Raw genomic sequence first — 54,189 nt, forward strand, 5'->3', positions numbered from 1 at the left:
CTCATCGCGCTCAGGGGCTGCGGCGCGCACCGCGGCGAACATCCGCACGTAGGTGCCGTCGTCAGACCAGCGACGGTGGCGTTCCCACACCGATTGCCACGCCCCGAAGTGATCGGGCAGGTCACGCCACGGCGACCCGGTGCGGTACCGCCAGATGATCGCCTCGAGCGTCAGTCGGTGGTCATTCCACGGCCGGCCCTGATGACCGCCGGCAGGCAGCACCGGCTGGATCAACTCCCACAACTCGTCCGGGATCTCGTCGGTACGCAACATTCGTCCAGCGTCGCCCACCAACCCGCCAATCTTTGGCAGACACGCTCTAGAAGGATGGACCCCGTCCCGCATCCCTTCGCAAGCTCAGGGAAGCCCCGGACGGGGCTGCGGCGCGGGACGGGGTCCTTCTTCAGCCGGCGTGCACCGGGGCGCCGGTCGGCAGGTCCTCCTTGGTGGCCTTGATCAGCACCGCGGAGACCAGCGCGCCGATGAGCAGCAGCACCGCGGCCCACGTGAACGCCGTCGGGTAGCCGGCGATGTGGGCCTCCAGCACCGCGGACGGATTGTCGGCGGGTTGTCGACCGGCGCCGCGGTGATGGCGCCCACCGACAGCGTCGCCAGCAGTGCGGTGCCGATCGAGGCGCCGATCTGCTGGACGGCCTGCAGCACCGCGCTGGCCGCGCCGGTGTCGTGCTCGCCCACCCCGACCAGGGCCAGGTTGGACTGCGGCACGAAGGTAGCGGCCTGCGACGATGCAGTGGTGCCGGTTTCCGTGGTGTTCATCTCAGACACCCACGTCCCGAAGCGCGCTCGTGATCTTCCTCATTCGCTGTGGTCGGAGATCGAGTCGGCGGACGTCGTCGTGCACGCCGGCGACTGGGTCGACATGGCCATGTTCGACGAGCTCGAGGGTCGCGCCCGGCGGCTGGTGGGAGTCTGCGGGAACAACGACCACGGCGCCCTCCGCGAGCGCCTGCCGGCGGTCGCCCGGGTGGAGCTCGGCGGGGTGCGCTTCGCCGTCGTCCACGAGACGGGGGACGCGGCCGGTCGCGAGCGGCGCTGCGCGCAGCGGTTCCCGGACGTCGACGTCCTGGTCTTCGGGCACAGTCACATCCCCTGGGACACCACGACCGCGACCGGGCTCCGGCTGCTCAACCCCGGTTCGCCCACCGACCGGCGGCGCCAGCCGTACGGCACCTACCTGACCGCCGTGGCCTGCGACGGCCGGCTCACCGACGTGGTGCTGCACCCCGTGCCGGCGCGCCGGCCCGCCCGGTGACCGGCACGCTGCCCGACCTGCTGCCCGCGGCCGTCGCGCTGCTGGCCTGCCCGGTGTGCGGCGAGGACCTGACGGTCGCCGGCCCGGGGGTGCGGTGCCCGCAGGGCCACTCCTTCGACCGGGCCCGGCAGGGGCACGTCACCCTGCTGCCGGCCGGCGGCAGCCCGCACGCCGGCGACTCCGCGGGGATGGTGGCCGACCGGGTGGACTTCCTGGCCGCCGGGCACTACGCGGAACTCACCTCGACCCTCGCTGATGCGGTGCTCGCCAACGGCGTCCCGCGGGCGGTGCTGGACGCCGGCGGGGGCACCGGGGCGCACCTGGCCGGCGTGCTGGACCGGGCTCCCCGTGCGGTCGGGGTAGTGCTCGACGCCTCCCGGTACGCGGCCCGGCGGGCAGCCCGGGCGCATCCCCGGGCGATCGCCGTCGTCGCCGACACCTGGTCGCGCTGGCCGGTGCGGTCGGGCGCGCTGGACCGGGTGCTCGTGGTGTTCGCGCCGCGCAACGGGGCGGAGACCGTCCGGGTGCTGGCGCCGGAGGGCCGCCTGGTCGTGGTGACCCCGGCCGCAGAGCACCTCGCGGAGCTGGTCGGCCCGTTGGGGTTGCTGCACGTCGACCCGGACAAGGCCGGCCGGCTGGCCGCGACCCTCGGACCGCACCTGCGCCCGGTCGCCGCCACGGCTGTCCGCGAGGAGCTGGTCCTGGACCACCCGGCGGTGCGGACGCTGGTCGGCATGGGGCCGCACGCCCGGCACCGGACGGCCGACGAGCTCGCCGCCGCGATCGGGCGGCTGCCGGCGAGCGTGCGGGTCACGGTGTCGGTGGACGTCACCACCTACGCGCCCGGCCGACCCAGCGAGTCTGCGGCTGCGTCCTGAACACAGCGAGGGCCCGGCCGAACGGCCGGGCCCTCGATGAGGTGGTGCTGCGCTGGCGTCAGGTCAGCGGGTGACGCGCTTCTTGTTCGTGGCGAAGACGTAGATCCCCAGCACGACGATGGCGCCGATGATCGAGCCGATGATGCCGGAGGTGCCGAGCTCGAACCGGTGCGGCTCGAAGATCAGGCTGCCGAGCAGGTTGCCGACCACGGACCCGATGATGCCGAGGACGATCGTGGGCACGATGCCGATGTCCTGCTTACCAGGGATCACCGCTCGGGCGATGAAACCGGCGATGGCGCCGATCACGATCAGCACGATGATGTTCCAGAGAACGTCCATGTGAGCCTCCTACGCATGACGGCCGTTGCCGTCGTGCGCTGGACCCTCCAGCGCAAGATCATCAATGCCCGTCCCTACAGCCACCGAAACCCCCGGTCCGGTCGAAGTCGCCGCGTCGCCCGGACGGGTGAACGCCGCCGGGGTGCGGGACCGGCGGGGAGGCGCGGGCCGTTGGTGCGCAGGTCGCGGGGGAGGTGTGATCGCGTGGCCTCCAGTGGGCAGGGGGGACGCGCCCAGCGAGCCGCCATCGCCCGCCGCACGGCCGACCACAGCACCGTCTAAGCTCCGCTCGTGACGATCGCACCCGCCCCGATCGTGAGCCGGCCGAGCCCGGCGCACGAGGCTGAAAAGGGCTCGCGGCTCCTCGGTTTCCTGCACACCACCGACCACAAGACCATCGGCATGATGTACCTGACGGTTGCCTTCGTCTGGTTCTTCGTCGGCGGTCTGATGGCGCTGCTGATGCGCGGCGAACTGGCTCGGCCGGGCCTGCAGTACCTCTCGCCCGAGCAGTACAACCAGCTGGTGACCATGCACGGCACGATCATGCTGCTGTTCTTCGCGACGCCGCTGTTCTTCGCCTTCGCGAACCTGATCATGCCGCTGCAGCTGGGTGCCCCCGACGTCGCCTTTCCGCGGCTGAACGCGTTCTCGTTCTGGCTGTTCTTCTTCGGCTCGGCCATCGCGGTCTCCGGATTCCTCACCCCCGGTGGTGCCGCCGACTTCGGCTGGTACGCCTACACCCCGCTGTCGACCGGGGCACACAGCCCGGGCGCCGGCGGTGACCTGTGGATCGCCGGCCTCGCGGTCAGTGGTCTGGGCACCATCCTGGGTGGCGTCAACTTCATCGCCACCATCGTCTGCCTGCGCGCGCCTGGCATGACCATGTTCCGGATGTCGCTGTTCACCTGGGCCTCGCTGGTGACGAGCGTGCTGGTCCTGCTGGCGTTCCCGATCCTGACCGCCGCGCTGATGGCGCTGCTGGCCGACCGTCACCTCGGGGCCCAGGTCTACTCGGCAGCCAACGGCGGTCCGATGCTCTGGCAGCACCTCTTCTGGTTCTTTGGCCATCCCGAGGTCTACATCATCGCGTTGCCGTTCTTCGGCATCATCAGTGAGGTCATCCCCGTCTTCAGCCGCAAGCCGCTGTTCGGCTACAAGGGCATGGTCTTCGCCCTGATCGCCATCACGGCCCTGTCGGTCGCCGTCTGGGCGCACCACATGTTCGCCACCGGCGCGGTGCTGCTGCCTTTCTTCAGCTTCATGACGTACCTGATCGCCGTCCCGACGGGGATCAAGTTCTTCAACTGGATCGGCACCATGTGGCGGGGGCAGCTGACGTTCGAGGCTCCGATGCTGTTCGCGATCGGCTTCCTCATCACGTTCCTGCTCGGTGGGCTGACCGGCGTGCTGCTGGCCTCACCGCCGCTGGACTGGCACCTCAACGACAGCTACTTCGTCGTCGCCCACTTCCACTACGTCGTCTTCGGGACCGTGGTCTTCTCCGCCTACTCGGGCATCTACTTCTGGTTCCCGAAGATGTGCGGCCGGATGATGGACGAGAAGCTGGGCAAGCTGCACTTCTGGCTTACCTTCATCGGCTTCCACGCCACCTTCCTCATCCAGCACTGGCTGGGTGACGAGGGCATGCCGCGCCGGTACGCCGACTACCAGCCCTCCGACGGCTTCACCACGATGCACACGATCTCCACGATCGGGTCGTTCATCCTGGGCGCCTCGACGATCCCGTTCGTCTACAACGTGGTGAAGTCCTGGAAGCACGGGAAGCTCGCCCTGCGCGATGACCCCTGGGGTCACGGCAACTCGCTGGAGTGGGCGACGTCCTCCCCGCCGCCGCGGCACAACTTCATCGAGATCCCGCGGATCCGGTCCGAGCGCCCCGCGTTCGAGCTGCACTACCCGCACCTGCAGGAGCGGCTGCAGGTCGAGGCGCACGCCGGCAAGCGGCATGAGCCGTACGCCAGTGAACTCAGCAACGGCAGCGGAAAGCGGCAGGGGCCCAACGACCCCGATCCCTTCTGAGGAAGGACCCCCTCCTCTCCACCCCTCGCACGCTCGGTTGAAGGACCCCGTCCTCCCCACCCCTCGCTAGCTCGGGGCGAGCCTCTGGACGGGGCCGGACGGGGCCATCCACGAACGCCCCGCCAGCCATCCGGCCGGCGGGGCGTTCGGCGTCCCGGGTGGCTGCCGGGGCGTTCCTGCCGGTCCGGCACGATGACCGGGTGACCGACCGCTCCGCGCCGCACGATGCGCCGTCCGTCCGCCCGACGGATGCTGCCCTGCCCGGGGCGCAGCTGACGGTCACCGGCGTCGACCGGCCGGGCGTCACCGCGGCACTGTTCGCCGCACTGCAGTCCGCCGGCCCGCGCGCGGTGGAGGTCGTCGACGTCGAGCAGGTCGTTGTGCACGGCCAGCTCGCTCTCGGTGTCGTCGTCCGGGAGATCGGGGACGGCGCGGCGGGGAACGTCGCCGCACTGGTGGAACGGCTCAGCGGGCTGGCCGCCGAGGTGTCCGTGGCCACCGGGATGTCGGTCACCGTGGAGGCCTCGCAGCCGGCGCCGGCGTCCCGGCCGCGGTCCGGTCGGCCGCACCACGTCATCGTGTTGGGCCGTCCGGTGCCACCGGCGGCCGTTGCCGGGGCGGCTCGGGCGATCGCCGCCGTCGGCGGCAACATCGACGCGATCCGGCGGCTGTCGGACTACCCGGTCACCAGCTTCGAGCTGACCGTCTCGGGCGCCGGCTCCACCGAGCTGCGGACCGCACTGGCCACGGTGGCGGCCGAGACCGGCACTGACGTCGCCGTCGAGCAGGCCGGGCTGTCCCGGCGCAACAAGCGGCTCATCGTGCTGGACGTCGACTCCACGCTGGTCCGCGGCGAGGTGATCGACGAGCTGGCCGCGCGGGCGGGCCGGGCGGCCGAGGTCGCCCGGATCACCGCGGCGGCGATGAACGGCGAGCTGGACTTCGAGGAGTCGCTGCGAGCCCGGGTCGCCGCCCTGGCGGGATTGCCGGCCACCGTGCTCGACGAGGTCCGCGAGCATCTGGTGCTGACCCCGGGCGCACGCACGTTGATCCGCACGCTGCAGCACTCCGGGTTCCGGTGCGGCATCGTCAGCGGTGGCTTCACCCAGATCACCGACCCGCTGGCCGCGGCGCTGGGCCTGGACTTCGCCGCGGCGAACACCCTGGAGGTGGTCGACGGGCGGCTGACCGGCGGGCTCGTCGGCGAGGTGGTCGACCGCGCCGGCAAGGCCCGGGCGCTGGCTCGCTTCGCCGCCGAGCACGGCATTCCCATGGAGCAGACCGTGGCAGTGGGCGATGGGGCCAACGACCTGGACATGCTCAACGCCGCCGGGCTGGGCATCGCGTTCAATGCCAAGGCGGTGGTGCGCGAGCAGGCGCACGCGGCGCTGAACCTGCCCTACCTGGACGCCGTGCTGCAGGTACTGGGGTTCACGCGCGAGGAGGTCTTGGACGCGGGGTCACTGTCATCCTCCGGATGACACCGCGGCCACGAGTCGTGCCCGGCCGCCGTTGAGCCGTTGCCCGGCCTTCCTCGACGAGGCTTCCGGACCCGGTCGTCGATCCGGAGCGGCTCTCGCCGCGAGTCGGTGGTTGCGTGACCCGGAACGTCAGCCGACTTGTCCCACTTCGCCCAACAACTCGACACCAGCCGTGCGGAGCTGGTCGAGGGCGGCCTCGGTGGTGCTCTCGGACACGCCTGCCGTGAGACGCAGCAGCACCCGCGTGGACAGACCCGCGGCCACGGCGTCCAGGGCGGTGGCCCGGACGCAGTGGTCGGTGGCGATCCCGACGACGTCCACGGCGTCCACGCCGTACGCCCGGAACCAGTCGGTCAGGCCGGTGCCCTCGCAGCTGCCCTCGAACCCCGAGTAGGCCGCGGCGTACTCGCCCTTGTCGAAGACCGCCTCGATCGGGCCCCGATCCAGGTCCGGGTGCAGCTCGACGCCGTCGGTACCGACCACGCAGTGCGCCGGCCAGGTCTCCAGGAAGTCCGGGGCGACCGCGAAGTGGGCAGCCGGGTCGATGTGGTGGTCGCGGGTCGCCACCACGTGGGCGTACCCGCTGCCGGCGACGTGGGCGCTGATCGCCCGGGCCACCGCGGCGCCACCGGCGACGGCCAGGCTGCCGCCCTCGCAGAAGTCGTTCTGCACGTCCACCACCACCAGGGCTCGGCTCATGCGCCCATCCTGCCCCGGCCCCGTCCCGGAGGCTCACCCCGAGCTTGCGAGGGGTGAGGAGGACGGCCCCCTGCAGGGTCCCGCCGCGAGTTCGCGAGTGGTGGGGGCAGGGGGTGTTCTCTCAGGCGGTGACGGTGTCGATGACCGGCTCACCGCGGCTCAGCGACCAGGCCTCGTCCGGCAGGGTGTCGCGTACCCGCCGGTGGTGTGCAGCGGCGGCCTGCAGCGCCTCGGCCGGCGACCGGGTCTCGACCAGCGTGCCACCGCGGACCAGGGGCACGAGCAACTCCCGGTCGTGCCCGGCCGGCTGCAGCAGTGCGGAGCTGACCACCTCCGCGGTCGCCGTCCCGCCCGCGTCGTGCCTGCGGACGGCGTGCTTGCGGCCGCCCACCGAGCGCTTGCCTTCAGAGTTCTTGGCCACCGGCACGCCGTCCCGCTCGACGAGCTTGTAGACCATCCCCATCGTCGGCGATCCCGAGCCGGTCACCAGCGAGGTGCCCACGCCGTAGCCGTCGACCGGCGCCGCGGCCAGGGCGGCGATGGCGTACTCGTCCAGGTCACTGGTCACGATCACCTTGGTCGACGTGGCGCCGAGGGAGTCCAGCAGCTCTCGCGCCCGGGTCGCCTGCACCGTCAGGTCACCGGAGTCCAGCCGGACGGCGCCGAGCTGGGGGCCGGCGACCGCCACCGCCGTCCGGATGCCCTGCTCGGTGTCGTAGGTGTCGACCAGCAGCGTGGTGCCGACGCCGAGGGTGTCGACCTGGGCGCGGAAGGCGGCGGCCTCGTCGTCGTGCAGCAGCGTGAAGGCGTGCGCGCTGGTGCCGGTGGTGGGGATGCCGTAGCGCGCCCCGGCGGCCAGGTTCGACGTCGCCGAGAAGCCGACCAGGACCGCGGCCCGGGCGGCCGCGACCGCGGCCTCCTCGTGGGTCCGCCGGGAGCCCATCTCGATGCACGGCCGGCCACACGCCGCGCCCACCATCCGCGCCCCGGCGGAGGCGATCGCGCTGTCGTGGTTGAGCACCGACAGCGCGAGGGTCTCCAGCAGCACCGCCTGGCCGAACGGCGCCCGCACGGTCAGCACGGGGGAGCCAGGGAAGTAGAAGTCGCCCTCGGCGTAGCCGTCGACGTCGCCGGTGAACTCGAAGCCGGCCAGGTGGTCCAGCAGCCGCGGGGCGTCGACGCCCTGGGCACGGAGCGCCTCCAGCTCGGCGTCGCCGAAGCGGAAGTCGGCCAGGGCGTCGAGGAACCGGCCGGTCCCGGCGAGCACGCCGTAGCGGCGGCCGTGCGGCAGACGCCGGGCGAACACCTCGAAGACCGAGTTCCGCTCCGCCGTCCCGTCGGCCAGCGCCGCGCCCAGCATCGTCAGCTCGTACCGGTCGGTGAGCAGCACAGGGCTGGTCAGCCACGGGCTGGACGAGGGGCTCGGCAGCATGGACCAGCACGATAGGTGGCCGGCGCCTGGAGCGTCCGGTGAGGTCGTCCTAGAGTGGTCGGGTGGCCGGACCCATCGCGCCCGAGCGCACCCCCGAGACGACGACCGGGGAGGAGTTCCAGGTCGACCGCCCGTGGGTCACCCTGGTCTGGGACGACCCGGTCAACCTGATGAACTACGTGACGTTCGTGCTGCAGGAGCTGTTCGGCTACGACGAGCCCACCGCCACCGAGCTGATGCTGCAGGTGCACAACGAGGGGAAGGCCATCGTCAGCTCCGGCCCGCGCGAACGCATGGAGCACGACACCAACCGGCTGCACGCCTACGGGCTCTGGGCCACCTTCCAGCGCGACTCATGAAGCCCTTCCGCCGCCGCGGGGACGCGGTCGTCGCCCGCTTCGTCGACGCCGAGGCCAGCATCGTCGGGTTGCTGCTCGACCAGCTCGAGCAGCTGCTCACCGCCGACGCCGAGGACGCCGGTGGTGACCCGGTGCTCGACCGGCTCCTCCCGGCCGGGCACGAGGACCTCGAGGTGGCCGCCGACTATCGCGAGCTCACCGAGTCCGCCCTGCGCGAGGGCAAGGCCGACGACCTGGCCCTGGTCCGGGCCACGCTGCCGCCGCAGGGCGGGGAGGTCCGGCTGGACGCCGACCAGGCCCGCGCCTGGCTGCGCACGACCAACGACCTGCGGCTGGCGCTGGGCACCCGGCTGGGCATCTCCGCCGAGACGGAGCCCCCCGAGATCGACCCATCAGGGGACGGGACAGGGGAGGAGGGGTCCCAGCTGACCGTCTACTACTGGCTCACCGCCGTGCAGGGGTCCTTGGTCGACGCGCTCGCCGCCGGTCTCGGCGGCCGAAGGTGAGCAGTACCAGCACGGCGATCAGCAGGTCGGCGACGAAGAAGACGTAGACCAGGCTCGGCACGGTGAGGCCCTTGACGAGCCCACCGATGCAGGACAGCAGGGTGATGCCGGACAACGTGAAGAGAAGCACCAGCGACAGCGCCCGCCCGGTGACCAGCAGGCTGAACTCGATCCGGTCGGCTCGGGCGTCGAGGCTGGACCGGCCGGTGCGCTTGAGCAGCCCGGCGCCGCCCACCGCGAGGGCCGGCACGGGGACGAGCAGCACGCCGACGACCATCAGCACCTCGAGGACCACGGGGCCCGACGCTATCGGCTGGACATGCGCGCGCCGCAGCCCGTTCTCCCCGCAGCGGCTGGGCTTCCCAGTTGCGGAGGGCGGACGGGGCAGGCGGCGAGCCCGCCGGGGACCCGGCCTAGACTCCGGGGCGTGCTGCGCATCGACCGCGCGACCTACGACGCCATCGTGGCCCACGCCCGGACAGACCATCCGGACGAGGCCTGTGGTGTCGTGGCCGGCACCGAGGGCAGCGACCGGCCCGAGCGGTTCATCCCGATGCTCAACGCCGCCCGGTCGCCCACGTTCTACGAGTTCGACAGCGCCGACCTGCTGAGGCTCTACCGGCAGATGGACGACCGGGACGAGGTGCCGGTGGTCATCTACCACTCGCACACCGCCACCGAGGCCCGTCCCTCCCGCACCGACATCAGCTACGCCTCCGAGCCCGAGGCGCACTACGTGCTGGTCTCCACCCGCGAGCACGGCGCGCAGACCGGCCAGGCCGGCGACGACGTCGAGTTCCGCAGCTTCCGCATCGTCGACGGCGAGGTGAGCGAGGAGGAAGTCGAGGTCGTCGAGTCCTACCTGTTCGGCCACTCGCCGACGTCCGTCGTCTACGACTGAAGAAGGACCCTCCTGCCACCCACCGCTCGCAAGCTCGCGGCGGTGCCCTGCAAGAGGGCCCCCGACGGCCGGCGGAATCCCCGGCCCTGGTGCGGCGTTGCCGCCTGCAGTCGCACCGCCCAGCGCTTCGATCGCGCCGGCGCGGCCCGTCCCATCTCTCAGAAGGAGCACGCCCAGCATGGCCATCCAGGTCCGGATTCCCACCATCTTGCGCACCCACACCGGCGGCAACAAGACCGTCGAGGGCAGCGGCGTCACCCTCGGTGCGCTGGTCGACGACCTCGACGCGCAGCACCCCGGCATCAAGGGCCGCCTGGTCACCGACGAGGGGAAGCTGCACCGCTTCGTCAACGTCTACGTCAACGACGAGGACGTGCGCTTCACCGGTGCGCTGGACACCGCCGTCAAGGACGGCGACTCGGTGACGATCCTCCCGGCGGTCGCGGGCGGCTGCTGACCGATCCACCTCCGGTGTCGGCGGAACGGCTTCGCCGTCCTGTAGCTCATCCAGGAGCCGCTCCGCCGCAGGACCCGTCCATCCCAGGAGATCTCCCATGGCCCGCTTCGCCTCCCTCATCGACTCCCTCGGCAACACCCCGCTGGTGGGGCTGCCGTCGCTCTCGCCCACGCCCGACGTCCGGCTGTGGGCCAAGCTCGAGGACCACAACCCGACCGGTTCGATCAAGGACCGCGCGGCCATCGCGATGATCGAGGCGGCGGAGAAGGAGGGGAAGCTGGGGCCCGGGGCGACGATCCTGGAGCCGACCAGCGGCAACACCGGCATCTCGCTGGCCATGGTGGCCCGTCAGCGCGGCTACCGGCTGATCTGCGTCATGCCGGAGAACACCTCGATCGAGCGGCGTCAGCTGCTGGAGATGTACGGCGCGCAGATCATCAGCTCCCCGGCCGCGGGCGGCAGCAACCAGGCCGTCGCCATGGCCAAGGGGCTGGCCGCCGAGCACGCGGACTGGGTGATGCTCTACCAGTACGGCAACCCGGCCAACGCCGAGGCGCACTACACCGGCACCGGTCCGGAGATCCTGGCCGACATGCCCTCGATCACCCACTTCGTCGCCGGGCTGGGCACCACCGGCACGCTGATGGGCGTCTCCCGCTACCTGCGCGAGCACAAGCCCGGCGTGCAGGTGATCGCCGCCGAGCCCCGCTACGGCGAGCTCGTCTACGGCCTGCGCAACATCGACGAGGGCTTCATCCCCGAGCTCTACGACGCATCCCTGCTGGACTCCCGGTTCTCCGTCGGTCCGGACGACGCCGTGCACCGCACCCGCCAGCTGGTGGAGCGCGAGGGGATCTTCGCTGGCATCTCGACCGGCGCGATCCTGCACGCGGCGCTGGGCATCGCGGACAAGGAGGTCGCGGCCGGGCGCAAGGCCGACATCGTCTTCATCGTCTGCGACGGTGGCTGGAAGTACCTGTCCACGGGTGCCTACGCCGGCACTCTTGACGAGGCGACCGCCGCCTTGGAGGGTCAGCTCTGGGCATGAGCCCTGCTGCGCGCTCCCCGCGAGCACGGCTAGCCTGACCGGCGACATGGGCACGGGGACAGGGCGGGTGGCGGTTTCGACGTGCGGCTGACCGTCGTCGGCTGCTCCGGCAGCGCCCCGGGTCCGGTCTCACCGGCCTCCTGCTACCTCGTCGAGCAGGACGGGTTCAGCCTGGTGCTCGACCTGGGCAACGGTGCCTTCGGGTCGCTACTGGCGCTCAGCGACCCCGCGTCGGTGGACGCCGTCTACCTGTCCCACCTGCACGCCGACCACTGCCTGGACGTCGCTCCCTTCATCGTGTGGCACCGCTACTCCGGGCAGTCGGCCCCGACGGCGGTGCCGCTCTACGCGCCGGTGGGCGCCGACCGGCGGCTGTCGGTGGCCTACGGCCCCGATGACGGCTCCATCGAGGACGTCTTCGACGTGACTCCCATCGGGCCGGGGACGTGGGCGCTGGGGCCCTTCGAGGTGTCCACGGCCCGCACCGCGCACCCGGTGGAGTGCTACGCGGTGCGGCTGACCGCCGGCGGCCGTTCGCTGGTCTACACCGGCGACACCGGCCCCAGCGAGGCCGTCGTCGCCCTGGCCCGGGGCGCGGACGTGCTGCTGTCCGAGGCCGCCTTCCCCGAGGCCCCCGACCTGCCACCGGGGCTGCACCTGACCGGCCGGCAGGCCGGTGAGCACGCTGCCGCCGCCGGGGTCGGCCGGCTGCTGATCACTCACGTGCCGGCCTGGGTGGACGCCGACACGCAGCTGGCGGCGGCGCGGGAGGTCTTCCCCGCCGCGGAGCTCGCGCGGCATGCAGCGGTCTACGACATCTGAGCGCCCCGGGGATCAGGTCACCTGATCGTCGGGGGACCTATCGGGCAGCCGGCCACCGGGTAGGTCCCCCTGCGGTGGGGGAGGACGGCCGACGCGCCGGGTTTGCCCGTCCGCCGCGACCCGGGCACGGTGGGCTTGTGACGGACGACGAACGGGACGGCGTCCGGTTGACCAGCCTGGACTCCCCGCTGGGCGATGGGCTCGACGTGACCAAGGGCGCCCTGGTCGACCACCTCGACGCCGTCGCCGACAAGCTGGTGCCGCTGCTCGCCGGCCGGGCGCTGTCGGTCGTTCGGGTGCGGCCGGGCGCGGCGCCGTTCATGCAGAAGAATGTGCCGAAGGGCGCCCCGGAGTGGGTGCGCACCGTCGACATCTGGTCGGCGGCCGCACACCGCGACGTCCACTTCGTCGTCTGTGACGACCGCCGGACCCTGCTGTGGCTGGCCAACCAGCGCGCCGTGGAGTTCCATGTGCCGTTCACCCGGATCGGCGAGGACACCCCCACCGGCCTCGTGCTGGACCTGGACCCGCCGGAGGGCGCGGGCTTCGAGCAGGTGGTGGCCGTCGCGGCGCTGGTCCGGCAGGCGCTGGCCGAGGCCGGACTGGCCGGCGCGGTGAAGACCAGTGGCGCCAAGGGGCTGCACGTGGTGGTGCCGGTGCGGGGCGCGCACAACGAGGACGTCGCTGCGGCGACCCGGGCGCTGGCCGCCCGGACCGCGCGGCTGGGCCAGGAGCGCGCCACCACGGCCTACCTCAAGGAGGAGCGGGACGGGAAGGTGTTCGTCGACTCCACCCGCTCCGGTCAGGGCACGATCGTGGCCGCCTACAGCCCGCGGGCCCGCCCCGGTCTGCCGGTGTCCACGCCACTGGGCTGGGACGAGCTCGGCCACGTCGTGCCCGCCGACCTCACCGTGACCACCGCGCGGGCCCGGCGCACCGAAGGCGATCCGTGGGCTGCTTCGCTGCCCGAGCCGCAGGAACTGCCCGCCGACCTGGTTGCCGAGGGCGCTGCCATCCCGGTCGCCCGGGTGGCAGCCATGCACGAGGGCAAGCGGCGGGCCCGCGCCCGTGCGGCACAGGACGACCAGCCCGCCCCATGATCGGCGGTCACCTGGTGGGCCATCGTTACGGTCGCCGGGTGATCCTCTGGTTGCACGGGGCGTTCGGCGCCGGGAAGTCCGCGGTTGCAGCGGAACTGCGCCGGCAGCGTCCGGACGTCGTGCTCTTCGACCCGGAGGAGGTCGGCTACCTGCTGCAGCGGACCCCGCCGGTCCCGACCGGCGACTTTCAGGACCTCCCGGAGTGGCGGGAGCTGGTCGTGGCGACGGCGGCAGCCCTTGATGCTGACGGCCGTCGCCTGGTCCTTGCGCCGATGACCATGCTGCAGGAGGCCTACGTCCGGCAGATCGTCGACGGCCTCGGCACCCGCGGTGTGCGGTTGCACCAGGTGCTCCTGGACGTTGCCGCGGACGAGCTGGTCCGCCGCGTCCTCGCCGACGCATCACCGGAACACGGCGACGCTGCCGACGAGGTGCGCGCATGGCGGCTGGAGCGGGTGGCCACCTACGCCGATGCCCGATCGTGGCTGGTGCCGATGGTCGACCTGGTCATCGACACGACGACGCTGACGCCGGAGGAGGCCGCCACCGAGGTCCTGGTAACGGTGGAGCAGCCCAGCGGGTGATCGGCTGTCCCCAGGACATCCCGTCGTCCACAGGGACGCTCGCGTGGATGCGGTCGCGTCGGTACCGCACCGGAAGCTGCGCGCATGACGATGGACCCACAGATCACCGCCTGGCTCGACCAGGAGGACGCCCAGCTCGTCCGCGCCCACCGTTGGGTGGTGCAGTACATCGGGGCAGGAGACACACCCGAGGAACCGCGTTCGGCTACACCGTCGACCTGTTCGGCCTGGGTCATCCGGAGCTGGTGATCGTCGGGATCGGATCGAACAATGCCCACGGCGTCCTCAATCGCGTCGCCGGGCTGGTGACCGATGGTCGCGACCTCGTCCCCGGCGAGTTGCTGACGTTCCAGGACTGGGGCGGCCGATTGGTGGTCGAGGTCGTGCTCAACCCCGGCGAGTTCCTGTTCGGGGCGAATCGGCACTACCAGCGGCCCGACGACTTCTCCGTCCCGGCGTTCCAGCTGACCTGGGATCATGACGACGGTCTGTTTCCCTGGGACGCTGGCCATCCCTGCGGGTCGGAGTGCCAGCCGCGTCCGGGGACCTGGCGGGCGTGAACCGATCACGCCGGCCCTGCATCAGCGCCGCCGGGGAACGCGCCGCCCGCAGCCCCGATGGCCGTGGCGGGCGAGGTCACGGGTCGGCGCCCATCACCGCACGGGCCGGTGGTGTCGGTCTGTTCGCTGATGCGTCCCGCCGCGCCCGACCAGGTCGCGATCCGAACGGCAGGCACGCCCAGCCGGCTGCGACGGCGAACGCCCGGCCCCCCGGAACGTCCTCAGTGACCGACGTGACCAGCGGGGCCCCTGCTGGGGGGCGATCCGCTACAGGCGCTTCGCCACGGGGAGGAGCACGCTGGACGCCTCCAGCGCCTCGCGCGTGTGCCGGCGATCGGGCACGACGAGCGGATCGCCGGGGAAACCGTCCCAGGCGTCGATCCCGGCACGCAGCCGAACGAGCGTGGGTGGCCGGGCCGGGGGGCAGGTTGGCCTGCGGGCGTCACGCCAGCCCGAGGTCGCGGCGCAACTTGGCGACGTGCCCGGTGGCCTTCACGTTGTAGGCGGCCGTCTCGATGCGGCCCTCGGCGTCGATGACGAACGTCGATCGGATCACGCCGACGACCTCCTTGCCGTAGAGCTTCTTCGGGCCGTACGCGCCGTAGGCCCGCAGCACCTCCTTCTCCGGGTCGGACACCAGCGTGATCGACAGCGACTCCTGCTCGCGGAAGCGACTCAGCTTGTCCGGGGTGTCGGGGGAGATGCCGATGATGTCCAGCCCGGCCTCGGCGAGGTCGCCGGCGGCGGCGGTGAAGTCGACGGCCTGGGTGGTGCAGCCCGGGGTGAGCGCCGCCGGGTAGCAGTAGACGATGACGCGCCGTCCACGGAACGAGGTCAGGGCCACCGCGTTGCTGTCGGCGTCAGGCAGCGTGAACTCCGGGGCGGTGTCACCGGCGCTGAGTCGGACGGGGGCGACGTCGGTCTCGGTCATGAACCGCATCCTCCCGCACCCGGCCGACCGGGCCAAAGCCGTCCGGCTCCCCGGCGGGTGCGTCAGCCGGCGAGGAAGGAAAACCGGACGTGCCGGCTGGGGTTGTCGACGTTGGTGTCGACGAAGCAGATCCGCTGCCAGGTGCCCAGCGCCAGCCGGCCCTCCAGCACCGGGACCGTGGCGTGCGGCGGAATGAACGCCGGCAGCACGTGGTCCCGGCCGTGCCCACCGGAACCGTGCCGGTGCCGCCAGCGGTCGTCGCGGGGGAGCAGCTGGTCGAGCTGGGCGAGCAGGTCGTCGTCGCTGCCGGCGCCGGTCTCGATGATCGCGATGCCCGCGGTCGCGTGCGGGACGAACACCTGCAGCAGCCCGTCGCCCTCCCCGGCCACGAAGGCGGCGCACTCCTCGGTCAGGTCCACGACGGAGGGAACGCCGCCGGTGCGGACCGCGCGCAGTTCTGATCGCATGCGGCGACGATGACACGGCGATCCTGTGGTTGCCGGGAGCATCGCGCATCTGCTCGGACAGGACGCGATGGGAGCAGAACCGGCGTCGCGGTCCCGGCAGCCGCCAGCGGCCGGCGGCAGGGCCGACGTCAGCAGCCGGGGCACCAGCTGGGCCGACCCGGGCGCTCACCGGGTCGACGGCCTGGTACGCCGCGTCGGAGATCGGCATGGAGAAGACGTCGAATACGAGCATGGGCTGTCGCCCGACGGGTAATAGCCCACAACTCAACCGCACGCAATAAATTATTTGTCTGTGAGGCACCGATGCGGTCGTCCGACAATCCGTCCGGAACCAACCCGTCGGCCAAGGCCGTCAATCTGGTCGAAGGCGCTGTGGAGGGGGTGCACAAGGCCGTGGCCCACGCGAGTGGCCACGTCATCCCCGGTGTGCCGGGGAGCGAGCCCCCCACGGTCGAGGAGCCGACGCAGCCGCGGGAGCCGCTGCCGCCCAAGTCCGGCACCCGGTCGCCGGAGGCGGTGTCGCCGACGGGCAAGCCGACGGGCGCCCCCGCCGACGCGCGCGGCCAGTCCGGCCCGTACCTGACGACCGAGCAGGGCGTCCGGCTCCACGACACCGACCATTCGCTCAAGGCCGGCTCCCGTGGCCCGACGCTGATGCAGGACCACCATTTCCGCGAGAAGATGATGCACTTCGACCACGAGCGCATCCCCGAGCGTGTGGTGCACGCCCGCGGGGCGGCCGCGCACGGGATCTTCCAGTCGTACGGCAGCGCGTCCGGCGTCAGCTGTGCCGGTTTCCTGGCCGAGAACGTCGAGACGCCCGTGTTCGTGCGCTTCTCCAACTTCAACGGCAACCGCGGCTCGGCGGACACGGTGCGCGACACCCGCGGATTCGCGATCAAGTTCTACACCGACGAGGGCAACTACGATCTCGTCGGCAACAACATCCCGGTGTTCTTCATCCAGGACGCGATCAAGTTCCCCGACCTGACTCACGCGGCGAAGCCGCACCCTGACCTGGAGATCCCGCAGGCGCAGAGCGCGCACGACACGTTCTGGGACTTCGTCTCGCTGCACACCGAGGCCCAGCACCACACCATGTGGCAGATGTCCGACCGCGGCATCCCGCACTCCTGGCGGGCCATGGACGGTTTCGGCATTCACACCTTCCGGCTCGTCAACGAAGCCGGCGAGACGACCCTGGCCAAGTTCCACTGGAAGCCGAAGGTCGGGGTGCACTCCCAGCTCTGGGAGGAGGCGCAGATGACCAGCGGCGTCGACCCCGACTTCCACCGCCGGGACCTGGCCAACGCCATCGAGACCGGCGCCTACCCCGAGTGGGAGATGGGGATCCAGACCTTCCCGGACACCGAGGACCAGATGTTCCAGGGCATCGACCTCCTGGACGCGACCAAGCTCGTGCCGGAGGAGATCGCTCCGGTCCAGCCGATCGGCCTGCTGCGCCTGGATGCCAACCCCACGAACTACTTCGCCGAGACCGAACAGTCTGCCTTCCACGCGGGCCACTTCGTCCGGGGTATCGACGCCACCGACGACCCGCTCCTGCAGGGCCGGATGTTCTCCTACCTCGACACCCAGCTGATCCGTCTGGGTGGGCCCAACTTCACCCAGATACCGATCAACCGCCCCCATGCGCCGGTCAATTCGATGCTGCGCGACGGGTGGCACCAGGACGGCGTCCAGGCCGGCGTCGCGCCCTACCGGCCCAACTCGCTGGACGGCGGCAACCCGTTCCCCGCGGGCGCGGACAGCAGCGCGTTCATCGACGTGCCCCGCATGGTGCAGGTCGCGCCCAAGGTCCGCGAGTCCCCGGCGTCTTTCGGCGACCACTTCAGCCAGCCTCGGATGTTCTGGCTGAGCCTGTCGCCGGTGGAGAGGGACCACACCGTCCGGGCGTACACCTTCGAGCTCGGCAAGTGCTTCGAGCAGTCGGTCAAGGAGCGCCAGCTCCAGGCGCTGGCCAATATCGATGCCGACCTGTGCGCCGGCGTCGCCGCCGGGCTGGGGCTGCCCGCCCCCGCCGCGACCCAGCCGCCGGCCGACGTGCAGCCCAGCCCCGCGCTCTCCCAGGTGGGCAAGGAGTGGCCGACCACGGGCCGGGTGATCGGCATCGTGGCCGACGAGTCGAGTGACCTGGCCTCCGTCCGGACGGTCCGGGACGCAGTCTTCGCCGGCGGCATGGTGCCCTTGGTGATCGCGCCGGCGGGCGGGATGCTCGGGGGCGGCAGCGGTGACCCGGTCGTCGTCCAGCGCACCTTCCTCACCGCGCGCTCGGTGGAGTTCGACGCGATCCTGCTCGCGGGCACACCCGCACCGGCGCCGGACGCCACGCCCTCCATGGACGCGAAAGCCGGCGCGCCCTCGACACCCCAGCTCGATCCGCGGATCGCGTTGATGCTCTCGGAGGGTTACCGGCACTGCAAGGCGCTGGGGGGTTGGGCCGACTCGGTAGACGCCTTCGCCGCCGTTGGCTGCTCGGCCGGCACGCCGGGCGTGGTCCTCGGCGAGGATCCCTCGGCGGTGCTGGCGCAGGTGGTCGCACTGCTGGCCAAGCACCGTGTCTGGGAACGCTTCCCGGCCGCGAGCCGCTGAGCGGCGACCAGGGCCACGAACGGCCCTGGTCCGCACTCCACCGCTGTGATGCGTGCAGATGACACCGCACGATGGCCGAGGCCATCGTGCGGTGTCATCGCGCACTGCCGCTTGCTGATCCGCCGCGACATCGCGCTGACCATCCCGGACCGTGTCGACCAGTTGTGGCCGTGCGGGCAGGTGTCCGTGCCGGCGGTCCCTCTACGGCTTCGACACCGAGATGTGCAATCGCCGCGCGAAGGCCGTCCTCCACCTGGGCGGAATCGTCCGCGAAGGCGTCATCCTCTGGCTCACATCGCGCTCCGGCAAGCACGGCCTAGGCTGCCGACACGTGACCCGCTCTGACGGCCGTAGCGCCGACCAGCTCCGTCCGGTGACCATCACCCGCAACTGGCTCGACCACGCCGAGGGGTCGGTGCTCGTGGAGTTCGGGCGCACCCGGGTGCTGTGCGCGGCCAGCGTGACCGAGGGCGTGCCGCGCTGGCGCCGCGGCTCGGGCCTGGGCTGGGTCACCGCCGAGTACTCGATGCTCCCCCGGGCCACCCACACCCGCAACGACCGCGAGTCCGTGCGCGGGAAGATCGGTGGGCGCACCCACGAGATCAGCCGGCTGATCGGCCGATCGCTGCGCGCCTCGATCGACCTGGCGGCGCTGGGGGAGAACAGCATCGCCATCGACTGCGACGTCCTGCAGGCCGACGGCGGCACCCGGACGGCTGCGATCACCGGCTCCTACGTCGCCCTTGCCGACGCTGTCTCCTGGCTCGGCGAGCGCGGCAAACTGGGGAAGGGCACCCCGCTGCCGCGGTCGGTGGCCGCGGTCAGCGTCGGGGTGATCGACGGCGAACCGCGGCTGGATCTCGCCTACGAGGAGGACGTGAAGGCGGGCACCGACATGAACGTCGTCTGCACCGGCGACGGCGGCTTCGTCGAGGTCCAGGGCACCGCCGAGGGCGCCGTCTTCGACCGGGCCACGCTCGACCAGCTGCTCGACCTCGCCGTCGCCGGCTGCGCGCAGCTCACCCGCGCCCAGGCCGAGGCGCTGGCCCGGTGACCACCCGGCTGCTGCTGGCCACCCGCAACCCCGGCAAGCTCGCCGAGCTCCAGCGGCTGCTGGCCACCGCCGTCCCGGGCGTGGAGGTGGTCGGCCTGCGTGACGTCCCGGAGTACCCGGAGGCGCCGGAGACCGGTGCGACCTTCGAGGAGAACGCGCTGCTCAAGGCGCGGGAGGCGGTCCGGTACACCGGGCTGCCGGCGGTGGCCGACGACTCCGGGATCACCGTCGACGCCCTCAACGGCATGCCGGGCGTGTTGTCGGCCCGCTGGTCGGGGCGGCACGGGGACGACGCGGCGAACACCGCGCTGCTGCTCGGCCAGCTCGCCGACGTTCCCGACGACCGGCGCGGTGGGGCCTTCGTCTGCGCGGCCGCGCTGGTCACCCCGGACGGCGCCGAGCACGTGCTGCAGCGGCAGTGGCGGGGCACCGTCGTCCGGGAGCCGCGCGGGACCAACGGCTTCGGCTACGACCCGGTGTTCGTGCCCGCCCGGCTGGACCGGACCTCGGCCGAGCTGGAACCGGCGGAGAAGGACGCCCGCAGCCACCGCGGCCAGGCGTTCGCCGCACTGGTGCCGGTGCTGGCCGAGGTGCTGGCGGACTGACGGGCTCAGCGCGTCGCGGTCCAGCCGACGAACCACAGCGCGAACGCCATGATCGAGGGTGGGAAGGCGAGCACCAGGAACGCGGCGAGCACCCGGTCGGCGCGCCAGTAGTTGCGCAGCCGCACGCCGGGGGCCCAGCCGCGCCGGGCGTCGCCGTTGAGCCCGCGCTGGGCGACGGCGGCCTCCTGCTCCGATGTCAGCGGCTTTGTGTGCGCTGCCTGCCAGGCCTCCACCCGCGCCCAGCCGGGTGCGACGCCGCAGACCAGTGCGAGGAGGGCGGCCCCGGCCAGCAGCGGCAGCAGGTTGCCGACCTCGAGAGCGACCAGCCCGGCCGCGGCGGCGCCGGCAGGGAAGCCGGCCACGGTGACCGCGCCGAGACAGAAGACCAGTGCGAAGGCCACCATCAGGATCAGGTAGCCGGGCAGCAGGGTGTCGTGCAGCGACTGGTCGGTGGCCAGCATGACGGCCACCTCGGTGACCAGCAGCCCCGAGCACGTCAGCAGCACCCGTCGCATCGGCACGTGCGGCGGGGTGGCCCCGCGTACGGCCAGTGCGACCCGGGCCTCGGCGAAGCTCTCCGCCTCGGCCGACGACGCCCCGCTCCGGAGCGCGGCGAGCGGGTTGGCGACGTCGTTCATGCCTGCTCCTCGGAGCTCAGCCCGAGGCGGGACAGGCCGCCTGCGATGGCGGAGGGCCGGACGCCGTCCTGACGCTCGGCAGCGGCGTGCCGGCGGCCGGCGGACCACGTGGTCGCGCTGTCCTCGGCGGGCACGGCCCCGCGGACCTCGACGGGCTCGGGCTGAACGTGGCTGGACAGCCCGTGGTTGGTCTTCTCCCAGTAGAACGGCTTGGTGACCAGCTGCCAGGCGCCCTTGTAGGCCGCGATCGAGTGCAGCAGCCAGTAGATCGGCGAGAACAGGGCGAAGGGCACCAGCGCGTAGCTGCGGCGCTTGAATCCGGCCAGCAGCGACAAGTAGATGATCACGCCGTTGCCCAGCAGCAGGTTGCCCATGCTGACCGTCACCAGCCACGAGGGCAGGGTGCCGGTGAGCAGGCCCGGCCAGATCAGCTGGACGACGAACATCGCATAGAGCCATGGCGAGGCCAGGAACATCAACGGCGTACCGCCGATGAGCAGCGCGAAGCCGGCGGCCTGGCGGGGCCCGACGGCGCCCAACAACCGCCACGGGTGGCGGGTGTGCACCAGCACCGTCTGCATGTAGCCCTTGATCCAGCGACTGCGCTGGCGGATCCAGTTGCCGACGGCCATGTTGGCCTCTTCGTACGTCGTGGAGTTGACGACGGCGACGCGGTGCCCCTGGGCAGAGGCGCGGATGCCCAGGTCGGCGTCCTCGGTGACGTTGTAGGGGTCCCAGCCACCCAGGTCGCGCAGCATGTCGGTGCGGAAGTGGTTGCTGGTGCCGCCCAGCGGGATGGGCAGCCGTAGCTTGTCCAGCCCGGCGAGGGTGTAGTCGAACCAGGAGGAGTACTCCAGGGTGAACATGCGGGTGAGCAGGTTCTCCTTGGCGTTGAAGTAGTTCAGCGCCGCCTGCACGCACACCAGGTCGTCGCCACCCTTGCGGAAGGCGATGAGCGACTTCTTGAGCTGGTCGGCGTCCGGGCGGTCCTCGGCGTCGTAGATGACGACGTACTCGCCGTGGGCGAACGCCAGCCCGACGTTGCAGGCACGCGGCTTGGTCTTCGGCATCGAGTGCGGCACCACGACGATGCGCACGAAGTCCGGCGGGGCGGCGGCCAGGGCAGCGGCCAGCGTCTCCGGGTCGTCCTCCTCCAGCAGGAGCAGGATCTCCAACTTCTCCCGCGGGTAGTCCAGGTCGGCCAGGTTGCGCATCAGCAGCCCGACGATCCCGGCCTCCTTGTAGACCGGCACGAGGATCGTGTAGACGGGCAGCTCGGTGTCGACGAGGGCGGCGACCTCGGCGTCGGTGACCTGCTCGACGGTTTCCCAGGCAGTCCCGACGGTGCTGATCAGCGCCTTGGCGCCCACGGCGAGGGCGACGGCGACGTTGATGGCGGCGACCAGCACGAGCATGGTGGTGGAGAACCAGAGGACGGCGCAGATGAGCGTGCCGGCGGCCAGAACGGCGGCCAGCGCGATCTGCTGCCATACGAACACGGTGGAGGCCGACTCGTCCGCACGGTGCTGGCTGCCGGTCCCGTCGTCCGCAGGGGTGCCCTGACCGCCCCGATGAGCCTGACCGCCGCCGTGACCGACCACCTCGCGGTGACCGTCGCCCTGCCCTCGACCGCCGGGGACGCCTTCAAGCAGCAGGCCAGCGACCTGAGCCTGGTTTTCACCGCGACGCAGCGCGACGGCGCCCCGGTCGGACGCCGGCACGGGCGGGGCTCAGCCCCCGCCCGGGGCGGCGATCGGCCGGCCCGCCGTCAGTGCCTCGGGGAGGCCGGGGTCCAGGGCCGTGAAGGCCACGTCGGGCTCGGCTCCCATGGCGCGTTCCGGGCGGAGTGCGGCAAGCAGGTCGACCTCGTCGTGGGCGACTGGCTACCGGAGGGCGGCGCGGAGGAGACGCCTGCCCGGTGTACAGCCGGGGCACCGGGTCGCCCAGGGCCTGAGCAGACGCCCGACGGGTCGCCACTACGGTCAGCGGCAGACCGGCCGTGCCCAGCGACCGGCGGGTCCGGGAGGAGGGTCGATGGCGAACCTGGAGTCCCTGCGCCGATTCGGCCTGGTCCTGGAGATGGCCGAGGCGGCCGGCGACGGCGACTGGGCGGCCTGGGTCAAGGTGCTCGGTGGCCTGGACGAGGACACCCGGGCCGACGTGGTCCGCCAGTCGTCGCTGGTCATCGCCCTGCTCTGCGAGCGGGAAGCGGAACGCCGGGGGATCACCCGGGACCAGTTCCTGGCCCAGTTCCGTGCCGAGGCCATGGAGCAGCTCAGCTGACCAGGACTGCTCCTGCTGTGCGGGAGGCGGGATTCGAACCCGCACGCCCGAAGGCACCAGATCCTAAGTCTGGCGTGGCTGCCGTTACACCACTCCCGCGCGGTCGCCGAGTCTAGGAGGACGGCCGCCCGGCCGTCTCGGCGCCGATCTGGCAGGCTGTCGCCCGTGCCGCGCAGCCCCGAGCAGATCCAGCAGGAGATCGACGCCGCCCGTGAGTCCCTCGCGGCCACCTTGGACGAGCTGTCCTACCGGGGGAGCCCCAAGCGGCTGACCGCGCAGGGCAAGGCCGCCGCGCTGGCCTTTCTGCAGAGCCCGCCCGGGACCGCCCTGATCGGCGCCGTCGGCCTGACCATGGCCCTGGTGGTCGCGCTCAAGGTCAAGCACAGCCGCGATCGCAAGTCCGTGCGCGCCACCACCACCCGCCGCCGCTAGGAGCACGTCGAGTGGCAGCTCAGCGTGAACATCCGGTTGAGCGTCCACGCTGACGTGTCTCTCGACGCCCCGGCCGTGATCAGGCCGGCCGTGGCGCACGACGCCGACGCGATCACCGAGGTCTTCCTCGCCTCGCGGGCGACGGCCATGCCGTGGCTGCCCGACCTGCACACCGACGCGGAGACCCGCTGGTGGGTGGAGCACGTCGTCCTCGCCGAGTGCACCACCTGGCTGGCCACCGACCCCGATGGCTCGGTCGTCGGCTTCGCCGCCCGGCGCGGCAGCCTCCTCGAGCACCTCTACCTGCGTCCCGACCGGCGCCGGCAGGGGATCGGCGGGCTGCTGTTGGACCAGCTCCGCGCCGAGCGCTCCGACGGCCTGACCTTGCACGTCTTCGCCCGCAACACCGCTGCCCGCGCCTTCTACGAGCGCGCCGGCGCCCGGGTGCTCGCCACCGGCGACGGCAGCGCCAACGAGGAGGGCCTGCCCGACGTCACTTACGGCTGGACGCCGCAGACCTGAGTCGCAGGCGCACACTCGCGGCATGCCCGCCCCGCGCCCCGATCCGGTCGGCCACGGCCAGGAGTCCGTCTGGGACTACCCGCGCCCGCCCTCGGCGGAGGGAACCGGCCGCCGCGTCGAGATCGTCCTCGGCGGCCGCGTCGTCGCCCGCACCGACCGCGCCGTCCGGGTCTGCGAGACCAGCCACCCACCGGTCTACTACGTGCCCTCCGAAGACGTCGTCGCCGGGGTGCTGCAGCGCGGCGAGGGTGCCTCGTGGTGCGAGTGGAAGGGGACGGCGACCTACTGGGACGCCGTCGTCGACGGGGAGCGTCACCGGAGCGTGGGCTGGTCCTACGAGCGGCCGACCGCCGGCTACGAGCACCTGCGCGGTGCCGTCGCCTTCTACCCGAGCCGGGTCGACTCGGCGACGGTCGACGGCGAACCGGTGCGCGCTCAGGCCGGCGATTTCTACGGCGGCTGGATCACTGCTGACGTGGTGGGTCCCTTCAAGGGTGAGCCCGGCTCCCGCGGGTGGTGACTCGTACCCCCTAGGGGTATCGTTCAGGTCATGACGGGCTACGCCGGCAACAAGGACCAGGTGCTCGCGCGCCTCAAGCGGGTCGAGGGCCAGGTGCGCGGCATCGCCCGGATGGTCGAGGACGACACGTACTGCATCGACGTCCTGACCCAGGTCTCGGCGGCGACCAAGGCGCTGCAAGCGGTCGCCCTGGGCCTGCTCGACGACCACCTCGGGCACTGCGTGCGCGACGCCGTCGCCAGCAGCACCGATGACGACGGGGCCGCCGCCGGCGCCAAGATCGCCGAGGCGTCCGCCGCCATCGCGCGGCTCGTCCGTTCCTGACCCCACTCAACGAGGAGTTCCCCCGTGCAGACCCAGACCTACGTCGTCACCGGCATGACCTGCCAGCACTGCGTCACCTCCGTCACCGAGGAGGTCGGCGAACTGGACGGCGTCACCTCGGTCGACGTCGACCTGGACTCCGGTCGCCTGCAGGTGACCGGACAGGACGTGACCGCCGAGCAGGTGCAGGCCGCCGTCGCCGAGGCGGGCTACTCGGCCGACCCGGCATGAGCGCAGAGCCACAGACGTCCGCGGCCGGCGAGTCGACCGCGCTGGACGAGGTGCGGCTCGACATCACCGGCATGACCTGCGCCAGCTGCGCGAACCGGATCGAGCGCAAGCTCAACAAGCTCGACGGCGTACAGGCCAGCGTCAACTACGCCACCGAGGCGGCCACCGTCCGCTTCGACCCGGCGCGAGTCGACACCGACCGGCTGCTGGCCACGGTCTCGGCGACCGGCTACTCCGCCGCGCTCCCCGCTCCGCCGGCCGCCGACGAGCCGGCGAGCGCCGCCGACCCGGACGCGCCGCTGCGGCAGCGGCTCCTGGTCAGCGCCGCGCTGGCGCTGCCGGTGGTCGTGCTGTCCATGGTCCCGGCGCTGCAGTTCGACAACTGGCAGTGGCTGGCCCTCACGCTGGCCAGTCCGGTCGCGGTCTGGGGGGCCTGGCCGTTCCACCGCGCCGCCGTCGTCAACGCCCGGCACGGTGCCAGCACGATGGACACCCTGGTCTCGATCGGCATCACCGCGGCCTACCTCTGGTCGCTGTGGGCGTTGTTCATCGGCGACGCCGGCCTGCCGGGGATGCGGATGTCCTTCTCGCTGCTGGCCGCCCAGGGGTCCGGCTCCGACGAGCTGTACCTCGAGGTCGCCTCCGCGGTGACCGTCTTCCTGCTGGCCGGCCGCTACGCCGAGGCCCGCGCCAGGCGGCGCTCCGGCGCGGCACTGGAGGCGCTGCTCGCCCTGGGCGCCAAGGACGCCACCGTGCTGCGCGACGGCCGCGAGGTGCCGGTACCGATCGACCAGTTGCGCGTCGGTGACCAGTTCGTCGTCCGACCGGGGGAGAAGGTCGCCACCGACGGCGTCGTCGTCAGCGGCCGGTCGGCCGTCGACCTGTCGATGCTCACCGGCGAGAGCGTGCCGGTGGAGGTCGCCGCCGGCGACCGGGTCACCGGCGCCACCGTCAACGTGGGCGGCCGGCTCGTCGTCGCCGCCGACCGGGTCGGCAGCGAGACGACGCTGGCCCAGCTCGGCCGGCTGGTCACCGCCGCACAGAGCGGCAAGGCCCCGGTGCAGCGGCTGGCCGACCGGGTCTCGGCGGTGTTCGTCCCCGCCGTCCTGGCCATCGCCGTCCTCACCCTGGCGGGCTGGCTGCTGACCACCGGCGACGCCACCGCCGCCTTCACCGCGGCCGTCGCCGTCCTGGTCATCGCCTGCCCGTGCGCCCTCGGGCTGGCCACCCCGACCGCGTTGCTGGTCGGCACCGGCCGCGGCGCCCAGCTCGGCGTGCTCATCAAGGGCCCCGAGGTGCTGGAGAGCACCCGCACGGTCGACACCGTCGTGCTCGACAAGACCGGCACGGTCACCACCGCGCAGATGAGCGTGGTGGAGGTCTCCGGCCACCCCGACACGCTGCGCCTGGCCGCGGCCGTCGAGGCCGGGTCCGAACACCCGATCGCCCGGGCCGTGGTGGCCGCCGTCGAGGGCCCGCTGCCCCCGGTCGAGCACTTCGTCAGCCAGGCCGGACAGGGCGTCAGCGGCCGGGTGGACGGGCACGACGTGGTGATCGGCGCCCGCGGCGACCTGCCGGTGTCTGGCGAGCTCGCCGCCGTCGTGCAGGCCGCGGAGGCCGCCGGCCGCACCGCCGTCCAGGTCGCCTGGGACGGCGAGGTGCGCGGTGTCCTGGTCGTCGCCGACACCGTGAAGCCCAGCAGCGCCGGCGCGATCCGGCGGTTGCGCGCCCTCGGCCTGTCCCCGGTGCTGGTGACCGGCGACAACCCCGGGGCGGCCGCGGCGGTCGCCCGCGAGGTCGGGCTCGACCCCGACCGCGGCGAGGTGATCGCCGGTGTGCTGCCGGCCGGCAAGGTGGACGTCGTGGCGCGCCTGCAGGCGCAGGGCCGGGTTGTGGCCATGGTCGGGGACGGCGTGAACGACGCGCCCGCCCTCGCCCAGGCCGACCTCGGACTGGCGATGGGCTCGGGGACCGACGTGGCGATCGAGGCCGGCGACCTGACCCTGGTGCGCGCCGACCTGGACGCTGCCGTCGACGCGATCCGGCTGTCCCGGCGCACCCTGGCGGTCATCAAGGGGAACCTGTTCTGGGCGTTCGCCTACAACGTGGCGCTGGTCCCGCTGGCAGCGCTGGGCTTCCTGAACCCGTTGCTCGCCGGGCTGGCGATGGCGGCGTCCTCGGTGCTGGTGGTCAGCAACAGCCTGCGGCTGCGCCGGTTCCAGCCCGGGCGCTGAGCAGCGCGGGGGTTCAGTGCCCGACGGCGCAGCCGGCCTGCACCAGTGGCAGGACGACGTCGGTGAGCACCTCGTCGGCGTAGGCGTGGTCAACCGGCTGGTCGCTGAACAGCCACCTCTGCAGGATCGGCGCCGAGGCGCTGGAGGCGACGGCGGTGTCGACCACCCCGGGGCGAACCTCGCCACGCTCCTCGGCCTGCGCCCACACGGTGCGGAAGGACGTGCTCCAGTAGCCCATCGGGCCCTGCTGGAAAGCCTCGCGCAGCTCCGGCTCGTGCGGGAACGCCGACAGCAGGGACAGCGTGGCGGCGCCCAGCGGCCCGTTGACCGCGGCGACCATCCAGTGCAGCAGAATCCGCAGGTCCTCCGCCAGCGACCCGGTGTCCGGGGGAACGCCGAGGTCCGCGCCGAGTGAGGACACCGCGTCCGCGACCAGCTGCGACCTGGTGCGCCAGCGGCGGTAGATCGTCGCCTTGCCCACCCCGGCCTCGGCCGTCACGGCGTCCATGGTCAGGCCCGCGTACCCGGAGTCGGCCAGCACCTTCAGGGTCGCCGCGCGGATCGCGGCGTCCCGACTCGGGTCGCGCGGCCGGCCGCCCCGACCGGACGGCGCGGACCCGGCTGGCGGAGGGGGAAGCACGCGGCAGATCGTAGACAGTGATCTTCGTGCGCGTCGGTGCCGACGTGTGCCCAGCTCCCGCGCGCCTGGCCGGGGGGCGGCCGGGCGTCGGTCATCCTGCTGGGATGAGAGGTGCCGTCGACGTCGTCCGCCCCTCCTGGGACACCCCGGAGCGCGCCACCCGGCTGCTGCTGGCCAGCACGCTCGAGCATGTGCTCCCCACCATCGCCCGGGCGGCCAACACGCTGCACCTGGACGTCTACGCCGACCCCGGGCTGCTGGAGGTCGTCGACCCCGAGCCCGACGGCCGGCGACTGTCCCGCCTGCTCCAGCGGCTGGCCCGCGAGCTGACCATCGCCGAGACCGAGGCGGTGCGGGTCGCTGCCGACCCGCCCGACGACGCCGTCGCGCTCGCCACCCGGCTGCTCACCGCCCCCTCGCTGGCCGTCGAGCTCGCCCGCCGGGGCGTGACGGTGGAGGTCGGGGTCCTCGCCGACGCCGAGCTCTGGCCGGTCTACCAGCCGATCGTCTCGCTGGCCGACGGCGCCGTCGTCGCCCACGAGGCCCTGCTCCGCGGCCGGGCCGACGGGCGGGAGATCGGCGGCGGGGACCTGTTCTTCCTGGCCGAGTCGGCCGGCTGGCTGCCCCGGCTGGACCGCATCGCCCGAGAGGCGGCGATCCGCGGCGCGGCCGGCTGGCTGGGCGGCGCGGACCTCTACGTCAACAGCAACCCCGCGGCGGTGTACCGCCCGCAGGTCTGCCTGGCCGGCACCGAGCGCGCCGTGCACGACAGCGGCCTGTCCCCGGAGCAGCTGGTCTTCGAGGTCGTCGAGTCGCACGCCATCACCGACCGCGGGCACCTGCTGTCGGTGCTGGAGCATCATCGGTCGCTGGGCTGGCGGGTCGCGCTGGACGACGTCGGCGCCGGCTGGTCGAGCCTGGCGCTGGTGTCCGCCGTCCGGCCCGACGTGGTGAAGCTGGACAAGGAGCTCGTCGCCCGGCTGACCGACGCCGGCCCCCGGGCGGTCGCCCGCTCGGTGATCAGCCTGGCCCACGGGCTGGGCGCGGTGGTCGTCGCCGAGGGCGTGGAGTCCGAGCGGGTGGCCGACGAGGTGCTGGAGTTGGGCGCCGACCTCGGGCAGGGCTGGTTCTTCGGCCGCCCGGTGCGGCCCGAGCCTGAGGTCGAGCAGGAGCTCACCTTCGCCTGAAGGGCCGCCAGCCGGGAGGATTGTCCCTGAGTCGGCCACGTTGGGTGCTGGAGTGGCCGACGGCGGGACAACGCCGCCTCGGCGAAGGGCTGTACCCGAGCGGCCCATTCCCGCAGCGGAACCGGGCCGCTCGGGTTCGGAGGCAGCGGCTCCTCCGTCACGGGCAGCCGGTGTTCCACCCGGTCAGCGCCGGCCAGTCGTGCTCCCGGCCCAGCAGCCCGTAGCGGCCGGTCGACAGCGGGAACAGCGCGCCGGCCTCAGGGCTCAGCCGCAGCCAGCGGGCGGTGAGAATTCGCAGCACGTGCCCGTGTGCGACCAGCGCCACGTCACCGTCGGCCAGCAGCGGCCGGACCCGCTCCAGCACCCGGTCGGCGCGCTGCGCCACCTGGGCCAGCGTCTCGCCAGGGGTGTCGCCCGGCACGGTGCCGTCGGCCCACAGCGACCACTTCTGGCCGAGGCGCTCAGCGATCTCGGGGGTGGTCAGGCCCTCGTAGCCGCCGTAGTCGACCTCGACCAGGTCCGGCTCGATGGCGGTCTCGACCACGCCGTCGAACAGCCCGGCCAGCTCGGCGGTGCGCCGGGCGCGCTGCAGCGGGCTGACGAAGGCGTGCGTGATCTGCCGCTGCTCGAGCACCGGCCGCAGCCGGCAGGCGTCGTCCTCACCGTCGGGCAGCAGCGGCAGGTCGGTCACCCCGGTGTGCTGCCCGCTCCTGCTCCACTCGGTCTGTCCGTGCCGGACGACCACCAGCTCACCCACGGGTACCCCCTCCTGACGGGACCTCGGCTGGTCCCGCGTCCGGCAGTGTCCGCACCGCCACCGTCCCGAGGATGACCGGCGACGGTGTGGTCAAACCGCCCGGGCGTGGTGCACCGCGCCGGAGCGCGGGACTGGTGGTGGCAACAGTCACATCGAGCGCACCGGGGAAGAGGCCCGCACCGCCGCCCGGTCGTGCGCAACGAGAGCCGGGTGGTCCGCCGTCCGGCCGACGACCGCAGATCCACCAGGAGGACGCATGACCACCGCCACCACCTCGCTCACCTTCGACCTCGGCGGCGACCTGACCGTCCACCGCCTCGGCTACGGCGCCATGCAGCTGCCCGGCCCGGGCGTCTGGGGAGAGCCGGCCGACCGCGCGGGCGCCGTCCGCGTCGTCCAGGCTGCCGTCGAGCAGGGCGTCGACTTCATCGACACCGCCGACTCCTACGGCCCGTTGGTCAGCGAGCAGATCATCGCCGAGGCGCTGCACCCGTACCCGGAGAAGCTGGTCATCGGCACCAAAGCCGGCCTGACCCGGACCGGCCCGGGGGAGTGGGTGCCGGTCGGTCGTCCCGCCTACCTCAAGCAGCAGGTCGAGCTGTCGCTGCGCCACCTGGGCGTCGAGCGGATCGACCTCATCCAGCTGCACCGCATCGACCCCGACGTGCCGCTGGCCGACCAACTGGGCGCTTTCGTCGAGCTCCAGGAGCAGGGCAAGGTGCGCCACATCGGCGTCTCCGAGGTGTCGGTCGAGGAGCTGAAGGCAGCCCAGGCGATCACCCCGATCGCCAGCGTGCAGAACTTGTACAACCTGACCAACCGGCAGTCCCAGGACGTGCTCGAGTACGCCGAGGCCGAGGGCATCGCGTTCATCCCGTGGTTCCCGATCGCCACCGGGAACCTGGCCAAGCCCGACAGCCCGGTCGCCGCCGTGGCCAAGGAGCTGGACGCCACCCCGTCGCAGGTCGCGCTGGCCTGGCTGCTGCAGAAGTCGCCGGTCATCCTGCCGATCCCGGGCACCAAGTCCGTCGAACATCTGACGGAGAACATGGGCGCGGCGCGGCTGACGCTGTCCGCGGACGACATGGCCAAGCTCGACGCCCTGGCCTGATCCATCCGAGGGCAGAAATGGCCATTTCTGCCCCCTCGGACCCCCGGTCGCGAACGCAGCGCCCGGGGGTCCAGCATGTTCGGCATGGACGCCGAGGACTTCCTCCAGGTCAAGGACGCCGTGCGGCAGTTGGTCCGCGAGGTGGTCCTCCCCCGTGAGGAGGAGATCGACCACACCGACCGGATCCCCGACGAGCTGCGCGCCGCCGCCGCCGACATGGGCCTGTTCGGCTACGCGCTGCCCGAGGAACACGGCGGCCTCGGCGTCACGATGAGCGAGGACGTGCAGCTCGCGTTCGAGTTCGGCTACACGACCCCGGCCTTCCGCTCGCTGTTCGGCACCAACAACGGCATCGCCGGGCAGGTGATCGCCAAGTTCGGCAGCGAGGAGCAGAAGAAGACCTACCTCCCGCGGCTGGCCGCCGGTGAGCTGATCGGCTCCTTCGCCCTCACCGAGGCCGAGGCCGGCTCCGACCCGGCCGGGCTGCGCACCACCGGCCGCCGGGACGGCGACGAGTGGGCGATCAACGGCGGCAAGCGCTACATCACCAATGCCCCGATCGCCGACCTGTTCGTCGTCTTCGCCCGCACCGACCCCGCCGAGCGCGGCGGCCGGGGCATCTCCAGCTTCATCGTCGACGCGCGGACGCCGGGGGTCACGGTGGGCCCCAAGGACAAGAAGATGGGCCAGTCCGGCGCCTGGACCGCGGAGGTCTTCTTCGACGACGTCCGAGTGGCCGCCGACGCGCTGATCGGCGAGGAGGGCCGCGGCTACGCCAAGGCGCTCACCGTGCTCTCCCGCGGCCGGCTGCACATCGCCGCGCTGTGCGTCGGGATGGCGCAGCGGGTGCTCGACGAGTCCGTCGCCTACGCCGCCACCGCCCAGCAGGGCGGCGCCCCGATCGGCCGCTTCCAGCTGGTCCAGGCCATGCTCGCGGAGTCCCACGCCGAGCTGCTGGCCGCCCGAAGCATGGTCGTCGACGTCGCGGCCCGCTACGACTCCGGCGAGGACACCTCGGTCGGCCCGTCCTCGGCGAAGCTGTTCTGCAGCGAGATGGTCGCCCGGGCCACCGACCGCGCCGTCCAGGTGCACGGCGGGCTGGGGTACCTGCGGACGACGCCGGTCGAGCGCTTCTACCGCGACGCCCGGCTGTACCGCCTCTACGAGGGCACCAGCGAGGTGCAGAAGGTCATCATCGGCGGCGCGCTGCTCCGCGCGGCCGGCATGCCTCGTGGTTGAGCCGCTGGCCGGTCCGTCGCGCGACCGCCGCCGGGCAGCGGTCGGGGAGCTGGGGACGGCGCTGCGCGAACTGGTCGACGCCGCCGTCCGCACGGAGGTGGACGAGACCGAGCTCGCCGCGGTTCAGGCCGTCGTCCGGGAACAGACCGCCCGGCTGCGGGCGGTGTCCCGCGACGTCACCGCGATCCCCGCCGTCGACGATCCGGAGACCGGGGAACGCTGGTACAGCCCCGTGTACGGGCCGGGCAATCCGCTGGCCCCGCCGCTGGAGGTCACCGCTTCCGCCGACGGCCGGGTCACCGCAAGGGTGACCGTGGGCAAGGCCCACGAGGGTCCGCCGGGGCTGGTGCACGGTGGGGTGATCGCCACCCTGCTCGATCATGTGCTGGCCCGCGCGCCGCGCAGCGCCGGGCACAACGGACTCACCGGGTCCCTCACCGTGCGCTACCGCCGGCCGGTGCCGCTGGTGCTCGAGGCCCACCTGGAGTCCCTCGAGGGGCGGCACGCCACCGCCCGGGCCACGCTGGTCGCGGCGGACGACACCACCACCGTGCTGGCCGAGGGCGAGGCGCTGCTGGTGGCTCTGCGCGCCGAGCGGGCCGCCGAGGTGTTCGCCGCGACCGGTCGCGCCGTGGCTGCCTGGACCGAGCGCGCGACCGACTGAGCAGTTCCCCAGCCACAGGAGGGGCTGCAGCCGCCGGCATCCGAGAGAACTGTAGTTCCGGCGCGCGTGAGCATCGACAGCTACAGATCCGGATCAGTTCACGTGCCCACGCCCACATCGACGTAGCCGTCGGTCGTCCGGGCCTCCAGGGTCCGCGATCATCGCCCGGTAGCGGTCTCGGTCGGCGATGACCTGCGCCCGGCGCGACGACGTGAGGTAGTCCGGCGAGCCCAGGAACATGACGCCGTACGGTCTCGAGAGGCGGCACGGTGATCGCCCCCAGTTCGATCGCCTCGGTGATCCGCGCCCTGGCGTCGGCCGGGGGCAGATCTTCGAACGTGGTGTCGGGGTCGTCGGCTGTGGTGCGCATGAGCTCGACCAACTCAGCGAGAGGCCCGGGCACGACGAAGGCGTCCTTCACGAGGGTGCCCAGGTTGTGGTCCACGTAGACCACGACCGAGAACTGGTGCCCGCCGGGCAGTCGTACGCCCGCCATGAGGTTGTCGCCGTCGCCGAGCACGTGGACCATCTCGACCACGCGGCCGACGGCCTCTGCCCGGCCCAGGTCGACCAGCCAGCCAGCGCGGCAGGACGTGGCCTCGCGTCGCGATCTCCCGCTGCACCCGGCGGCGCAGGACCTCATCCCCGTCGAGCTCCGCGATCACCGCCAGCAGGGCCGAGGTCTCGCTCACCTCCGCCCGGAAGAAGAACTGCACCACCTCGTCTCGCGACGGACCATCAGGCTGCGCGGTGTCGAAGGGGTTGCGCCCGCGCGGGTCCAATGCCGCCATCACCGAACTCACCATCGTGAGCAGGACGGACGGGTCGTCGTGGACGAGGGCGCGCGCGACGTCACGGATCAGGTCCGGCTCTTCCCGTTGTCCGCGCGGGGCCGCTGTGCCCTTGGCCCGCGCCCGACGGGACGGACTCCCGGGCTCCGAACGGTGCGTTCGCTTGGGCACGCGACCGCGGCTGGCGAGCGCAGCGTCAGAGCAGCCCTGCCGAGTGGGCCGGGCCTGCGGGCGGGTGTCAGGCGGGTGGGGGCTTCGGCCCACCGGCGGGCTGCAGCAGCGGGCTGTCGGTGCCCTCACCCCGGCCCAGCGCGGCGACGAATTCGCGCAGCACGTCGTCCCCGCGGTGCGTCGGCGCCCAGTCCAGCTCGGTCCGGGCCCGCGCCCACTCCAGCAGCGGCACCCCCAGCCCGAGGTCCAGCCAGCCGGGCTCGGTCGGCACCAGGTGGGCGCGGAAGGCGGCGTCCAGCGCGGCGCGCAGTACGAACGCCGGGGTGGGCACGCGGAACGTGCCGAGCGCCTTGGCCAGGGCGGCGGCGTCCAGCGCCGGGTCGGTGGCCAGGTTGAACGCCCCGGGGGCGCGGCGGTCGATGATCCGCACCAGCGCCTGGGCCACGTCGTCGGCGTGCACGAAGGCGACCGACAGGTTGCCCGGCAGCGGGAGCGGCAGCAGCTTGGCGACCGGTCCGGGCAGCAGCCTGGCCGCCGCGAACAGGAGGTCGCCGAGGAAGTACCGGCCGATCTCGCTGCCGGCCTCGGGCTGCAGGATCAGCGTCGGTCGGGTCACCGACACGGTCACCTCCGGGTGGGCGGCGGAGAAGTCGCGCACGCGGTGTTCGGCCTCGACCTTGTCCCGGCTGTACTGCGAGCGGGGGATGCCCTCGGTGGGCCAGTCCTCGGTGATCCGGCGGTCGTGCGGCCCGGCGGAGTACGCGCCGAGGGACGACATGTGCAGCACGTGCGGCACCCCGGCCGCGGCGGCGGCGTCGAGCACCCGTTGCGTGCCGCCGACGTTGACCCGGCGCAGCCGCTCGGGCTCCCGGCCCGGCTGCAGCGCCCAGGCCAGGTGGACGACGACGTCCGCGCCGGTCAGGAACTCGGCCAGCACCGGCTCGCTGTCGGGCTCGCCGAGGTCGGCGCAGAACCAGCGGACGCCGGTGTAGGGAACGGTGTCCGGCGGCTGGCGGCGGGCCAGTCCGCGGACCGCCACCCCGCCGTCGGCCAGGGCCCGCAGCAGCGCCGTCCCGACGTTGCCGGTGGCGCCGGTGACGGCGACGGTCAGGCCGGGCAGGAGTCCACGCGTGGGTTCCGACATGTCGGCACCGCTACCCGCCGATCGGAGCGCCCACCCCTCGCGGTCACCCGGGAACGTCGACCGCGGCCAGCTCGGCGCCTCGGACGGCGGCCAGCCGCTGGGCCTGCGCCCCGATCGCCTCCCGCGCCCCGGACAGGTCCCGCCACGGCTCCACCACCACGGTCAGTCGCTTGCCGGCCTTGCGCGGGCGCCAGGTGCCGGCGACCTCGCCGTCGACCAGCACCGCGCCCGGCCGGCCGAGCGCGCGCCACAGGTCCTTGGCCCGTACCGGGTCCACGACCAGCAGCGGGCGGTCCCGCAGCTGGAGGTAGGGGTCGAACGGACCCAGCAGCCGGGTCGTCGCCGCCGGGCCGGCCCCCATCCGGTCGGCGTCCGCGGCCAGCGCCCACCGCCGCTCCCCGGCGACCGTCACCTCCACCACGTCGTCCGGCCAGTGGGCGGTGACGTCCGCGACGGGCGCGTCGAGGTAGCCGGCGACGTGCTTCGGGATGGCCGGCCCGAACAGGCGGAGGTACGCCCGGACGACGTCCAGCCGCTCCGGAACGGCGTCGGCGACGGCGAACCCGGGGATCGGCTGGAGCACCGGCGGCGAGGTGCCGGGCTGCAGCTCCAGGCCCGCGCGCAGCGCGGCGAGCCGGAACGGCATCTCGTGCACGTGGACGGCGTCGCAGGGCCGGCAGTACCGCAGGTAGGGCTCCGGCAGCACGGCGGTCAGCTGCCGCGACATCTCTCCCTTGACCGTGGGCGCGGGAACGATCGACCGCATCGCGGCGGCGACCGCGTCCAGCGCCGCCAGGTTCGGGATGCCCGCGGCCTTCAGCGGCTTGGACGCGTCGTAGATGCGCCTGCCCGCATCGGCGTCGGAGAACGGCGCGGTCGCGGCGGCCATGCCGGGCAGGTCGGCCCGCCGGTAGACGTGCGGTGCCCCGCGCACGGTCCACACCGTGGCCAGGCCCGGCTCGTCCGGGGCGACGTCGACACCGCGGACCGCCAGCGCCCAGCGGGCGGCGTCCGCACCGGTGTCCTGCACGCCGAGGTCGAGCACGGCCGTGTCGGCGAGCGTGCCCGCCGTCCGGTCCAGCTGCTGCGCGCGCACCCGGAACCCGAGCACGTCAGCGCGGGTCAGCTCGATGGCCACGGCGCCACCGTAGGGGTCAGCCGATGCCCGGCGGCAGCACGTTCGGGCCGGCCTCGGGTGGCCGGGGACGGTCCTCGGGATAGGCGCGGACGGCGAGCAGCGCGACGTCGTCGTCCCCGGAGGCGGGCACGAGCCGGGCGAGCAGCAGGTCGCACAGTTCGTCGAGGGGCCGCGTGCCGAGGTCGGTCAGGGCGGCACGCAGCCGCTCCACGCCCTCGTCGAGGTCACCGCTGCGGCGCTCGACCAGTCCGTCGGTGAACAGCAGCAGCGTGCTGCCGTTGGGCAGCTCCGTCTCGTGGCTGCGGCGCGGGGCGTCGGGGTCGACGCCGAGCATCAGGTCCACCGGCGTCTCCAGCACGGCGCTCGTCCCGTCCGCCTGCAGCAGCACCGGCGGCAGATGCCCGGCACTGGTCCAGCGCAGGGTGCGCGTGCCGGTCACCGGGACGTCCGGGCACCGCTCGATCCGGGCCAGCAGAGCGGTGGCCAGGGTCTCGACGGCCAGTCCGCGGGCGGCGTGCTCGACGCGGGTCAGCGTCGCCTCCAGGGACTCGTCGTTGTCGTAGGCCAGGGCCCGCATCAACCCGCGCAGCTGGCCCATCGAGGCCGCCGCGCTGCTGTCGTGCCCGACCACGTCGCCGATGACCAGCATCGTGGCGCCGTCGGGCTGCAGGAACGCATCGTACCAGTCGCCGCCCACCTGGGCGTGGTGGGCGGCCGGCTGGTAACGCACCACGACGTGCAGGTGGTCCGGCTCCGGCGGCGGCGTGAGCAGCGCCTGCTGCAGCCGGTCGGACAGCGCCCGCTGCTCGGCGGCCTGTTGCTCGAGCCGGCGCAGTTCGGCCGTCTGGGCCTCGGCGGCGAGCCGAGCGGTCAGGTCACGGAAGGAGACGACGACGCCGGTGACCTCGCCGTCCTCGACCGTGGGGACGGCGACGAGCTCCACGGGCACCGGGCGGCCGTCGGCGCGCCAGTAGACCTCGTCGTCCGCGACGACGGTGCGGCCGGTCTGCAGGGCCTGCCACACCGGGCATTGCTCCAGCGGGTAGTCGGAGCCGTCGGCGCGGCGTCCGTGGATGAGGCTGTGCTGGTCGCTGCCGAGCTGCTCGTCCCGGGCGTGTCCGGTGATCCGGACCGCGGCCGGGTTGACGAACTCGACGCGGCCGGCGGCGTCCAGCCCGTAGATGCCGTCGGCGGTGTTGTCGAGGACCTTGGCCGAGAGCTCCAGTGCCCGGGACAGCTCCGCCTCCACCGCCCGCAGCGCGGCGACATCCGCGGCCCGAGCGTCGGCTGCCTGCTGGAGAACCTCGGCCTGGGCCGTCGCGGCGGCTGCTTGAGCAGCTGTCCATTGCGCGGCGACCCGGTCGGTGACGTCCATGCCGTTGGGGAACAGGTAGTCCCGTCCGGTCTCCTGGTCGTGCACCAGTTGCAGGGTGAAGTCGACGGTCCGCTCGCTGCCGTCGGCCAGGAAGTAGGACGTCACCGCACGCACCGGCTTCCCTCCGCCGGCCACCTCCGCACATCAGGAACGCATCTGCTCCTGAGCCGCCGTACTGCCTGACCACCAACCGGTCGCCCAGAACGGCCGGCCGATCTGGGCGGCGCGGGAGAAGCCGCAGCCTTCGACGGCCACCCGGTTGGCGTCCAGGAGGGTGCCATCTGTCCCGCAGAGCCCCACGAACAGCAGTTCGGCGTCCTCCAGTGCCCGGAACCACGCCGGCCGACCACCTTCGCCGTGACGTGACGTCGGCACGCCCGCCTGGCCACCGCGCTCCTGCATCCGATCGGACCCCCTCATCGGCGAGGCGTAGAGCCCCACGCTGACCAGCCTGCCATCCCGCGCCGCTGTCGACTCCCGGCTGCCACCGTGGCCTCAGCCGTGCGTGCGGACGTGCGCGGTGAGGAGTTCGCCCACCCGGTCGGCCGCCAGCTCGGGGAGCCAGTGGTTGACGCCCTCCAGCACCTCCAGCCGGTACGGCGCGGCGACGAACTCTGCGGTGGCCTCCGTGGCGGCCCGGCCGAGAAAGGCGTCGCCGTCCCCCCAGACGTGCAGCGTCGGCACCCGAACCGTGCCCACCGGCGTCCGGGCGGCCAGCGGCATGGCGCGGTACCAGTTCAGCGCGGCGGTCAGCGCCCCCGGCTCGCGCAGCCGGGCGACGTAGGAGTCGACGAGGGCCTCGGGCAGCCCGCCCGAGCGCAGCATCCGGCGCAGGACGGCGCCGTGCCCGGCCAGCAGCACGCCCTCGGGGACGGCGGGCAGCTGGAAGAAGGCGATGTAGCTCGACCGCACCGCCTGGTCGCTGTGCAGCATCGCCTGCGCCATCGCGGCCGGGTGCGGCACCGAGAGCGCGGTGAGCGTGCGCACGCGCCAGGGGTGCCAGGCGGAGAGGGCCCAGGCCGCGACGCCGCCCCAGTCGTGCCCGACGACGTGCGCGCTCTCCAGCCCGGCGGCGTCCAGCAGGGCCAGGACGTCGTCCACCACCTCGCGCAAAACGTAGGCCGACCGCCCGGTCGGCCGTGCGCCGGGGGAGTAGCCGCGCTGGTCCGGGGCGAGCGTGCGCAGCTCCGCGGAGTGCAGGGCGGGACTGAGCCGGTCGTAGGCCCGGGCGTCCTGCGGGAACCCGTGCAGCAGGACGACGGGCTCCCCGTCGGCCGGGCCGGAGTCGTGGACGTCGAACACGAGGTCGCCGCGGCGGAAGGTCTGCATGCCCCGACACTGCCCGCTGCGGCCCGCAATTACTGCTGGAGTGGCGGGCCGGTCAGGGACGGGTGGCGCGCAGGCCGGTGAACAGCGTGGTGACGAGGGCGTCGGCGACGGCGTCGGAGGAGAGGTCGCCGTCGGGGCGGTACCACTCGCTGAGCGAGTTCACGGTGCCGAACAGCAGCCGGCTGGTGACCGCGGGATCGACGTCCGGGCGGACGCTGCCCTCCGCGGCCGCCGCGCGCACCAGGTCGGTCACCACCCGGTCGAACTCGCGCCGGCGGCGCAGCGCCTCGGACTCGACCGGGGAGTTGCCACGCACCCGCAGCAGCAGGGTGACGAACGGCAGCTGGGCGATCAGCACCCGCACCGACCCTCGGACGACGTGCTCCAGCCGGTCGATCGCCGGGCCGGTGACCGCGGCCGGTTCGGTGAGGACGGCGAACAGCTCGTCCAGCGCCCGGTCCAGCGCCAGCCGCAGCAGTTCCACCTTGCTGGGCACGTGGTGGTAGATCGCCGACTTCGTGACCCCGAGCCGGGCGGCCAGCTCGTCCATGCTGGTCGCCTCGAAGCCGCGCTCGTTGAACACCGCGACGGCGACGTCCAGCAGCGAGTCCAGCGAGTGCCCCGGCCGGCCGCGCCGGGCAGTTGGTGCGCTCACTCGCGGGCCCGGTGGTCGAACAGCCGCTGCAGCTTGCCCATCGACCGGGCCAGCGTCTCCGGGTCGACGACGTCGACCTCGACGCTGGTGCCGACGGTGTCCTTGACGGCCTTCTGCACCTCGGCGGCGGCCGGGCCGCGTCGCTCGGGCGGGCAGTCCGGCCGGGCCTCGACGTGCACGGTGAGGTGGTCCATCCGGCCGCGGGTGGTCAGCTCCAGGGAGAAGTGCGGCGAGAGCCCGGGGGTGCGGAGCACGACCTCCTCGATCTGGGTGGGGAAGAGGTTCACCCCGCGCAGGATGATCATGTCGTCGGTGCGGCCGGTGATCTTCTCGATCCGGCGCATGCCCGGCCGCGCGGTGCCCGGCAGCAGCCGGGTCAGGTCGCGGGTGCGGTAGCGGATGACCGGCATCGCCTGCTTGGTGAGCGAGGTGAACAGCAGCTCGCCCTGCTCGCCCTCGGCCAGCACGTCGGTGGTCAGCGGGTCGACGACCTCGGGGTAGAAGTGGTCCTCCCAGACGTGCAGTCCGTCCTTGGTCTCGACGCACTCCTGCGCGATCCCGGGGCCCATCACCTCGGACAGGCCGTAGATGTCGACGGCGTCGATGTCCAGGCGCTCCTCCATCTCCTGGCGCATCTGCTCGGTCCACGGCTCGGCGCCGAAGATGCCGACCTGCAGGGTGCTGGAGCGGGGGTCGATGCCCTGCTTCTCGAACTCGTCGATGACCGCGAGCATGTAGCTGGGGGTCACCATGATCACCCGGGGGCCGAAGTCGGTGATCAGCTGCACCTGACGGGGGGTCATCCCGCCGGACACGGGCACGACGGTGCAGCCCAGCGCCTCGGCTCCGTAGTGCGCGCCGAGTCCGCCGGTGAACAGCCCGTAGCCGTAGGCGTTGTGCAGCACGTCGCCGGCGCGGCCACCCGCGGCCCGGATCGAGCGGGCCATGACCGTGGCCCAGGTGGCGATGTCGTCCTCGGTGTAGCCGACGACGGTGGGTCGGCCGGTGGTGCCGGACGACGCGTGCACCCGGCGGACCTGCTCGCGGGGGACGGCGAACATCCCGAACGGGTAGTTCTCCCGCAGGTCGGCCTTCGAGGTGGTCGGGAACCTCGCCAGGTCGGCCAGCTCGTGGCAGTCGTCGGGGTGCACTCCGGCGGCGTCGAACGCCCGCCGGTAGTGCGGCACGTTGGCGTAGGCGTGCCCCAGTGTCTCCTGCAGCCGGAGAAGCTGGAGGGCACGCAGCTCGTCGACGCCCATCCGCTCGGCCGGGTCGAGCAGCGCGGGGTCGGGGGGTGTGCCCAGGCGTCGGGTGGGCCGGGTCGTGGTCATGGTGGTGCCCTCCGTCGTCCGCACGTCGTTCCCCGGTGGGTGTGCGCCACGCAATACCGACCGGATGGTCAGTAATCAACTCGCGTCCCGGACCACTGTCAAGCGCACCGCTTGTGCACCCCGGCGCGGCAGGGCACAATGATTACCGACCACTTGGTCAGTAATTGATGCACCCTGCACGTCAACGAGCACAGGGGGACGAGATGTCTGCGCCCACGCTGGACCGCCCGGCCGCACCCGACGAGACCGCCCTGCAGGAGCACTTCGACGCGACCATCGCCGCCGACAAGCGGATCGAGCCGCGCGACTGGATGCCCGAGGGGTACCGCAAGGGCCTGATCCGGCAGATCGCGCAGCACGCCCACTCGGAGATCATCGGCATGCAGCCCGAGGGTGACTGGCTGCTCGCCGCGCCCAGTCTGCGGCGCAAGGCCATCCTGCTCGCCAAGGTGCAGGACGAGGCCGGACACGGCATGTACCTCTACTCGGCCGCGGAGACCCTGGGCGCCGACCGGGCCGACCTCACCGACAAGCTCATCGAGCGCAAGCAGAAGTACAGCTCGATCTTCAACTACCCGACGCTGACCTACGCCGACGTCGGCGTCATCGGCTGGCTGGTCGACGGCGCGGCGATCTGCAATCAGGTGCCGCTGTGCCGCAGCTCCTACGGGCCCTACGCCCGGGCGATGATCCGGGTCTGCAAGGAGGAGTCCTTCCACCAGCGGCAGGGCTTCGAGCTGCTCATGACGATGATGCGGGGCACCGACGCCCAGCGCGCGATGGTGCAGGACGCCGTCGACCGGTGGTGGTGGCCCTCGCTGATGATGTTCGGCCCGCCGGACACCGACAGCCCCAACACGGCCCAGTCGATGGCGTGGGGCGTCAAGCGGCACACCAACGACGAACTCCGGCAGCGCTTCGTCGACATGACGGTGCCGCAGGCCGCCGTCCTCGGGGTGGCGCTGCCCGACCCCGACCTCGCGCCGGATCCGGCGACCGGCCGGTACCGCTTCGGCCCGATCGACTGGTCGGAGCTCGAGGCGGTCATCGCCGGCAACGGACCGTGCAACGACGAGCGGATCGCCCGCCGCCGGGCCGCGCGCGACGACAACGCGTGGGTTCTCGAGGCGGCGACCGCCTATGCGCACAAGAACGCCCCATGAGCACCGACCTGACGGCCGAGGGCGGCCACGGCGCCGTCCCCACGGGGCCCGAGATCCCGGTCGAGCCGAAGGCGTCGATCACCCGCCGCGACTGGCCGCTGTACGAGGTATTCGTCCGCGGCAAACGCGGCCTCAACCACGTACACGTCGGCTCGCTGCACGCCCCGGACGACGAGATGGCGGTGCACGCTGCCCGCGACCTCTACACCCGGCGCAACGAGGGCGTGAGCATCTGGGTGGTGAAGGCCGCCGACATCACCGCCTCCAGCCCGGACGAGAAGGACCCGATGTTCGCGCCCAGCGGGGACAAGGTCTACCGGCACCCCACGTTCTACGAAATCCCCGAGGACGTCCCGCACATGTGAAGGACCCCCGCGCCCCCCACCCTTCGCAAGCTCAGGGCGGGGCCCTGCGCGGGGGCCGACCGCTGGGCACGTGGCTATGAATAGGAGCGTTCGTCGTGGGTCACCAGGAGACCGTTTATGACGCGCTGGACCACGCCCACGGCGGCGAGGGGCAGTGGGCTTTCGGCACCGGGTTCGACGAGCCGCTGGCCGGCGTCGACACCACGGTGCCCGAGGGCATCGACCCGGCTGACCTGGGGGCCTACTGCCTGATGCTCGGCGACGACGCCCTCGTGCTGTGTCAGCGGCTCACCCAGTGGGTGACCAACGCCCCGGAGCTGGAGGAGGAGGTCGCGCTGGCCAACTGCGGGCTGGACCTCCTCGGCCAGGCGCGGCTGCTGCTGGCGCGCGCCGGCTCGGTCGGCGTCCTGTGCCGGTCCCGCGCGCTGGCCACCGGCTCCATCCCGGACGAGGACGCGCTGGCCTACTTCCGCGGCCCCGACGAGTTCCGCAGCTCCGGCCTGGTCGAGGCGCCCAACGGCGACTTCGGCCAGACGATCGTCCGGCTGCTCGCGGCGTCGTCCTGGCGGCTGGCGTTGTTCACCCGGCTGCGCGACTCCCGCGACCCGGTACTGGCCGCGATCGCCGCCAAGGGCGTCCCCGAGCTGACCTACCACCGCGACCACGCCGCCCGGTGGCTGCTGCGCCTCGGCGACGGGACGCCGGAGTCGCACCGGCGCGCGCAGGCCGGAGTGGACGCGGTCTGGCCGCTGCTGGCCGACCTGTTCACCGCGACCGACGTGGAGACCCGGCTGACCGCCGCCGGGGTGGCCGTCGACCCCGCCGACCTCCGCGACGAGGTGCGCGGCGTGCTGGCCACCGTGCTGGAGCGGGCGACGCTGACCGTGCCCGGATGGCCGGTCGAGGTGCCCAGCCGCGGCCGGGCGGGGGAGCACGGGCCGGAGCTGGCCGCGCTGCTGGCCGACCTGCAGGGGCTGGCCCGCAAGCACCCGGCGGCGACCTGGTGACCGCCGCGCTGACCGGCCAGAGTGGCCACTTTGGCCGCCTGGCCGACGCGCGGGCGGTGGCCGAGACGGTGACCGACCCGGAGTTGCCGATGCTGACTTTGGCCGACCTCGGGGTGCTGCGCGACGTCCGCGACGAGGGCGGCACGGTCGTCGTGGAGATCACCCCCACCTACTCCGGCTGCCCGGCGATGGGCGTCATGCGCGCGGACCTGGTGCACGCCCTGCACCGCGCGGGGTTCGCCGACGTCGACGTCCGCACCGTGCTGTCCCCGGCATGGAGCACCGACTGGATCAGCGAGGCGGGTCGTCACAAGCTCGCCGCCGGCGGCATCGCCCCGCCGGGTCATGCCCCGGTGCGGACGGCGGGCCCGGTCCCGTTGCAACTGGGTCCCAGCCGGCGGACGGCGACCTGCCCGCAGTGCGGCTCGGCCGACACCGAGGAGACCAGTGAGTTCAGCGGCACCGCGTGCAAGGCGCTGCGCCGCTGCCGGGCATGCCTGGAGCCGTTCGAGCACGTGAAGGAGATCTGACCCGTGACCGCGAGCACCCGCCGCCGTCCGCAGTTCCACCCGCTGACCGTCGCCGGGGTCGAGCGGCTCACCGACGACGCGGTGGCCGTGACCTTCGACGTCCCCGCCGAGCTTGCCGAGGACTACCGGTTCGCGCCGGGCCAGGCGCTCACCCTGCGCCGGGTGGACGGCGACCGGGACGAGCGCCGTTCCTACTCGATCTGCGCGCCGGTCGGCGAGGCCCCACGGGTCGGCGTCCGGGAGGTTCCCGGCGGCTTCTTCTCCTCCTGGCTCGTCCACCAGGTGCAGGCCGGCGACCGGATCGAGGTGCTGCCTCCCTCGGGCACCTTCACCGCCGACCTCTCCGTCCCCGGCGATCACGTTTTCGTCGTCGCCGGGTCAGGCGTGACCCCGGTGCTGTCGCTGGCCGGCACGGTGCTGCGCGACGGGCGGTCGACGGTCACCGTGTTCTACGGCAACCGGCGCACCAACACGGTGATGTTCGCCGACGAGCTCGCCGACCTCAAGGACCGCTACGGCACCCGGCTGCAGTTGGTGCACGTGCTGTCCCGCGAGCCGCGCGACGCCGAGCTGACCACCGGCCGGCTGGACGGGAACCGGCTGCGCACCCTGGTCGGGGCGTTCACTGACGCCCCGCACGTCGACCACTGGTGGCTGTGCGGGCCGCACGGCATGGTCGGCGACGCCCGGCAGCTGCTCAGCGAGCTGGGCGTGCCGGCCGAGCGGGTACACCAGGAGCTGTTCTACGTCGACGACCTGCCGCCCGAGCCGGTGCGCGGCGACGAGGCCGTGGTCGAGGGCCCCAGCGCGCAGGTGACCATCGTGCTCGACGGGCGCTCGACCACGCTGGCGCTGCCGCGCGGGGAGGCGGTGCTGGACTCCGCCCAGGCTGTGCGCAGCGACCTACCCTTCGCCTGCAAGGGCGGTGTCTGCGGCACCTGTCGCGCCCGGATCACCCACGGCGAGGTCGAGATGCGGCGCAACTACGCCCTCGACCCCGGCGAGGTGGCCGCCGGTTACGTGCTGACCTGCCAGACGCTGCCGCTTTCGGACGCCGTGACGGTCGATTTCGACGCCTGAGCCGGCCGAGCCGCCTGAGCCGTTCAGGACGCCGCAGCGTCCGGACGGGCGTGCCGGCCGGCGGTCGGCGACGATGCGCGACCATGGACGACGTGGCGACAGCGCAGACCGAAGAGCTGATCGTGCTGGTCGACGAGGCCGGTACGCCGATCGGCACCATGCCCAAGCCGCTGGTGCACACGGGGGAGACGCCGCTGCACCGGGCGTTCTCCGCCTACCTGTTCGACGGGGCCGGGCGGCTGCTCATCACCCGTCGCGCGCAGGTCAAGGCCACCTTCCCGGGGATGTGGACCAACACCGTGTGCGGGCACCCCGGGCCGAGCGAGGACGACGTCGCCGCCATCGCTCGGCGCGCGGCGTTCGAGCTCGGCCTCGGCGTGGCCGCGCTGGCCCCGGCTCTACCGGGCTACCGCTACCGGGCGGAGTTCCGGGGCGTCGTGGAGAACGAGATCTGCCCGGTCTACCTCGGGCGGTTCACCGGCGAGCCCGCGCCTGACCCCACCGAGGTCGGGGAGTGGGAGCTGCTGGAGTGGCCGGCCTTCCGCCGCCGCCAGGAGACCGAGCGCGACGCCTGGTCGCCGTGGTGTCGGGAGCAGGCGCGCCTCATCGAGGTGGCCGGGCTGGTGCCGGTCGGCTGAAGAAGGACCCCTCTGCCCCCCACGCCTCGCGAGCTCGGCGCGGGCCCCTGCAGAGGGGCCGTTAGGCGTTGACGACCAGCCGGACCGTGCAACCGCCGCCGGACTCCTCGGCCGGTGCGGCGACCAAACTGTCGACCGACCGCCGGGCCAGCCACAGCCCCATCCCACCGACGGCCATGTCGCCGTGGGCGGGTCCGTAGCCGGCCAGCGGGTCGTCGAAGCAGGCTCCGCGGTCGGTGATCGAGCACAGCAGCCGGCCCATGCCGCTCCAGAGCCGCACGTCCACCGGCGGTACCCCGTGCTCGGCTGCGTTGGCCACGATCTCGTCGATGGCCAGCACGAAGTCCTCGACGGTGTCCTGGTCGAGGTCGCTGTCGGCCAGCGCCCGGTGCACGGACCGGCGCATCACCCGCATGTCGTCCAGGTCGATCAGCGACAGCACCGGTTCGGTGACCTCCAGCGGGTCGGGCACCACCGCACGCTGCAGTTCGGTGAGCAGCCCGCCCGGTTCCCGGTAGTCGGGATTGGCGACGACACCGCCCCCGGTCAACAGGAAGGGGTGTGTCGCGCGGGCGACGTCCTCAGGACCGAGCCCGTCTCCCGCGCGGAGTGACTCCGCATCCGGCCCCAGCAGGCACAGGTGGTCGACCGGGCGGTCGGACAGCACGTGGTTGAACAACGCCTCGATCTGCATCCGCTCCAGCCAGCCCCCGGTGGGCGTCTCGACCGCGGTGACCAGGAGCAGTCGACGACCGTCATCGGGGAGGTGATGGTCGATGAGGCTGGCCATCTCGGCCACCCCGGCGGCCGGGCGCCCGTCCAGCTGCGGGGTCGTCAGCGATCGGACGTCGTCCCCGGCGTCCCAGCACCCGGACAGTCCCGTGGCCACCGGCTCCGGGCAGGCGGTGACGACCCACGCGCCGGCGGCCAGCGCCTGGCGCACCACGGGCTCCACCACCGCGGCCAGGTCCTCGCCCTGCGTGCCCAGATGGCCCAGGTGGCGGTAGCCGCTGGGCCCGTCGTGGTCGTGCTCCATGAACGGTCCCCCGTTGTGTGCCGTGTTCGACGGGTGAGGTGTGCCCGTTGACGGCGTTCCGAACCCTGGCGCTCCGGAGGGTGGGTTTCGCCGTCGGCCCCCCGGGCAGCTGACGGCGGTGGACATCGGGCGGCAGGCCGTGGCGCCACCCTTCACCGGCGAGCGCGCCGGCTGCCCCAAGCGGATGGTGTTCGGCCCCTGCGGCGGCGTCCGGGACGGCGGTGGCTGCGAGATGGCCGAGCACCCGTGCGTCTTCCTCGACCCGCCACTGCCGCATTGGACGGCGGCGGTGCGGACGGCACCGGCGCCGGTTCCCGGCAGCCTTCTCGACTCCGCCGGTGCTGGCCCGGTCGTGCTCGCCGACCTGTCCGTGCGGCCCTTCGACGCCGGGTCGCTGCGCCGGGTGGTCCAGGTGCTGGCTCCGGTCAGCGACGGGCTGCTGGCCGGGGAACACCAGAACCGGCCGGACTTCCCGCCGACGATGCTGGCCGCCGAGGTGCTCGCCGCCGGCGGCCGCCCGTGGACGACGCTGGCCTGCCGGGACCGCAACCGGCAGGTGCTGGAACAGGAGCTGGCCGGGCTGGCGGCCCTCGGTGTCGACGGGGTGCTGTGCGTCACCGGTGACGGGCGCGGTCCCGGCGTCCGCCCGGGGGTGAGTTCGGTGTTCGACCTGGACGGCACCCGGCTGACCGCGCTGGCCACCGAGGCCGGACTGACCGCCGCGGTGCCCGAGTCACCGGACTCCCCGCCGCAGGCGCTGCGCCCGGCCCGGGTCGCGGAGAAGCAGCGCGCCGGGGCCCAGCTGTGCGTGCTCAACCACGTCGGCAACCCTCAGCGGCTGACCCGGTTCGTCGCTGTCGCACGGGCCGCCGGGGCGACGATCCCGTTCCTGGCCGCGGTCGCGGTCTACACCGACGAGCGGTCGGCCCGGGTGCTCCAGCGGTTCCCCGGGCTGCACCTGGACGACGCCGCGGTGGAGCGTGTGCTGTCCGCCCCCGACCCGGTGGCGGCCGGCATCGCCGCCGCGGTGGCCGAGGCGCGGGCGCTGCTCGCCATCCCCGGCGTGGTGGGGGTCAACCTGTCCGGGCTCGCCTCCGACCGGGGCGAGGAGACCGCCGCGGCGGTCAAGGCCGACGTCGCGGTGCGGGTGAAGGACGAAGTGGCATGAGCGAGCTGGCCAGCGAGGCGATGGAGTCGGAGTTCGGCACGGTGGCCGGGTGGACGGAGGAGGCGGTCGCCGCCCTGGGCCCGGAGTACGCCGTCCCGGCCGGGTGCCGGGGCAGTGGCAGCGAGGCGGCCCTGCGCTGGCTGGCCGACGCGCTCGCCGTCCGGCCCGGCGAGCGGGTGCTGGACTGCGGCGCGGGCGTGGGCGGCCCGGCCGGGTGGCTGGCGGCCGAGCGCGGAGTGCGGCCGGTGTGCGCCGAGCCGATGGCCGAGGCCGTGCACGCCGGTCGTGCGCTGTTCCGGTTGCCGTCGGTGGTCGCGGTCTCCCAGTCGCTGCCGTTGACGGTGGATGCCTTCGACGTCGCATGGTGCCTGGGGGTGCTGTGCACCACCGAGGAGAAGGCGGCGTTGCTCGACGAGCTGCGCCGGGTGCTCGTGCCCGGTGGCCGGCTCGGGATGCTCGTCTTCGTCGCTGAGGGCGAGCTGGCGCCGCCGCTGCCCGAGGGCAACAGCTTTCCGACCCCCGACGAGCTCGACGGCCTGCTGGCCGGTGCCGGCTTCACGGTCACCGCGACCACGCGCGCCGACCTGTCCGACAGTCCGGCGGAGTGGTCGCGACGGGCCGACGAGGTCGACGCGGAGGTCGAACGCCGGCACGGCGAGGACCCGCGCTGGGTGGAGGCGCAGGAGCAGTCCGGCCGGGTGGGCCGGCTGCTGGGCTCCGGCGCCCTGGTACCGCGCCTGCTGGTCGCCGTTGCCGGCTGACGGGCTCCCGGTACCGAGAGCCCGGGGGCATGCCTGCGGCCCGGCCGGTGTTGGACGGCGACGTGCGCACCGACGTCGTGGTGATCGGAGCCGGTCAGGCCGGCCTCTCCGCGGCGTACGCGCTGGCCAGGACCGGGGTGGACTTCGCGCTGCTGGACTCCGACGCCGGCCCGGGCGGGGCCTGGCAGCACCGCTGGCCCTCGCTCCGGCTGGACCGGGCGCACCGGATCGCGCCGCTACCCGGCATGGACCTGCCCGACGCCGACTCCGCGGCCCCGGCCAGCGAGGTGGTGGCCGGGTACTTCGCCGAGTACGAGCGCCGATTCGACCTGTCGGTGCGTCGTCCGGTCGCCGTCCGGGCCGTGCACCGCACGGACGACGGCTTCCGGCTGGACACCAGCGCGGGGGAGTGGACGGCGCGGGGGCTGGTCAGCGCCACGGGCACCTGGACCCGGCCGTTCTGGCCCGCCTACCCGGGGCGGCAGCTGTTCGGTGGCCGGCAGCTGCACGCCGCGGACTACCGCGGGGCCGAGGAGTTGATGGGTCAGCACGTGGTCGTGGTCGGCGGCGGCACCTCGGCGGTGCAGCAGCTCATCGAGATCAGCGAGCTGACTACCACGACGTGGGTCACCCGCCGCGAGCCGGTCTGGCGCGGCAGCGACTTCGATGCCGACGCCGGCCGGGCCGCGGTGGCCCTGGTCGACCGGCGGGTCCGCGCCGGGCTCGTCCCCGGCAGCGTCGTCAGCGCCACCGGGCTGATGGAGACCGACGCCGTCCGGGCCGCCCGGGCCCGCGGGGTGCTCGACCGGCTGCCGGTGTTCGACCGGCTGACCGCCGACGGGGTCGCCTCAGACGCCACCGCCGACCACCCGGCCCGGTCGCTGTCCACCGACGTGGTGCTCTGGGCCACCGGCTTCCGGCCGGCGCTGGAACACCTGGCGCCGCTGCACCTGAGGGCGCCCGGCGGCGGGATCGTGCTGGACGGGACGCGGGTCGTCGCCGAGCCCCGCCTGCACCTTGTCGGCTACGGGCCCTCGGCCAGCACGATCGGCGCGAACCGGGCGGGCCCGCGGGCGGTCCGCGAACTGCTGCGCACCCTCGCCGACGAGGACGCCGCGGTCTGACCTCACCCCTGGTCACGGGCCGACACGGCTTTCCCCGATCGGGCTACATTGCGTAGTCAATCAGCTACAAAGCGGTACGGTCAACTCCCGAGGGCATCTCGTACACCGGCACCCATGCCGACGTCGTCTTCAGCTCACAGCCATCCCGACCGCACCACCGGCCGGAGACAGGAGCGCCGACGTGACGTCGATCCGCTGCATCGATCGGTCCTCCCTCCACCCGCACCGGCAGACCCTGGCCGTGCGCTCCGCCGCGACGGCCGCGGTGGCTGCCGTCGCGATCTCCGCGGCCTTCCTCGCGACGGCCGGCAGCGCGTCGGCGGCGACGACGATCCCGCTCGGCGACGCAGCGGCCTTCGGCGTGCTGGCGAGCACCGCGATCACCAACAGCGGAACGTCCACGGTCGCCGGGGACATCGGTGCCAGCACCGGGGCGTTGACCGGTACAGGCCCGTCCGGGGCGAACTCGATCGTCCTGACGCAGGGCGGAGTCGACCGCGGCAACGACACATCGGGTGGCCAGGCCGGCCTCACCGCGGCCTACACGGCCGCCGGATCGCAGGGCAACGGCACCGTCGTCGGTCCCGCCAACCTCGCGCTGCAGACGCAGCCGCTGCTGCCGGGCATCTACAGCTCGGGTTCCGATCTCGCGCTCACCGGGCCGCTCACGCTCGACGGCGCGGGCAGCTACGACTCCGTTTTCATCTTTCGGGCCACCGCAGGTCTGACCACGGCGTCGGCCAGCAGTGTCGTCCTCAGCAACGGCGCCCAGGCCTGCAACGTCTTCTGGCAGGTCGGCAGCTCGGCGACCCTCGGCGCGGGATCGTTGTTCAGCGGGACCATCCTGGCCAACACGAGCATCTCGCTCGACGCAGGGGTCACCGTCGACGGCCGGCTGCTGGCCAGCACCGGTGCGGTCACCCTGATCAGCGACGTCATCACCCGGTCTGCCTGTCAGACCGGTTCGGTGCCCCCGCCGGTGGTCGTCCCCGTGACGACGCCTCCTGCCGCTCCCAGCAGTGCCGCTCCCAGCAGTGCCGCTCCCAGCAGTGCCGCTCCCAGCAGTGCCGCTCCCAGCAGTGCCGCTCCCACCAGTGCCGCTCCCAGCAATGCCGCTCCCGGCACGTCCGCCGCCGGCAGCGCCGCTGCGGGCACCGGTGCGGCGGGGCGCACCGGGACGACGGGCCGCAGCACCACCTATGCCCAGGTCGGCAGGGTCCCGGTCGGCTCGGTCGACACCGGTGACGGCAGCACCGTCGGCCTGTTCCCCGGCACCGGCGCTGCGACGCCGGTCGATCTCGCCGGCCAGGTGTGGTCGACCCGATGATCGCACCCGGACGGCGCGGCCCACGTGGTTCCTGGCTCGTCCGGACAACCCTGGGCATCGCCCTGGCCGCCCTGGCGGTCACGACGAGCGGCTGTGCCGGCCCATCGGCGGCGGCTGCACCCCCGCCGTCCTCCGTGGCCGCCCCGGTCACGACCGCCGTCCCTGCGGTGCCTGCGCTCCCGGCGGTGCTGGCGGAGTCACGGCCGGTCCGCGTGCAGATCCCCGCGGTCGGCGTGGACTCCGACCTGATCGACCTCGGCGTCCAGGACGACGGCGCGCTGGAGGTGCCGCCCACCGGGTTCCCGGCCGGCTGGTTCACCGGTGCGCCGACGCCTGGCGAGTTGGGTCCGGCGGTGATCGCGGGACACGTCGACTGGGGCGGCTCGCCGGGGGTCTTCGCCGACCTGCGGGACGTAATCGTCGGCGACGAGGTCACCGTCGCCCGTGCGGACGGGAGCACCGCGGTGTTCCGGGTCTCGGAGGTCGGCCAGTACGCCAAGGACGCCTTCCCCACGGCGGCGGTCTATGGCGACCTCGACCACGCCGGGCTGCGGGTCATCACCTGCGGCGGGGAGTTCGACCCCCACACGCAGAGCTACCTCGACAACACCGTCGTCTTCGCCGACCTGGTCGGCCAGCGCGCAAGCTGACCCGTCGATGGTTGCCGGGGCCGCCGGGCAGGTAGTGCACGGACCATGAGCGCATCCGACGAGCACCCCGAGGTTCCCGACACCGCCATGGCGACCGGCAACGACGAGGGCGAGCCGGGCGAGCAGCGTGCGAGCGGTCCGCTCAGCGCCGACGAGCAGCAACTGCTCGAGCAGCTCGAGACCCCCGACGACACCCCGGCCGCACCGGCGGTGGAGGACTCCCCCGAGGCCGCCGCCGCGGCCGACGACGACGCTCCGCTGCCGCCGGCCGAAGGGGCCGGGGAGGGCGAGGGCGACGAGCTCACCCCGGAGTTCACCGACCGCTGACTGCGAGCGCGCCGCTTCCGGCGCCGAAAGCGAGGAATTGCCGCCCGCTCTCGGCGCGGGAGGAGACTCAGGCGGAGCGGTCCTGGGGCAGCAGCCGCACCAGGATCATCGCGACGTCGTCCTCGGCCCGCTCGGGGAGGACCCGGGCGAGCAGCTGGTCGGCCACCTCTGCCACCGGCGCGTCCCGCAGCGTGCTGAGCTCCGCGCGCAGCCGCTCGATCCCGACATCGAACAGCTGGTCCCGGCGCTCCACCAGGCCGTCGGTGTAGAGCAGCACCGTCGACCCGCGCGGCAGGGCGACCACGTGGTCACTGCGGGAGGCGGCGGTGTGCACGCCGACGAGCAGCTCGGCCCGTGCGGGCGTCAGCACCTCGGTCGACCCGTCCGGCAGCAGCACGACCGGCGGCGGGTGGCCGGCGTTGGACCAGCGCAGCCGGGTGACGCCGCCGTCGACCTCCTCGGACGTCTGCTCCAGCCGGGCGACGACCACCGTGGCGAGGGTCCGGAGCCGCAGCCCGTCCATCGCGCGGTCCAGCCGGGAGAGCACCACGGCCGGGCTGTCGGCGCTGTCGTAGCTGATGCCCCGGAGCAGGCCCCGCAGCTGGCCCATGCTCGCCGCGGCCTCGGTGTCGTGCCCGACGACGTCCCCGATGACCAGGGCGGTGGCGCCGTCGGGCTGGCCGAACACGTCGTACCAGTCGCCGCCGACCTGGGCGTCCTGTGCCGCGGGCACGTAGCGGACCGCGACCTCGAGGTGGTCGGGGGCCGGCGGCTCGGACAGCAGGCTGCGCTGCAGGGTCACGGCCGCGCGGGCGACCCGGCGCGACCGGGCGTAGAGCGCCTCGAGCAGGTGGGTGCGGGGACAGCCGTACCGAGTCGCCCTCGCGCTCGGCGATCGCCTTGTTGCGCGGGTCGCCACCCCAGTCGACCGCGTGCACCTGCTCGGCCCGGGTCCACAGCACGAACTGCCCCTCGGGCAGCGGCAGCGCGAGAACGCCGCACGCCAGCTCGACCGGAACCCCCAGCTGGGGGGCCACGATGGGGAGCCCGTCGGTGGACACCACGTCGGAGCCCTGCTCGGCCGCCCAGGCGGCCACGGCGCCGACGGTCTTCGAGGGGACCGCGACGCCGGCGGAGCCGGTGTGGCCCTGCAGGCTGACCACGACCGAGTCCGCCGGGACCACGTCCAGCAGCCCGGGTGAGCCCAGCATCGTCTCGGCCAGCGGCCGGTCCTCGTCCAGCGCCGCGGCGGTCAGCCAGGCGAGCGTGGAGCGCACCCGCAGCGCCCGGCGGTGCTCCTCGTCCTCGACGCGGTCCACCAGCCGCAGGGACAGGGTGGAGCCCAGGAACTCCGCCGCGGCGCGGGTGGCGTGCGGCGGCGCGTGCGGGCCGGAGTAGTGGTGGCAGGCGATGAGGCCCCAGAGCTCGTCGTCGCGCAGCAGCGAGATCGACATCGAGGCCCGCACGCCCATGTTCTGCAGGTACTCGCAGTGGATCGGCGAGACGCTGCGCAACGTGGAGTACGTGAGGTCCAGCGGGCGGCCGATGACCGGCAGGTCGACCGGCTCCAGCGGCGCCGGGGTGTAGCTGACGTCGGAGATCAGCCGGATCCAGTTCTTCTCGTAGAGCGCCCGCGCCTGGGCCGGGATATCGGAAGCGGGGTAGTGCAGGCCGAGGAAGGAGTTGAGCTACGGCAGCTTGGCCTCGGCGACGACCTCGCCGTTGTAGTCGGCGTCGTAGCGGTAGACCATCACCCGGTCGAACCCGGTGAGGGTGCGCACCGCGGCGGCGGTGATGTCGTAGAGCTCCTGCAGGTCCGAGGCGCGGTTGAGCTCGCTGATCGTGCCGCGGACGGCCTGGTACGTATTCGGAAAGCTGAACGGCCGCGGGCCGTAGGCCGGCTCCAGTTCGACGACCAGGGTGCTGGCCAGGCCCGGTTCCGCGCCGGACGGGCCGGGGTGCACGGCCCGGTGCAGGATCGCATCGACGGGCACCGGTGCGCCGTCCCGGTCCAGCACCAGCTCGAACGGGTTGCGCTCACGCAGGTCGCCGAAGGCGCGGGCGGAGCGGGCCACGGCCTGGGCGGCGGTGGTGCCCAGCACCTCGGTCAGCGGCCGGCCCAGCGCGTCGTCCCACGCCGTC

Annotated in this window: 63 protein-coding genes, 1 tRNA gene and 1 pseudogene (1 of these 65 only partly in view); 41 read left to right on the top strand and 24 right to left on the bottom strand. The window is 73.1% G+C overall.

Annotation, left to right across the window (positions count from 1 at the left end; all coding sequences use genetic code 11):
* Together BLW04_RS15750 and BLW04_RS26825 are read right to left on the bottom strand one after the other, a co-directional pair.
* Positions 1 to 273 (bottom strand): transposase (locus BLW04_RS15750; protein ID WP_175484083.1); only part of this gene is annotated, 273 nt, incomplete at its 3' end.
* Positions 274 to 403: 130 nt separating this feature from the next.
* Positions 404 to 547, bottom strand: a complete 144-nt coding sequence (locus tag BLW04_RS26825; protein WP_175484084.1) for a hypothetical protein — start codon at positions 545 to 547, stop codon at positions 404 to 406.
* Between the two features lie 21 nt (positions 548 to 568).
* Here BLW04_RS26825 and BLW04_RS15755 point away from each other — a divergent pair, with 21 nt between their 5' ends.
* Together BLW04_RS15755 and BLW04_RS15760 are read left to right on the top strand one after the other, a co-directional pair.
* Complete coding sequence (locus BLW04_RS15755) at positions 569 to 1,273, top strand: metallophosphoesterase family protein (RefSeq protein ID WP_305777660.1); 705 nt, start codon at positions 569 to 571, stop codon at positions 1,271 to 1,273.
* Entirely contained in the window at positions 1,270 to 2,151 is an 882-nt protein-coding gene (locus tag BLW04_RS15760) for a putative RNA methyltransferase (RefSeq protein WP_305777661.1), read from the top strand. Before BLW04_RS15755 ends, BLW04_RS15760 begins: the two co-directional genes overlap by 4 nt.
* 63 nt (positions 2,152 to 2,214) lie before the next feature.
* Here the strand turns inward: BLW04_RS15760 and BLW04_RS15765 are convergent, their stop codons facing one another.
* The gene (locus BLW04_RS15765) at positions 2,215 to 2,493 is read right to left on the bottom strand and encodes a GlsB/YeaQ/YmgE family stress response membrane protein (RefSeq protein ID WP_091543168.1); all 279 of its coding nucleotides are present in this window, start codon (positions 2,491 to 2,493) and stop codon (positions 2,215 to 2,217) included.
* Positions 2,494 to 2,784: 291 nt separating this feature from the next.
* On the opposite strand from BLW04_RS15765, the gene ctaD reads away from it, so the two are divergent.
* Positions 2,785 to 4,536: an aa3-type cytochrome oxidase subunit I gene (gene ctaD / locus BLW04_RS15770; RefSeq protein ID WP_091543171.1), complete on the top strand. Its 1,752-nt coding sequence runs from the start codon at positions 2,785 to 2,787 to the stop codon at positions 4,534 to 4,536.
* Between the two features lie 200 nt (positions 4,537 to 4,736).
* Positions 4,737 to 6,017: a phosphoserine phosphatase SerB gene (gene serB, locus BLW04_RS15775; RefSeq protein ID WP_091543281.1), complete on the top strand. Its 1,281-nt coding sequence runs from the start codon at positions 4,737 to 4,739 to the stop codon at positions 6,015 to 6,017.
* Positions 6,018 to 6,146: 129 nt separating this feature from the next.
* On the opposite strand, the gene BLW04_RS15780 is transcribed toward serB, so the two are convergent.
* Both BLW04_RS15780 and BLW04_RS15785 read right to left on the bottom strand, forming a co-directional pair.
* Positions 6,147 to 6,716 (bottom strand): isochorismatase family protein, encoded by a 570-nt coding sequence (locus BLW04_RS15780; RefSeq protein ID WP_091543173.1) that lies wholly within the window; start codon positions 6,714 to 6,716, stop codon positions 6,147 to 6,149.
* A 121-nt stretch (positions 6,717 to 6,837) separates the two neighbouring features.
* A complete protein-coding gene (locus tag BLW04_RS15785) occupies positions 6,838 to 8,148 on the bottom strand; it encodes a nicotinate phosphoribosyltransferase (protein WP_091543175.1) in 1,311 nt (436 codons plus the stop codon).
* 62 nt (positions 8,149 to 8,210) lie between these two features.
* Here BLW04_RS15785 and clpS point away from each other — a divergent pair, with 62 nt between their 5' ends.
* Both clpS and BLW04_RS15795 read left to right on the top strand, forming a co-directional pair.
* Entirely contained in the window at positions 8,211 to 8,507 is a 297-nt protein-coding gene (gene clpS / locus BLW04_RS15790) for an ATP-dependent Clp protease adapter ClpS (RefSeq protein ID WP_091543177.1), read from the top strand.
* A complete protein-coding gene (locus BLW04_RS15795) occupies positions 8,504 to 9,013 on the top strand; it encodes a DUF2017 family protein (protein WP_091543179.1) in 510 nt (169 codons plus the stop codon). The genes clpS and BLW04_RS15795 overlap by 4 nt, the downstream gene beginning before the upstream one ends.
* Here BLW04_RS15795 and BLW04_RS15800 read toward each other — a convergent pair.
* Positions 8,952 to 9,308, bottom strand: coding sequence for a hypothetical protein (locus BLW04_RS15800; protein WP_091543181.1), 357 nt, complete (start codon positions 9,306 to 9,308; stop codon positions 8,952 to 8,954). The genes BLW04_RS15795 and BLW04_RS15800 overlap by 62 nt on opposite strands.
* Positions 9,309 to 9,440: 132 nt before the next feature.
* On the opposite strand from BLW04_RS15800, the gene BLW04_RS15805 reads away from it, so the two are divergent.
* The 8 genes from BLW04_RS15805 to BLW04_RS15835 all read left to right on the top strand — a co-directional run bounded on the left by BLW04_RS15805 (position 9,441) and on the right by BLW04_RS15835 (position 14,485).
* Positions 9,441 to 9,914: a M67 family metallopeptidase gene (locus BLW04_RS15805; protein WP_091543183.1), complete on the top strand. Its 474-nt coding sequence runs from the start codon at positions 9,441 to 9,443 to the stop codon at positions 9,912 to 9,914.
* Positions 9,915 to 10,092: 178 nt separating this feature from the next.
* Positions 10,093 to 10,371 carry a MoaD/ThiS family protein gene (locus BLW04_RS15810; RefSeq protein WP_091543186.1) on the top strand — a complete coding sequence of 93 codons (279 nt, stop codon included), beginning with the start codon at positions 10,093 to 10,095 and terminating at the stop codon, positions 10,369 to 10,371.
* Between the two features lie 97 nt (positions 10,372 to 10,468).
* Entirely contained in the window at positions 10,469 to 11,419 is a 951-nt protein-coding gene (locus BLW04_RS15815; protein WP_091543188.1) for a PLP-dependent cysteine synthase family protein, read from the top strand.
* 81 nt (positions 11,420 to 11,500) lie between these two features.
* Positions 11,501 to 12,241 carry an MBL fold metallo-hydrolase gene (locus BLW04_RS15820; RefSeq protein WP_091543190.1) on the top strand — a complete coding sequence of 247 codons (741 nt, stop codon included), beginning with the start codon at positions 11,501 to 11,503 and terminating at the stop codon, positions 12,239 to 12,241.
* Positions 12,242 to 12,378: 137 nt separating this feature from the next.
* Positions 12,379 to 13,341: a DNA polymerase domain-containing protein gene (locus BLW04_RS15825; protein WP_091543192.1), complete on the top strand. Its 963-nt coding sequence runs from the start codon at positions 12,379 to 12,381 to the stop codon at positions 13,339 to 13,341.
* A gap of 38 nt (positions 13,342 to 13,379) precedes the next feature.
* Complete coding sequence (locus BLW04_RS15830) at positions 13,380 to 13,925, top strand: AAA family ATPase (RefSeq protein ID WP_139306862.1); 546 nt, start codon at positions 13,380 to 13,382, stop codon at positions 13,923 to 13,925.
* 84 nt (positions 13,926 to 14,009) lie between these two features.
* Entirely contained in the window at positions 14,010 to 14,174 is a 165-nt protein-coding gene (locus tag BLW04_RS28545; RefSeq protein WP_254781663.1) for a hypothetical protein, read from the top strand.
* Positions 14,153 to 14,485 (top strand): DUF4262 domain-containing protein, encoded by a 333-nt coding sequence (locus BLW04_RS15835; protein ID WP_254781659.1) that lies wholly within the window; start codon positions 14,153 to 14,155, stop codon positions 14,483 to 14,485. The genes BLW04_RS28545 and BLW04_RS15835 overlap by 22 nt, the downstream gene beginning before the upstream one ends.
* A gap of 442 nt (positions 14,486 to 14,927) precedes the next feature.
* Here the strand turns inward: BLW04_RS15835 and bcp are convergent, their stop codons facing one another.
* Positions 14,928 to 15,416 (bottom strand): thioredoxin-dependent thiol peroxidase, encoded by a 489-nt coding sequence (gene bcp, locus BLW04_RS15845; protein WP_091543197.1) that lies wholly within the window; start codon positions 15,414 to 15,416, stop codon positions 14,928 to 14,930.
* A 62-nt stretch (positions 15,417 to 15,478) separates the two neighbouring features.
* Positions 15,479 to 15,883, bottom strand: coding sequence for a YjbQ family protein (locus BLW04_RS15850; protein WP_091543199.1), 405 nt, complete (start codon positions 15,881 to 15,883; stop codon positions 15,479 to 15,481).
* Between the two features lie 303 nt (positions 15,884 to 16,186).
* Here BLW04_RS15850 and BLW04_RS15855 point away from each other — a divergent pair, with 303 nt between their 5' ends.
* The 3 genes from BLW04_RS15855 to rdgB all read left to right on the top strand — a co-directional run bounded on the left by BLW04_RS15855 (position 16,187) and on the right by rdgB (position 20,155).
* Positions 16,187 to 18,496, top strand: a complete 2,310-nt coding sequence (locus BLW04_RS15855; protein ID WP_091543201.1) for a catalase — start codon at positions 16,187 to 16,189, stop codon at positions 18,494 to 18,496.
* Between the two features lie 331 nt (positions 18,497 to 18,827).
* Complete coding sequence (gene rph, locus BLW04_RS15860; RefSeq protein WP_091543204.1) at positions 18,828 to 19,550, top strand: ribonuclease PH; 723 nt, start codon at positions 18,828 to 18,830, stop codon at positions 19,548 to 19,550.
* Positions 19,547 to 20,155 carry an RdgB/HAM1 family non-canonical purine NTP pyrophosphatase gene (gene rdgB / locus BLW04_RS15865; protein ID WP_091543208.1) on the top strand — a complete coding sequence of 203 codons (609 nt, stop codon included), beginning with the start codon at positions 19,547 to 19,549 and terminating at the stop codon, positions 20,153 to 20,155. Before rph ends, rdgB begins: the two co-directional genes overlap by 4 nt.
* Before the next feature lie 5 nt (positions 20,156 to 20,160).
* Here the strand turns inward: rdgB and BLW04_RS15870 are convergent, their stop codons facing one another.
* Both BLW04_RS15870 and BLW04_RS15875 read right to left on the bottom strand, forming a co-directional pair.
* Complete coding sequence (locus BLW04_RS15870) at positions 20,161 to 20,793, bottom strand: hypothetical protein (protein ID WP_091543211.1); 633 nt, start codon at positions 20,791 to 20,793, stop codon at positions 20,161 to 20,163.
* Positions 20,790 to 22,514 carry a glycosyltransferase gene (locus BLW04_RS15875; protein WP_217631075.1) on the bottom strand — a complete coding sequence of 575 codons (1,725 nt, stop codon included), beginning with the start codon at positions 22,512 to 22,514 and terminating at the stop codon, positions 20,790 to 20,792. Before BLW04_RS15875 ends, BLW04_RS15870 begins: the two co-directional genes overlap by 4 nt.
* Positions 22,515 to 22,827: 313 nt before the next feature.
* On the opposite strand from BLW04_RS15875, the gene BLW04_RS15880 reads away from it, so the two are divergent.
* Complete coding sequence (locus tag BLW04_RS15880) at positions 22,828 to 23,076, top strand: hypothetical protein (RefSeq protein WP_091543213.1); 249 nt, start codon at positions 22,828 to 22,830, stop codon at positions 23,074 to 23,076.
* A gap of 18 nt (positions 23,077 to 23,094) precedes the next feature.
* On the opposite strand, the gene BLW04_RS15885 is transcribed toward BLW04_RS15880, so the two are convergent.
* Positions 23,095 to 23,175: transfer RNA gene (locus tag BLW04_RS15885), tRNA-Leu, on the bottom strand.
* A gap of 66 nt (positions 23,176 to 23,241) precedes the next feature.
* Here BLW04_RS15885 and BLW04_RS15890 point away from each other — a divergent pair.
* Genes BLW04_RS15890 through BLW04_RS15915 form a run of 6 tightly spaced genes read left to right on the top strand, consistent with a single transcriptional unit; the run spans position 23,242 to position 27,339 of the window.
* The gene (locus BLW04_RS15890) at positions 23,242 to 23,508 is read left to right on the top strand and encodes a DUF3618 domain-containing protein (RefSeq protein ID WP_091543219.1); all 267 of its coding nucleotides are present in this window, start codon (positions 23,242 to 23,244) and stop codon (positions 23,506 to 23,508) included.
* 54 nt (positions 23,509 to 23,562) lie between these two features.
* The gene (locus BLW04_RS15895; protein WP_217631076.1) at positions 23,563 to 24,030 is read left to right on the top strand and encodes a GNAT family N-acetyltransferase; all 468 of its coding nucleotides are present in this window, start codon (positions 23,563 to 23,565) and stop codon (positions 24,028 to 24,030) included.
* Between the two features lie 22 nt (positions 24,031 to 24,052).
* Entirely contained in the window at positions 24,053 to 24,550 is a 498-nt protein-coding gene (locus tag BLW04_RS15900) for a DUF427 domain-containing protein (protein WP_091543222.1), read from the top strand.
* Between the two features lie 30 nt (positions 24,551 to 24,580).
* Positions 24,581 to 24,874 (top strand): metal-sensitive transcriptional regulator, encoded by a 294-nt coding sequence (locus BLW04_RS15905; protein WP_091543224.1) that lies wholly within the window; start codon positions 24,581 to 24,583, stop codon positions 24,872 to 24,874.
* 24 nt (positions 24,875 to 24,898) lie between these two features.
* Positions 24,899 to 25,105, top strand: a complete 207-nt coding sequence (locus tag BLW04_RS15910; RefSeq protein WP_091543226.1) for a heavy-metal-associated domain-containing protein — start codon at positions 24,899 to 24,901, stop codon at positions 25,103 to 25,105.
* Positions 25,102 to 27,339, top strand: coding sequence for a heavy metal translocating P-type ATPase (locus BLW04_RS15915; protein WP_175484085.1), 2,238 nt, complete (start codon positions 25,102 to 25,104; stop codon positions 27,337 to 27,339). Before BLW04_RS15910 ends, BLW04_RS15915 begins: the two co-directional genes overlap by 4 nt.
* Positions 27,340 to 27,352: 13 nt before the next feature.
* On the opposite strand, the gene BLW04_RS15920 is transcribed toward BLW04_RS15915, so the two are convergent.
* Positions 27,353 to 27,979 carry a TetR/AcrR family transcriptional regulator gene (locus BLW04_RS15920; RefSeq protein ID WP_091543228.1) on the bottom strand — a complete coding sequence of 209 codons (627 nt, stop codon included), beginning with the start codon at positions 27,977 to 27,979 and terminating at the stop codon, positions 27,353 to 27,355.
* A gap of 104 nt (positions 27,980 to 28,083) precedes the next feature.
* On the opposite strand from BLW04_RS15920, the gene BLW04_RS15925 reads away from it, so the two are divergent.
* Entirely contained in the window at positions 28,084 to 29,166 is a 1,083-nt protein-coding gene (locus BLW04_RS15925) for an EAL domain-containing protein (protein WP_091543230.1), read from the top strand.
* Positions 29,167 to 29,323: 157 nt separating this feature from the next.
* Here the strand turns inward: BLW04_RS15925 and BLW04_RS15930 are convergent, their stop codons facing one another.
* Positions 29,324 to 29,923 carry a histidine phosphatase family protein gene (locus BLW04_RS15930; protein ID WP_091543233.1) on the bottom strand — a complete coding sequence of 200 codons (600 nt, stop codon included), beginning with the start codon at positions 29,921 to 29,923 and terminating at the stop codon, positions 29,324 to 29,326.
* Between the two features lie 256 nt (positions 29,924 to 30,179).
* Between BLW04_RS15930 and BLW04_RS15935 the strand changes: the two genes are divergently transcribed.
* The 3 genes from BLW04_RS15935 (at position 30,180) to BLW04_RS15945 (ending at position 32,937) form a co-directional block, all read left to right on the top strand.
* Positions 30,180 to 31,034 (top strand): aldo/keto reductase, encoded by an 855-nt coding sequence (locus BLW04_RS15935; protein WP_091543236.1) that lies wholly within the window; start codon positions 30,180 to 30,182, stop codon positions 31,032 to 31,034.
* 84 nt (positions 31,035 to 31,118) lie between these two features.
* A complete protein-coding gene (locus BLW04_RS15940; RefSeq protein WP_091543289.1) occupies positions 31,119 to 32,273 on the top strand; it encodes an acyl-CoA dehydrogenase family protein in 1,155 nt (384 codons plus the stop codon).
* Positions 32,266 to 32,937: a PaaI family thioesterase gene (locus BLW04_RS15945; protein ID WP_091543238.1), complete on the top strand. Its 672-nt coding sequence runs from the start codon at positions 32,266 to 32,268 to the stop codon at positions 32,935 to 32,937. Before BLW04_RS15940 ends, BLW04_RS15945 begins: the two co-directional genes overlap by 8 nt.
* A 1,029-nt stretch (positions 32,938 to 33,966) precedes the next feature.
* On the opposite strand, the gene BLW04_RS15950 is transcribed toward BLW04_RS15945, so the two are convergent.
* The 7 genes from BLW04_RS15950 to paaK all read right to left on the bottom strand — a co-directional run bounded on the left by BLW04_RS15950 (position 33,967) and on the right by paaK (position 40,871).
* Positions 33,967 to 35,043, bottom strand: a complete 1,077-nt coding sequence (locus BLW04_RS15950; RefSeq protein ID WP_091543240.1) for an NAD-dependent epimerase/dehydratase family protein — start codon at positions 35,041 to 35,043, stop codon at positions 33,967 to 33,969.
* A gap of 43 nt (positions 35,044 to 35,086) precedes the next feature.
* The gene (locus BLW04_RS15955) at positions 35,087 to 36,181 is read right to left on the bottom strand and encodes a winged helix DNA-binding domain-containing protein (protein WP_091543242.1); all 1,095 of its coding nucleotides are present in this window, start codon (positions 36,179 to 36,181) and stop codon (positions 35,087 to 35,089) included.
* Between the two features lie 16 nt (positions 36,182 to 36,197).
* The gene (locus BLW04_RS15960; RefSeq protein ID WP_254781642.1) at positions 36,198 to 37,691 is read right to left on the bottom strand and encodes a PP2C family protein-serine/threonine phosphatase; all 1,494 of its coding nucleotides are present in this window, start codon (positions 37,689 to 37,691) and stop codon (positions 36,198 to 36,200) included.
* Between the two features lie 9 nt (positions 37,692 to 37,700).
* Positions 37,701 to 37,976, bottom strand: a complete 276-nt coding sequence (locus BLW04_RS15965) for a hypothetical protein (RefSeq protein ID WP_139306863.1) — start codon at positions 37,974 to 37,976, stop codon at positions 37,701 to 37,703.
* A 75-nt stretch (positions 37,977 to 38,051) separates the two neighbouring features.
* Entirely contained in the window at positions 38,052 to 38,885 is an 834-nt protein-coding gene (locus BLW04_RS15970; protein WP_091543246.1) for an alpha/beta fold hydrolase, read from the bottom strand.
* 52 nt (positions 38,886 to 38,937) lie between these two features.
* Positions 38,938 to 39,540 (bottom strand): TetR/AcrR family transcriptional regulator, encoded by a 603-nt coding sequence (locus BLW04_RS15975; RefSeq protein ID WP_091543248.1) that lies wholly within the window; start codon positions 39,538 to 39,540, stop codon positions 38,938 to 38,940.
* On the bottom strand, positions 39,537 to 40,871 hold the full coding sequence (gene paaK / locus BLW04_RS15980; protein WP_091543293.1) for a phenylacetate--CoA ligase PaaK: 1,335 nt from the start codon (positions 40,869 to 40,871) through the stop codon (positions 39,537 to 39,539). The genes BLW04_RS15975 and paaK overlap by 4 nt, the downstream gene beginning before the upstream one ends.
* A 203-nt stretch (positions 40,872 to 41,074) precedes the next feature.
* Here paaK and paaA point away from each other — a divergent pair, with 203 nt between their 5' ends.
* The 6 genes from paaA to idi all read left to right on the top strand — a co-directional run bounded on the left by paaA (position 41,075) and on the right by idi (position 45,654).
* Positions 41,075 to 42,034, top strand: coding sequence for a 1,2-phenylacetyl-CoA epoxidase subunit PaaA (gene paaA, locus BLW04_RS15985; RefSeq protein ID WP_091543251.1), 960 nt, complete (start codon positions 41,075 to 41,077; stop codon positions 42,032 to 42,034).
* Positions 42,031 to 42,399: a 1,2-phenylacetyl-CoA epoxidase subunit PaaB gene (gene paaB / locus BLW04_RS15990; protein ID WP_091543253.1), complete on the top strand. Its 369-nt coding sequence runs from the start codon at positions 42,031 to 42,033 to the stop codon at positions 42,397 to 42,399. The genes paaA and paaB overlap by 4 nt, the downstream gene beginning before the upstream one ends.
* A gap of 95 nt (positions 42,400 to 42,494) precedes the next feature.
* Entirely contained in the window at positions 42,495 to 43,406 is a 912-nt protein-coding gene (paaC, locus tag BLW04_RS15995) for a 1,2-phenylacetyl-CoA epoxidase subunit PaaC (RefSeq protein WP_091543256.1), read from the top strand.
* Complete coding sequence (gene paaD, locus BLW04_RS16000) at positions 43,403 to 43,936, top strand: 1,2-phenylacetyl-CoA epoxidase subunit PaaD (RefSeq protein ID WP_254781644.1); 534 nt, start codon at positions 43,403 to 43,405, stop codon at positions 43,934 to 43,936. The genes paaC and paaD overlap by 4 nt, the downstream gene beginning before the upstream one ends.
* A gap of 3 nt (positions 43,937 to 43,939) precedes the next feature.
* Positions 43,940 to 45,016: a 1,2-phenylacetyl-CoA epoxidase subunit PaaE gene (gene paaE, locus BLW04_RS16005; protein ID WP_091543259.1), complete on the top strand. Its 1,077-nt coding sequence runs from the start codon at positions 43,940 to 43,942 to the stop codon at positions 45,014 to 45,016.
* 92 nt (positions 45,017 to 45,108) lie between these two features.
* Entirely contained in the window at positions 45,109 to 45,654 is a 546-nt protein-coding gene (gene idi, locus BLW04_RS16010) for an isopentenyl-diphosphate Delta-isomerase (protein WP_254781646.1), read from the top strand.
* A 61-nt stretch (positions 45,655 to 45,715) separates the two neighbouring features.
* On the opposite strand, the gene BLW04_RS16015 is transcribed toward idi, so the two are convergent.
* Positions 45,716 to 46,690, bottom strand: coding sequence for an ATP-binding protein (locus BLW04_RS16015; RefSeq protein WP_139306864.1), 975 nt, complete (start codon positions 46,688 to 46,690; stop codon positions 45,716 to 45,718).
* Between the two features lie 118 nt (positions 46,691 to 46,808).
* Here BLW04_RS16015 and BLW04_RS16020 point away from each other — a divergent pair, with 118 nt between their 5' ends.
* The 6 genes from BLW04_RS16020 to BLW04_RS16045 all read left to right on the top strand — a co-directional run bounded on the left by BLW04_RS16020 (position 46,809) and on the right by BLW04_RS16045 (position 52,047).
* Positions 46,809 to 47,858, top strand: coding sequence for a methylenetetrahydrofolate reductase C-terminal domain-containing protein (locus BLW04_RS16020; protein WP_254781648.1), 1,050 nt, complete (start codon positions 46,809 to 46,811; stop codon positions 47,856 to 47,858).
* Complete coding sequence (locus tag BLW04_RS16025; protein ID WP_254781650.1) at positions 47,855 to 48,619, top strand: class I SAM-dependent methyltransferase; 765 nt, start codon at positions 47,855 to 47,857, stop codon at positions 48,617 to 48,619. Before BLW04_RS16020 ends, BLW04_RS16025 begins: the two co-directional genes overlap by 4 nt.
* Positions 48,620 to 48,648: 29 nt before the next feature.
* Complete coding sequence (locus tag BLW04_RS16030) at positions 48,649 to 49,743, top strand: FAD-dependent oxidoreductase (protein ID WP_091543266.1); 1,095 nt, start codon at positions 48,649 to 48,651, stop codon at positions 49,741 to 49,743.
* A gap of 181 nt (positions 49,744 to 49,924) precedes the next feature.
* Entirely contained in the window at positions 49,925 to 51,070 is a 1,146-nt protein-coding gene (locus BLW04_RS16035; protein WP_175484086.1) for an ice-binding family protein, read from the top strand.
* On the top strand, positions 51,067 to 51,720 hold the full coding sequence (locus tag BLW04_RS16040) for a class F sortase (protein WP_091543304.1): 654 nt from the start codon (positions 51,067 to 51,069) through the stop codon (positions 51,718 to 51,720). Before BLW04_RS16035 ends, BLW04_RS16040 begins: the two co-directional genes overlap by 4 nt.
* 45 nt (positions 51,721 to 51,765) lie before the next feature.
* A complete protein-coding gene (locus BLW04_RS16045) occupies positions 51,766 to 52,047 on the top strand; it encodes a hypothetical protein (RefSeq protein ID WP_091543271.1) in 282 nt (93 codons plus the stop codon).
* 67 nt (positions 52,048 to 52,114) lie between these two features.
* Here the strand turns inward: BLW04_RS16045 and BLW04_RS28550 are convergent, their stop codons facing one another.
* The gene (locus tag BLW04_RS28550) at positions 52,115 to 52,849 is read right to left on the bottom strand and encodes a PP2C family protein-serine/threonine phosphatase (protein WP_254781652.1); all 735 of its coding nucleotides are present in this window, start codon (positions 52,847 to 52,849) and stop codon (positions 52,115 to 52,117) included.
* A 115-nt stretch (positions 52,850 to 52,964) separates the two neighbouring features.
* Positions 52,965 to 53,543, bottom strand: a pseudogene (locus BLW04_RS28555) (GAF domain-containing protein); the annotation flags it as partial.
* Here BLW04_RS28555 and BLW04_RS29690 point away from each other — a divergent pair.
* Positions 53,458 to 53,634, top strand: coding sequence for a hypothetical protein (locus BLW04_RS29690; RefSeq protein WP_371327794.1), 177 nt, complete (start codon positions 53,458 to 53,460; stop codon positions 53,632 to 53,634). The pseudogene BLW04_RS28555 and the gene BLW04_RS29690 sit on opposite strands and share 86 nt — an antisense overlap.
* 101 nt (positions 53,635 to 53,735) lie before the next feature.
* On the opposite strand, the gene BLW04_RS28560 is transcribed toward BLW04_RS29690, so the two are convergent.
* Positions 53,736 to 54,189, bottom strand: partial view of a phytochrome family protein gene (locus tag BLW04_RS28560; protein WP_254781654.1) — the 3' portion only. The gene runs 182 nt beyond the window's last position; 454 of the gene's 636 nt are visible here — the last part of the coding sequence; its start codon lies off the right edge, out of view; it ends in the stop codon at positions 53,736 to 53,738.

The sequence above is a fragment of the Modestobacter sp. DSM 44400 genome (genome assembly GCF_900107175.1).
In the GTDB taxonomy this organism is placed as follows: Bacteria; Actinomycetota; Actinomycetes; order Mycobacteriales; family Geodermatophilaceae; genus Modestobacter.

Excerpts from the sequence above, each read along its gene's own strand:
- BLW04_RS15765 (WP_091543168.1), bottom strand. The coding sequence starts at position 2,493 with ATGGACGTTCTCTGGAACATCATCGTGCTGATCGTGATCGGCGCCATC.
- BLW04_RS15780 (WP_091543173.1), bottom strand. The coding sequence starts at position 6,716 with ATGAGCCGAGCCCTGGTGGTGGTGGACGTGCAGAACGACTTCTGCGAG.
- BLW04_RS15785 (WP_091543175.1), bottom strand. The coding sequence starts at position 8,148 with ATGCTGCCGAGCCCCTCGTCCAGCCCGTGGCTGACCAGCCCTGTGCTG.
- BLW04_RS15795 (WP_091543179.1), top strand. The coding sequence starts at position 8,504 with ATGAAGCCCTTCCGCCGCCGCGGGGACGCGGTCGTCGCCCGCTTCGTC.
- BLW04_RS15810 (WP_091543186.1), top strand. The coding sequence starts at position 10,093 with ATGGCCATCCAGGTCCGGATTCCCACCATCTTGCGCACCCACACCGGC.
- BLW04_RS15815 (WP_091543188.1), top strand. The coding sequence starts at position 10,469 with ATGGCCCGCTTCGCCTCCCTCATCGACTCCCTCGGCAACACCCCGCTG.
- BLW04_RS28545 (WP_254781663.1), top strand. The coding sequence starts at position 14,010 with ATGACGATGGACCCACAGATCACCGCCTGGCTCGACCAGGAGGACGCC.
- bcp (WP_091543197.1), bottom strand. The coding sequence starts at position 15,416 with ATGACCGAGACCGACGTCGCCCCCGTCCGACTCAGCGCCGGTGACACC.
- BLW04_RS15850 (WP_091543199.1), bottom strand. The coding sequence starts at position 15,883 with ATGCGATCAGAACTGCGCGCGGTCCGCACCGGCGGCGTTCCCTCCGTC.
- BLW04_RS15855 (WP_091543201.1), top strand. The coding sequence starts at position 16,187 with ATGCGGTCGTCCGACAATCCGTCCGGAACCAACCCGTCGGCCAAGGCC.
- BLW04_RS15870 (WP_091543211.1), bottom strand. The coding sequence starts at position 20,793 with ATGAACGACGTCGCCAACCCGCTCGCCGCGCTCCGGAGCGGGGCGTCG.
- BLW04_RS15880 (WP_091543213.1), top strand. The coding sequence starts at position 22,828 with ATGGCGAACCTGGAGTCCCTGCGCCGATTCGGCCTGGTCCTGGAGATG.
- BLW04_RS15900 (WP_091543222.1), top strand. The coding sequence starts at position 24,053 with ATGCCCGCCCCGCGCCCCGATCCGGTCGGCCACGGCCAGGAGTCCGTC.
- BLW04_RS15905 (WP_091543224.1), top strand. The coding sequence starts at position 24,581 with ATGACGGGCTACGCCGGCAACAAGGACCAGGTGCTCGCGCGCCTCAAG.
- BLW04_RS15915 (WP_175484085.1), top strand. The coding sequence starts at position 25,102 with ATGAGCGCAGAGCCACAGACGTCCGCGGCCGGCGAGTCGACCGCGCTG.
- BLW04_RS15925 (WP_091543230.1), top strand. The coding sequence starts at position 28,084 with ATGAGAGGTGCCGTCGACGTCGTCCGCCCCTCCTGGGACACCCCGGAG.
- BLW04_RS15935 (WP_091543236.1), top strand. The coding sequence starts at position 30,180 with ATGACCACCGCCACCACCTCGCTCACCTTCGACCTCGGCGGCGACCTG.
- BLW04_RS15940 (WP_091543289.1), top strand. The coding sequence starts at position 31,119 with ATGGACGCCGAGGACTTCCTCCAGGTCAAGGACGCCGTGCGGCAGTTG.
- BLW04_RS15950 (WP_091543240.1), bottom strand. The coding sequence starts at position 35,043 with ATGTCGGAACCCACGCGTGGACTCCTGCCCGGCCTGACCGTCGCCGTC.
- BLW04_RS15965 (WP_139306863.1), bottom strand. The coding sequence starts at position 37,976 with ATGAGGGGGTCCGATCGGATGCAGGAGCGCGGTGGCCAGGCGGGCGTG.
- BLW04_RS15970 (WP_091543246.1), bottom strand. The coding sequence starts at position 38,885 with ATGCAGACCTTCCGCCGCGGCGACCTCGTGTTCGACGTCCACGACTCC.
- paaK (WP_091543293.1), bottom strand. The coding sequence starts at position 40,871 with ATGACCACGACCCGGCCCACCCGACGCCTGGGCACACCCCCCGACCCC.
- paaA (WP_091543251.1), top strand. The coding sequence starts at position 41,075 with ATGTCTGCGCCCACGCTGGACCGCCCGGCCGCACCCGACGAGACCGCC.
- paaB (WP_091543253.1), top strand. The coding sequence starts at position 42,031 with ATGAGCACCGACCTGACGGCCGAGGGCGGCCACGGCGCCGTCCCCACG.
- BLW04_RS16015 (WP_139306864.1), bottom strand. The coding sequence starts at position 46,690 with ATGGAGCACGACCACGACGGGCCCAGCGGCTACCGCCACCTGGGCCAT.
- BLW04_RS16025 (WP_254781650.1), top strand. The coding sequence starts at position 47,855 with ATGAGCGAGCTGGCCAGCGAGGCGATGGAGTCGGAGTTCGGCACGGTG.
- BLW04_RS16030 (WP_091543266.1), top strand. The coding sequence starts at position 48,649 with ATGCCTGCGGCCCGGCCGGTGTTGGACGGCGACGTGCGCACCGACGTC.
- BLW04_RS16040 (WP_091543304.1), top strand. The coding sequence starts at position 51,067 with ATGATCGCACCCGGACGGCGCGGCCCACGTGGTTCCTGGCTCGTCCGG.
- BLW04_RS16045 (WP_091543271.1), top strand. The coding sequence starts at position 51,766 with ATGAGCGCATCCGACGAGCACCCCGAGGTTCCCGACACCGCCATGGCG.
- BLW04_RS29690 (WP_371327794.1), top strand. The coding sequence starts at position 53,458 with ATGAGGCCCCAGAGCTCGTCGTCGCGCAGCAGCGAGATCGACATCGAG.